The 50,892-nt window shown below is 73.3% G+C and carries 40 protein-coding genes and 1 pseudogene; 16 read left to right on the top strand and 25 right to left on the bottom strand.

Annotated features, from left to right (window positions below; all coding sequences use genetic code 11):
- Window positions 1–218 precede the first annotated feature (218 nt).
- The gene (locus SCA03_RS21790; protein ID WP_086818125.1) at window positions 219–1,226 is read right to left on the bottom strand and encodes a stage II sporulation protein M; all 1,008 of its coding nucleotides are present in this window, start codon (window positions 1,224–1,226) and stop codon (window positions 219–221) included.
- Window positions 1,227–1,335: 109 nt separating this feature from the next.
- On the opposite strand from SCA03_RS21790, the gene SCA03_RS21785 reads away from it, so the two are divergent.
- Complete coding sequence (locus tag SCA03_RS21785; protein ID WP_141275585.1) at window positions 1,336–2,298, top strand: RDD family protein; 963 nt, start codon at window positions 1,336–1,338, stop codon at window positions 2,296–2,298.
- 97 nt (window positions 2,299–2,395) lie between these two features.
- Here the strand turns inward: SCA03_RS21785 and SCA03_RS21780 are convergent, their stop codons facing one another.
- Window positions 2,396–3,064 (bottom strand): hypothetical protein, encoded by a 669-nt coding sequence (locus SCA03_RS21780; RefSeq protein WP_141275584.1) that lies wholly within the window; start codon window positions 3,062–3,064, stop codon window positions 2,396–2,398.
- 130 nt (window positions 3,065–3,194) lie between these two features.
- Window positions 3,195–4,652 carry an adenosylhomocysteinase gene (gene ahcY / locus SCA03_RS21775; protein WP_030889521.1) on the bottom strand — a complete coding sequence of 486 codons (1,458 nt, stop codon included), beginning with the start codon at window positions 4,650–4,652 and terminating at the stop codon, window positions 3,195–3,197.
- A gap of 408 nt (window positions 4,653–5,060) precedes the next feature.
- Between ahcY and SCA03_RS21770 the strand changes: the two genes are divergently transcribed.
- A complete protein-coding gene (locus tag SCA03_RS21770) occupies window positions 5,061–7,454 on the top strand; it encodes a fructose-specific PTS transporter subunit EIIC (protein WP_230988841.1) in 2,394 nt (797 codons plus the stop codon).
- 70 nt (window positions 7,455–7,524) lie between these two features.
- On the opposite strand, the gene SCA03_RS21765 is transcribed toward SCA03_RS21770, so the two are convergent.
- The 6 genes from SCA03_RS21765 to SCA03_RS21740 form a co-directional block, all read right to left on the bottom strand.
- Window positions 7,525–8,490 (bottom strand): cation diffusion facilitator family transporter, encoded by a 966-nt coding sequence (locus SCA03_RS21765; RefSeq protein ID WP_030889528.1) that lies wholly within the window; start codon window positions 8,488–8,490, stop codon window positions 7,525–7,527.
- 38 nt (window positions 8,491–8,528) lie between these two features.
- Entirely contained in the window at window positions 8,529–9,755 is a 1,227-nt protein-coding gene (manA, locus tag SCA03_RS21760; RefSeq protein ID WP_030889529.1) for a mannose-6-phosphate isomerase, class I, read from the bottom strand.
- Between the two features lie 189 nt (window positions 9,756–9,944).
- Window positions 9,945–11,084, bottom strand: coding sequence for an SIS domain-containing protein (locus tag SCA03_RS21755; protein WP_030889532.1), 1,140 nt, complete (start codon window positions 11,082–11,084; stop codon window positions 9,945–9,947).
- A 45-nt stretch (window positions 11,085–11,129) separates the two neighbouring features.
- Window positions 11,130–11,303 carry a Trm112 family protein gene (locus tag SCA03_RS21750; protein WP_086814502.1) on the bottom strand — a complete coding sequence of 58 codons (174 nt, stop codon included), beginning with the start codon at window positions 11,301–11,303 and terminating at the stop codon, window positions 11,130–11,132.
- Between the two features lie 133 nt (window positions 11,304–11,436).
- Window positions 11,437–12,798 (bottom strand): phosphomannomutase/phosphoglucomutase, encoded by a 1,362-nt coding sequence (locus SCA03_RS21745; protein WP_086814499.1) that lies wholly within the window; start codon window positions 12,796–12,798, stop codon window positions 11,437–11,439.
- 109 nt (window positions 12,799–12,907) lie between these two features.
- Window positions 12,908–13,300 carry a DUF3499 domain-containing protein gene (locus SCA03_RS21740; RefSeq protein ID WP_030889538.1) on the bottom strand — a complete coding sequence of 131 codons (393 nt, stop codon included), beginning with the start codon at window positions 13,298–13,300 and terminating at the stop codon, window positions 12,908–12,910.
- A 179-nt stretch (window positions 13,301–13,479) separates the two neighbouring features.
- On the opposite strand from SCA03_RS21740, the gene SCA03_RS21735 reads away from it, so the two are divergent.
- Entirely contained in the window at window positions 13,480–13,929 is a 450-nt protein-coding gene (locus SCA03_RS21735) for a metallopeptidase family protein (RefSeq protein ID WP_078873963.1), read from the top strand.
- Window positions 13,930–14,040: 111 nt separating this feature from the next.
- Here the strand turns inward: SCA03_RS21735 and SCA03_RS21730 are convergent, their stop codons facing one another.
- From SCA03_RS21730 to SCA03_RS21720, 3 genes are all read right to left on the bottom strand, one after another.
- Window positions 14,041–15,666, bottom strand: a complete 1,626-nt coding sequence (locus SCA03_RS21730) for a DUF5719 family protein (RefSeq protein ID WP_086814498.1) — start codon at window positions 15,664–15,666, stop codon at window positions 14,041–14,043.
- Window positions 15,663–19,526, bottom strand: a complete 3,864-nt coding sequence (locus SCA03_RS21725) for a glycosyltransferase family 2 protein (RefSeq protein WP_086814497.1) — start codon at window positions 19,524–19,526, stop codon at window positions 15,663–15,665. Before SCA03_RS21725 ends, SCA03_RS21730 begins: the two co-directional genes overlap by 4 nt.
- 319 nt (window positions 19,527–19,845) lie before the next feature.
- Entirely contained in the window at window positions 19,846–20,109 is a 264-nt protein-coding gene (locus tag SCA03_RS21720; protein WP_004952403.1) for a WhiB family transcriptional regulator, read from the bottom strand.
- Window positions 20,110–21,048: 939 nt separating this feature from the next.
- Here SCA03_RS21720 and SCA03_RS21715 point away from each other — a divergent pair.
- Genes SCA03_RS21715 through SCA03_RS21705 form a run of 3 tightly spaced genes read left to right on the top strand, consistent with a single transcriptional unit; the run spans window position 21,049 to window position 23,930 of the window.
- Complete coding sequence (locus SCA03_RS21715) at window positions 21,049–21,540, top strand: cysteine dioxygenase (RefSeq protein WP_086814496.1); 492 nt, start codon at window positions 21,049–21,051, stop codon at window positions 21,538–21,540.
- Window positions 21,541–21,573: 33 nt separating this feature from the next.
- The gene (gene cofD, locus SCA03_RS21710) at window positions 21,574–22,563 is read left to right on the top strand and encodes a 2-phospho-L-lactate transferase (protein WP_030889555.1); all 990 of its coding nucleotides are present in this window, start codon (window positions 21,574–21,576) and stop codon (window positions 22,561–22,563) included.
- Complete coding sequence (locus tag SCA03_RS21705; protein WP_086814495.1) at window positions 22,560–23,930, top strand: coenzyme F420-0:L-glutamate ligase; 1,371 nt, start codon at window positions 22,560–22,562, stop codon at window positions 23,928–23,930. The genes cofD and SCA03_RS21705 overlap by 4 nt, the downstream gene beginning before the upstream one ends.
- A 33-nt stretch (window positions 23,931–23,963) precedes the next feature.
- Here SCA03_RS21705 and SCA03_RS21700 read toward each other — a convergent pair whose 3' ends face one another.
- The 3 genes from SCA03_RS21700 to SCA03_RS21690 all read right to left on the bottom strand — a co-directional run bounded on the left by SCA03_RS21700 (window position 23,964) and on the right by SCA03_RS21690 (window position 27,980).
- Window positions 23,964–24,866: a DNA-3-methyladenine glycosylase family protein gene (locus tag SCA03_RS21700; RefSeq protein WP_086814501.1), complete on the bottom strand. Its 903-nt coding sequence runs from the start codon at window positions 24,864–24,866 to the stop codon at window positions 23,964–23,966.
- A gap of 452 nt (window positions 24,867–25,318) precedes the next feature.
- Window positions 25,319–26,401 (bottom strand): mannose-1-phosphate guanylyltransferase, encoded by a 1,083-nt coding sequence (gene manB / locus SCA03_RS21695; RefSeq protein WP_030889563.1) that lies wholly within the window; start codon window positions 26,399–26,401, stop codon window positions 25,319–25,321.
- A gap of 169 nt (window positions 26,402–26,570) precedes the next feature.
- A complete protein-coding gene (locus SCA03_RS21690; RefSeq protein WP_086814868.1) occupies window positions 26,571–27,980 on the bottom strand; it encodes an N-acetylmuramoyl-L-alanine amidase in 1,410 nt (469 codons plus the stop codon).
- Between the two features lie 115 nt (window positions 27,981–28,095).
- Here SCA03_RS21690 and SCA03_RS21685 point away from each other — a divergent pair, with 115 nt between their 5' ends.
- The 3 genes from SCA03_RS21685 to SCA03_RS21675 all read left to right on the top strand — a co-directional run bounded on the left by SCA03_RS21685 (window position 28,096) and on the right by SCA03_RS21675 (window position 33,127).
- A complete protein-coding gene (locus SCA03_RS21685) occupies window positions 28,096–28,851 on the top strand; it encodes a TIGR03089 family protein (RefSeq protein WP_086814867.1) in 756 nt (251 codons plus the stop codon).
- Window positions 28,852–29,520: 669 nt separating this feature from the next.
- Window positions 29,521–31,335, top strand: coding sequence for an LCP family protein (locus SCA03_RS21680; RefSeq protein WP_086814866.1), 1,815 nt, complete (start codon window positions 29,521–29,523; stop codon window positions 31,333–31,335).
- Window positions 31,336–31,405: 70 nt separating this feature from the next.
- Window positions 31,406–33,127: an LCP family protein gene (locus SCA03_RS21675; protein WP_086814865.1), complete on the top strand. Its 1,722-nt coding sequence runs from the start codon at window positions 31,406–31,408 to the stop codon at window positions 33,125–33,127.
- An 87-nt stretch (window positions 33,128–33,214) separates the two neighbouring features.
- Here SCA03_RS21675 and SCA03_RS21670 read toward each other — a convergent pair whose 3' ends face one another.
- Window positions 33,215–33,829 (bottom strand): TetR/AcrR family transcriptional regulator, encoded by a 615-nt coding sequence (locus SCA03_RS21670; RefSeq protein ID WP_030889578.1) that lies wholly within the window; start codon window positions 33,827–33,829, stop codon window positions 33,215–33,217.
- 141 nt (window positions 33,830–33,970) lie between these two features.
- On the opposite strand from SCA03_RS21670, the gene SCA03_RS21665 reads away from it, so the two are divergent.
- Window positions 33,971–35,161, top strand: coding sequence for a cytochrome P450 (locus SCA03_RS21665; RefSeq protein ID WP_030889581.1), 1,191 nt, complete (start codon window positions 33,971–33,973; stop codon window positions 35,159–35,161).
- Between the two features lie 3 nt (window positions 35,162–35,164).
- Window positions 35,165–35,383, top strand: a complete 219-nt coding sequence (locus SCA03_RS21660; RefSeq protein WP_030889584.1) for a ferredoxin — start codon at window positions 35,165–35,167, stop codon at window positions 35,381–35,383.
- 90 nt (window positions 35,384–35,473) lie between these two features.
- On the opposite strand, the gene SCA03_RS21655 is transcribed toward SCA03_RS21660, so the two are convergent.
- Complete coding sequence (locus tag SCA03_RS21655) at window positions 35,474–36,532, bottom strand: glycosyltransferase family 2 protein (RefSeq protein ID WP_030892627.1); 1,059 nt, start codon at window positions 36,530–36,532, stop codon at window positions 35,474–35,476.
- A gap of 305 nt (window positions 36,533–36,837) precedes the next feature.
- Between SCA03_RS21655 and SCA03_RS21650 the strand changes: the two genes are divergently transcribed.
- Window positions 36,838–38,220 carry an LCP family protein gene (locus SCA03_RS21650; protein ID WP_030889591.1) on the top strand — a complete coding sequence of 461 codons (1,383 nt, stop codon included), beginning with the start codon at window positions 36,838–36,840 and terminating at the stop codon, window positions 38,218–38,220.
- A gap of 82 nt (window positions 38,221–38,302) precedes the next feature.
- Here the strand turns inward: SCA03_RS21650 and SCA03_RS21645 are convergent, their stop codons facing one another.
- Both SCA03_RS21645 and SCA03_RS21640 read right to left on the bottom strand, forming a co-directional pair.
- Complete coding sequence (locus SCA03_RS21645) at window positions 38,303–38,497, bottom strand: DUF397 domain-containing protein (protein WP_030889594.1); 195 nt, start codon at window positions 38,495–38,497, stop codon at window positions 38,303–38,305.
- Window positions 38,484–39,182 (bottom strand): DUF5753 domain-containing protein, encoded by a 699-nt coding sequence (locus SCA03_RS21640; RefSeq protein ID WP_141275583.1) that lies wholly within the window; start codon window positions 39,180–39,182, stop codon window positions 38,484–38,486. The genes SCA03_RS21645 and SCA03_RS21640 overlap by 14 nt, the downstream gene beginning before the upstream one ends.
- A gap of 13 nt (window positions 39,183–39,195) precedes the next feature.
- Here SCA03_RS21640 and SCA03_RS21635 point away from each other — a divergent pair, with 13 nt between their 5' ends.
- Both SCA03_RS21635 and SCA03_RS21630 read left to right on the top strand, forming a co-directional pair.
- Window positions 39,196–39,432, top strand: coding sequence for a glycine-rich domain-containing protein (locus SCA03_RS21635; protein ID WP_141275582.1), 237 nt, complete (start codon window positions 39,196–39,198; stop codon window positions 39,430–39,432).
- Window positions 39,433–39,477: 45 nt separating this feature from the next.
- Window positions 39,478–40,143, top strand: a complete 666-nt coding sequence (locus SCA03_RS21630) for a class I SAM-dependent methyltransferase (RefSeq protein ID WP_086814864.1) — start codon at window positions 39,478–39,480, stop codon at window positions 40,141–40,143.
- Window positions 40,144–40,310: 167 nt separating this feature from the next.
- Here SCA03_RS21630 and SCA03_RS21625 read toward each other — a convergent pair whose 3' ends face one another.
- From SCA03_RS21625 to SCA03_RS21615, 3 genes and pseudogenes are all read right to left on the bottom strand, one after another.
- Window positions 40,311–40,865 carry a hypothetical protein gene (locus SCA03_RS21625; protein WP_212767000.1) on the bottom strand — a complete coding sequence of 185 codons (555 nt, stop codon included), beginning with the start codon at window positions 40,863–40,865 and terminating at the stop codon, window positions 40,311–40,313.
- 814 nt (window positions 40,866–41,679) lie between these two features.
- Window positions 41,680–41,844 (bottom strand): annotated as a pseudogene (locus SCA03_RS21620) (transcriptional regulator); the annotation flags it as partial.
- 40 nt (window positions 41,845–41,884) lie between these two features.
- Complete coding sequence (locus SCA03_RS21615) at window positions 41,885–42,421, bottom strand: acyl-CoA thioesterase (protein ID WP_030892616.1); 537 nt, start codon at window positions 42,419–42,421, stop codon at window positions 41,885–41,887.
- A gap of 128 nt (window positions 42,422–42,549) precedes the next feature.
- On the opposite strand from SCA03_RS21615, the gene SCA03_RS21610 reads away from it, so the two are divergent.
- Window positions 42,550–43,815 carry an LCP family protein gene (locus SCA03_RS21610; protein WP_030889608.1) on the top strand — a complete coding sequence of 422 codons (1,266 nt, stop codon included), beginning with the start codon at window positions 42,550–42,552 and terminating at the stop codon, window positions 43,813–43,815.
- 179 nt (window positions 43,816–43,994) lie between these two features.
- Here the strand turns inward: SCA03_RS21610 and SCA03_RS21605 are convergent, their stop codons facing one another.
- Window positions 43,995–44,408, bottom strand: coding sequence for a VOC family protein (locus SCA03_RS21605; RefSeq protein WP_086814863.1), 414 nt, complete (start codon window positions 44,406–44,408; stop codon window positions 43,995–43,997).
- A 161-nt stretch (window positions 44,409–44,569) separates the two neighbouring features.
- Entirely contained in the window at window positions 44,570–45,955 is a 1,386-nt protein-coding gene (locus SCA03_RS21600) for a UDP-glucose dehydrogenase family protein (protein ID WP_051846683.1), read from the bottom strand.
- 159 nt (window positions 45,956–46,114) lie between these two features.
- Between SCA03_RS21600 and SCA03_RS21595 the strand changes: the two genes are divergently transcribed.
- On the top strand, window positions 46,115–47,287 hold the full coding sequence (locus SCA03_RS21595) for an acyl-CoA dehydrogenase (protein ID WP_030889615.1): 1,173 nt from the start codon (window positions 46,115–46,117) through the stop codon (window positions 47,285–47,287).
- Window positions 47,288–47,403: 116 nt separating this feature from the next.
- Here SCA03_RS21595 and SCA03_RS21590 read toward each other — a convergent pair whose 3' ends face one another.
- Window positions 47,404–50,649 (bottom strand): amidohydrolase family protein, encoded by a 3,246-nt coding sequence (locus tag SCA03_RS21590; protein WP_174864506.1) that lies wholly within the window; start codon window positions 50,647–50,649, stop codon window positions 47,404–47,406.
- Between the last annotated feature and the right edge of the window lie 243 nt (window positions 50,650–50,892).

Here is a 50,892-nt window from a genome sequence, read left to right as displayed (position 1 = left end):
TCTCCGACTCTATCAGACCGAAGTCCGAGAGAAGTTCGGGGGTGCTTCTTCGTGAATTCCTCGGAATTCCCTGGGAAGCGGTTCAAGAGACTAACTGCTGCTTCCGAGTTCGTCCAACTCGGGGGCGGCTGTTCGAATCCATTGCCTCGGAGTCGGCCGCGTCAACGGCTTTTTCGAGGCGGTCAGGACAGTAGCAGGTCGGCGGTGCCGCTCGCACATCAGGCTGCGGTGGGGACCTCGACAGGCCGGTCGGCCGGGGCCACATCTCCCGTTTCGCCCGCGTTTGCCGCTCGTCGTCCGACGACGAAGACGTAGGACAGGAAGGCGAGTTCGGCTGCGACGCCGATCAGGATGCGGGCCCAGGTCGGCAGCCCGGAGGGGGTCACGAACGCCTCGATGACGCCCGAGACGAGGAGGACCGCTGCGAGCCCGATGGCCATCCCGAGGGCCGAACGTCCCTCCTCCGCAAGGGCGGTGCGACGGCTGCGCCGGCCCGGGTCGATCACCGTCCAGCCGAGGCGGAGCCCGGTGCCGGCAGCGACGAACACAGCTGTCAGCTCCAACAGCCCGTGCGGCAGAAGGAGTCCGAGAAAGGTGTCGAGGCGGCCTGCCGAGGTCATGAGTCCGATGCCGAGGCCGAGGTTGAGCACGTTCTGGAAGAGCACCCACAGGACGGGCAGGCCCAGCAGTGCGCCGAAAACGAGGCAGATGGCGGCGGCCTGGGCGTTGTTCGTCCAGACCTGGGCGGCGAAGGAGGCCGCCGGGTGGCTGGAGTAGTACGCCTCGTACTGGCCGCCGGGGCGGGTCATCTCGCGGAGTTCGTCGGGGGCGGCGATGGTGGCGCGGACCTCGGGGTGGGTGCCGACCCACCAGCTGATGACGGCGGTGAGCACGACGCACAGCAGAGCCGTCGGTATCCACCAGTTCCGGGAGCGGTACACAGCTGCGGGGAATCCGGCGGTGAAGAAGTGTGCGGCGTCGCGCCAGCTCGCCTTGCGGGCACCGGTGACGGTGCTGCGGGCGCGGGCGACGAGTGGGGTGAGGCGGGCGAGGAGGGCCGGGTCGGGCGCGGCCGAGCGGACCTGGGAGAGGTGCGTCGCCGTGCGCTGGTAGAGCGCGACGAGTTCGTCCGCCTCCGGGCCGGAGAGGGCGCGTCGACGGCGCAGCAGTGCTTCGAGGCGGTCCCATTCGGCGCGGTGGGCCGAGACGAAGACATCCAGGTCCATGGGGAGAGCTTGGCAGATCGTCCACGACGGACGGCCGGCTGCTCCTGGGAGACTGGCGGTGAGGCTCGGGGCAGACCTCGGGAGCCGGAGTGCGCGAGGAGGATGCGGGTTGAGCGAGCTGGTCACCGGCGACGCGGTCGTGCTGGGGCTGCGGCCTGCCAGGGTGCCGAGCCGGGCGCTGGCCGTCCTGCTGGATCTCGTACTGGCCTGGACGGCCTATCTGCTGATCACGCTTGCGCTGCTGTTCGGGACGGCGTCGCTGGACGGTGCCGCGCTCGCCGCCGTGCAGGTCGGGCTGTTCCTGCTCGTGCCCGTGGGCGTGCCGATCGCGGTGGAGACGCTCAGCCGTGGCCGGTCGGTGGGCAAGGTGGCCTCGGGGCTGCGGGTCGTCCGGGAGGACGGCGGGCCCGTCAGGTTCCGGCACGCGCTGGTGCGCGGGGCCGTGGGCGTCGTCGAGATCCAGCTGACGCTGGGCGTCGTCGCCTGTGTCGCCTCGCTGGTGTCGGCGCGGGGGCGGCGGCTGGGCGATGTGTTCGCCGGGACGCTCGTCGTCGGCGAGCGGATGCCGGAGGGCCCGGGATCCTGGGTGCCGCAGCCCCCGCCGTGGGTCGCGCAGGAGTTCGCCGGGCTGGATCTGTCCCGAGTGCCGGAGGGCCTGTGGCTCGCGATACGGCAATTCCTCGGCCGGGCCGGGCAGTTGGATCCGGTCGTCGCGCGGTCGATGGCGGAGCGGCTCGGCAGCGATCTGTGCGGCTGGACCGGGACACCGGCGCCGCGGGGGATGCCGGCCGAGGTGTTTCTCGCCGGGGTGACGGCGGAGCGGCGCGCGCGGGAGGAGCGGAGGTTCTTCCCCGCGCCGGGGGGCGTACCCGGCTCCGGGCCTGCCACCGCGTCCGGTTCTCCCTCTGCTCCCGGTCGTGGGGATGCTCTCCCGCCCGGTTCCGCTTCTGCTCCCGCGCCCGGGCGTCTGCCCGCATCGGGCGCCGGCTCCGTCCCTCCGGAAGGTTCGTCCGGCCCCGGGAGCGGTGGGGAGGACGAGCCGCCGCGCACCGGGTTCGTCCCGCCGTCCTGAGCGGGCCGTCGGGCAGCCGGGTGTCGTGCCCGGGCGAGTGAGCGCCGGGCGGGGCCTCGGCGGGCCGTGCGGCGGTTGCGGTGCCGGTGGGCGCGGGTCAGTGGGCCGGTGGGGTGGGGAAGGCGGAAGGCGGGGAGTCCAGGTCCTCCAGTTCGACGCCGGGGGCGGACAGGACGACGTCGCCCGCCAGATGCACGGTGTGCTGCTCGGCCGTCTCCAGATCGGTGACGCGGTAGGCGTCGACGGTGAGCGGGCCGGTGTCCGTGTGGTGCGTCTCGGTGCCGGTCAGCGCCCAGGACCGGTCCACCGTGCGCGGGGCCAGGGCGGGGGGTGTGAACGCGACGAGGCGGAGGCGGGTGCCGGGGTCGCCCCGGGCGGGGCGGGCGAGATACGCGCAGGCGATCAGGAAGGCGGGGGACGCGCCCGTGAAGCCGTGTGCGGTCGCGTTGCCCTCCTGGGCGTCGTGGAGGCCCCGGCCACGGTCCCGCGCGGGTGCGTCCTGCGCGTCGGTGGCGGCGCTGCGGACCCAGGTCACGCCGTCGAGGACGCCGCCGCGGATCTGCCAGGCGCGGGTGCGCAGTTCGAGCCGGAGGGGGCGGGCCAGCGCGTCCAGGGTGAGGTCGAGGGAGCCGTGCTCCTCGCCCGTGGGCCCGGTGAGACGGGAGACGTAGCGCCAGCCGTGCGGCCCCGGTGCGCAGTGGAAGCGCTCTGTTCCCAGGGGAGTCCGGTCGGCGGGGTCGTACAGGGAGTAGGTTCCGCGGGGCATGGGTCCGGTCCGGGTCGTGCCGGCCGGCGGGCGGGGCCTCGCCCGTGGGGGCGTTCCCGCCGCGCGGCCGGGTGGCCCCGAGGGACAGGCCCCCGCCGGGGCGGGGGCCTGTGGAGGGAGCCGGGGTGGATCAGTAGCGGTAGTGGTCGGGCTTGTACGGGCCCTCGACCGGGACGCCGATGTAGGCGGCCTGCTCCGGGCGCAGCTCGGTGAGCCGGACCCCGAGGGCGTCGAGGTGGAGGCGGGCGACCTTCTCGTCGAGGTGCTTGGGGAGCACGTAGACGTCGGTCGGGTACGACTCCGGCTTGGTGAACAGCTCGATCTGGGCGATCGTCTGGTTCGCGAAGCTGTTGGACATCACGAACGACGGGTGGCCGGTGGCGTTGCCCAGGTTGAGCAGGCGGCCCTCGGACAGCACGATGATGGACTTGCCGTCCGGCCAGGTCCAGGTGTGGACCTGCGGCTTGACCTCGTCCTTGACGATGCCGTCGATGGCGGCGAGGCCGGCCATGTCGATCTCGTTGTCGAAGTGGCCGATGTTCCCGACGATGGCCTGGTGCTTCATCTTGGCCATGTCCTTGGCCATGATGATGTCCTTGTTGCCGGTCGTGGTGACGAAGATGTCGACGGTGTCGACCACGTCGTCCAGCCTGACGACCTGGTAGCCGTCCATCGCCGCCTGGAGGGCGCAGATCGGGTCGACCTCGGTGACCAGGACGCGGGCGCCCTGGCCGCGCAGCGACTCGGCGCAGCCCTTGCCGACGTCGCCGTAGCCGCAGACGAGGGCGGTCTTGCCGCCGATGAGCACGTCCGTGGCCCGGTTGATGCCGTCCACCAGGGAGTGCCGGCAACCGTACTTGTTGTCGAACTTCGACTTCGTCACGGAGTCGTTGACGTTGATCGCCGGGAAGAGCAGCGAGCCGGCCTGCTGCATCTCGTAGAGGCGGTGCACGCCGGTGGTGGTCTCCTCCGTGACGCCACGGATCTCGGAGGCCAGCTGCGTCCACTTCTGCGGGCTCTCCTTCAGCGTGCGGTTGAGCAGCTGGAGGATGACGCGGTGCTCGTCGTTCTCCGCGGTGTCGACGGAGGGCGCGGAGCCGGCCTTCTCGTACTCGACTCCCTTGTGCACGAGGAGGGTGGCGTCACCGCCGTCGTCGAGGATCATGTTGGGGCCGCCGGTGGGGCTGTCCGCCCAGGTCAGCGCCTGCTCGGTGCACCACCAGTACTCCTCCAGCGTCTCGCCCTTCCAGGCGAAGACGGGGACGCCCTTGGGGTCGTCCGGGGTGCCGTCCGGGCCGACGGCGACGGCCGCCGCCGCATGGTCCTGGGTGGAGAAGATGTTGCACGAGGCCCAGCGGACCTCGGCGCCCAGGGCCGTCAGCGTCTCGATGAGCACGGCCGTCTGCACCGTCATGTGCAGGGAGCCGGTGACGCGGGCACCCGCGAGCGGCTGTGCGGCCGCGTACTCCTTGCGGATCGCCATCAGGCCGGGCATCTCGTGCTCGGCCAGCTTGATCTCCTTGCGGCCGAAAGCGGCCAGCGACAGGTCGGCGACCTTGAAGTCCTTGCCGTTCGTGGAGGTCGTCATATACGAGCTGCTCCTCGATGTGGAGGTGTTGACTGACTGGTCCGTGCTGCGGCGCGGGGGAAGGTGGCGACCGGTTCGCACGGAGGCAGGCCAACCGTCTCCGGGCACACTCGTCCCCTGCTCGCAGCTCAGTCCGCCGGAGGCCCTCTCTCCCTCGGGTGCCCGTTGAGCGGGCCGCCCGACCGCCATCAGCAGCGACGTCTGGCTCTACGAATCTACACCGCCCGTCCAGGGGACCTGATTGCCTCGGGTGGCGGCAAGGGTGACACTGGGGCGGTTTTCAGCCGCTCCCCTTCGGCCGGCGCGGCTGACCGGGCCCGACGGCCCACCGCGTGTGTGCGACGCCACGCAGCTCGTCCGCGCGGAGAACGACCCCCACGTCCGACGGCCGATGGCAAGGAGAACCCAGTGACCAGTCCTGCCGACCCCCGCGACGGAGCGGCACCACCGGCCGGAGCGGGACTGAAACTGCTCGCGGTGACGGCGTGCCCGACGGGTATCGCCCACACGTACATGGCGGCCGAGAAGCTCACACAGGCCGCCGAGGCACGCGGCATCTCGATGAAGGTGGAGACGCAGGGATCCATCGGGGCCGAGAACGTCCTGTCTGACAACGATGTCAGCTCGGCGGACGGCGTGATCGTCGCCGCCGACAAGGACGTCGACACCTCGCGCTTCGCCGGCAAACGCCTGCTGGTCGTCGGCGTCGCGGAAGGCATCAGCGACCCCGGCGGCCTGATCGACCGGGTGCGGGAGGCGCCCGTGCACCGCGCCGGTGGCGGGGACGGGAGCGGAGCCGACGACGGCGCCTCCCCCGCCGGCACGGGCGGCGAGGGCCCGTCCGGAACGTCCGGCTCCGCCGGGGCCTCCCGGGAGCGGAGCCTGGGCTACAAGGCGCTGATGAACGGCGTCTCGTACATGATTCCGTTCGTCGTGGTGGGCGGACTGCTCATCGCCGTCTCACTGGCGCTGGGCGGTCATCCGCAGGCGGACGGCGGGCTGGTGATCCCGGACGGCAGCTTCTGGAAGCACGTCAACGACATCGGCACCATCGGCTTCACGCTGATGGTGCCGATCCTGTCCGGCTACATCGCCTATGCGATCGGGGACCGGCCGGCGCTCGTGCCCGGCATGATCGGCGGCTGGATCGCCAACACCGGTGAGCTGTACGACTCCAAGTCCGGCGCCGGGTTCATCGGGGCCATCGTGACCGGCTTCCTCGCGGGCTATCTGGTGCGCTGGATCAAGCTCGTACCGGTCTCGAAGTTCGTCCGGCCGATCATGCCGATCATCGTCATCCCCGTGGTGGCGACCTCGGCGCTCGGGCTGTTCTTCATCTACGTCATCGGCCGGCCGATCTCCTGGGTCTTCGAGAACCTGACCGACTTCCTGGGCGGGATGACCGGGACGAGCGCCGCGCTGCTCGGTGTCGTCCTCGGCCTGATGATCGCGTTCGACATGGGCGGGCCCGTCAACAAGACGGCGTTCCTGTTCGGGACCGGGCTGGTCTCCAAGAGCCCCGAGGTGATGGGCATGTGCGCGGCGGCCATCCCCGTGCCGCCGCTCGGCCAGGGCATCGCCACACTGCTGCGCCGCCGCTTCTACTCCGGCCAGGAGCGGGAGACGGGGTACGCCGCGCTGTTCATGGGCTTCTTCGGCATCACGGAGGGAGCCATTCCGTTCGCCGCGGCCCGGCCGGCCCGCGTCATTCCGGCGAACATGCTGGGCGGTGCCGTCGCCGGCGGCGTGGCCGGGCTGGCCTCCGTCGCGGACAACGTGCCGCACGGCGGGCCGATCGTCGCGGTGCTCGGCGCGATCGACGGCGTGCCGATGTTCTTCGTCGCCGTCGCCATCGGCACGGCTGTGACCGCGCTGACGACGGCCGGGCTGCTGTCGGTCGGTGCGGGGCGCGGTTCCGGCGACGGGGACGCGTCCGCCGGCGCGGCCGAGAGTGCCGGGGAACAGCGGGCACAGCTGAGCGAGCAAGGGCCCGGACTCGATGCCGCACAGCAGACGAAGGAATCCGCCGACGCACAGCGGCAGCCGGAAAAGTCGGCACAGCTGGGCACGCAGGAAAAGTCGGCACAGCTGGCGGAGAAAACTCACCCGGCACAGCAGGCGCGGAAAACGTCGGCCGCACAGCTGGCCGAGGACGCGCAGCCGGCCGGGGAGACTCCCGCAGAAGCAGAAGCAGAGGACACACAGCCGGCTGGGAGAGCGTCCGCAGCTGAGGCCGAGGGCGCTCCGCAGGCTCAGCAGGCCGAGGGCGCATCGGAAGCACAGCTGGCCGAGGGCGCGGTGCCGGTGCAGCGCGGGTCGGCGGAGCCGGTGGTGCTGTCCGGGTATCTGTCGGGCGGCACCGTCCGGGAGCGGCTGGAGGCCGACGGGGGCGACGGCCCGGACGGCAAGGCCGCCGCCATCCGGGAGATGGCCGGGCTGCTCGGCCGCAGCGGCAGGGTGGCGGACGTCGACGGCCTCGTCCGGGCAGCGCTGGCGCGTGAGGAGCAGGGCACCACCGGGCTCGGCGAGGAGATCGCGATTCCGCACGCGAAGACGGACGCGGTCACCGCGCCGGTCGTCGGCTTCGGCCGCGCGCCGGAGGGCATCGAGTGGGGCGCGCCGGACGGGACACGGGCCCGGCTCGTCTTCATGATCGCCGTACCGGAGGCGGCGGCCGGGGACGAACACCTGCGCATACTGGCGCAGTTGTCCCGCACGTTGATGGACCCGGCCTTCCGGGAACGGCTGTCGCAGGCGCCGGACAAGGAGGCGATACTCGGGGCGCTCGCGGAGATCGGCTGAGTGGGCCCCGCACACACACGGCGGCCCCCGCCCCGGGAAGGGACGGGGGCCGCCGTGTGCGGGCCGTGGGTCAGGCGGGCGGTGCGTCGGCCGGCCCGGACTCCACGGCGGCGGCCTGTGTGCCCGCCGGGCGCAGGATGTCGGGCTCCAGATAGATGACGCGGGCGATCGGCACGGCCTCGCGGATGCGGCTCTCGGCGGCGTCGATCGCGCGGGCGACCTGCCGGGCGGTGTCGTCGTGCTGGACGGCGACCTTGGCGGCCACCAGCAGTTCCTCCGGACCCAGGTGCAGGGTGCGCATGTGGATGACGGAGGTGACCGTCTCGCCGTCCACCACGGCCGCGCGGATCCGCTCCCGCTCGGCCGGATCGGCGGACTCGCCCAGCAGCAGCGACTTCGTCTCGGTGGCCAGGACGAGCGCGATGACGACGAGCAGCGCGCCGATGCACATCGTCCCGACGCCGTCCCACACGCCGTTGCCGGTCAGCAGCGCCAGACCGACGCCGCCCAGCGCGAGGACGAGGCCGATCAGCGCGCCCAGGTCCTCCAGCAGCACGACCGGCAGCTCGGGCGCCTTCGCGCGGCGGATGAACTGCGGCCAGGTCTGCCCGCCGCGCAGCGCGTTGGACTCCTTGATCGCCGTCCGGAAGGAGAAGGACTCCGCGATGATGGCGAACACCAGGACGCCGACCGGCCAGTACCAGTGCTCGACCGCATGGGGATGGCTGATCTTCTCGTAGCCCTCGTAGAGCGCGAAGACGCCGCCGATGCTGAACAGCACGATGGACACGAGGAATCCGTAGATGTAGCGCTCGCGCCCGTAGCCGAACGGGTGCGCCTCGCTGGCCTCGCGCTTGGCCCGCTTGCCGCCGAGCAGGAGCAGCCCCTGGTTTCCGGAGTCGGCGACCGAGTGGACGCCCTCGGCGAGCATCGAGGCCGAGCCGCTCAGGGCCGCGGCCACGAACTTCGCCGCGGCGATGGCCAGATTGGCGCCGAGCGCCGCGACGATCGCCTTCGTTCCGCCCGATGCACTCACGCGCGGGTGTCCCTTCCTGCTGTGGTCGGGCCGCTCGTTCAGACGGCCACGGTGGCGCGGAAGAGCGTACCGTCACCGCTCAGCCGGACGCGCTCGGCCGCCGGGACCCAGACCGACCGCCCGGGCGTGAGGGCGAGTTCACCGTCGTCCTCCTCGCTGTGCACCACGGCGGTCCCCGCGGTGCACAGCAGGATCTGGCCGGCGTGCGGCGCGAGCACGTGCGGCTCGGCCCCGGGGACGAGCGTGAACCGGGAGAGCCGGAACTCGCCGACGGGCGTCGTGTAGCTCTCCTCGCCCCCGGCGTCGTCCGCCTCCGGGCGCAGGATCCCGGGCTCCCCCGGCTCGAAGCGGACGATGCGCAGGAGTTCGGGCACGTCGATGTGCTTGGGCGTCAGCCCGCAGCGCAGCACGTTGTCGGAGTTGGCCATGATCTCGACGCCGAGCCCGCGCAGATAGGCGTGCGGCACACCGGCGTCCAGGAAGAGCGCCTCGCCGGGGCGCAGGGTGACGTGGTTGAGCAGCATGGCCGCCAGCACGCCCGGGTCGCCCGGGTAGTGCTGGGCGATGGCGGCGTAGGCGGCGTACTCCTCGCGGCCGGGTGTGCCGGGGGCGGTGTCCGCGCCCTGTTCGGCGAGGCGGGCGGCCGCGGTGGCGGCCTCGTCGACGGTGCCGGCGATCTCGTCGCGGTCGGCGGTGAGCAGCGCGGTCAGCACCTCGCGCAGCGCGTCGGTGCCGGGCCGGGCGCGCAGGATGTCCACGTACGGCGCGAGGCCGGCGACGTCCAGGCTCTCCAGGAACGCCGCGGTCTCCTTGGGCGGCCGGAATCCGCACAGGCCCTCGAACGGCGTGAGCGCGCAGAGCAGTTCGGGCTTGTGGCCGTCGTCCTTGTAGTTGCGGTGCGGCGCGTCGAGCGGGACGCCGCGGGCCTCCTCGTCGGCGTAGCCCTCGGCGGCCTGCGCGCGGTCGGGGTGCACCTGGAGCGAGAGCGGGGAGTCGGCGGCCAGCAGCTTGAGCAGGAAGGGCAGCCGCGGCCCGAACTCCCGTACGCTCGCGGCGCCGAGCTGTCCCTCCGGATCGGCGGCGACGACATCGGACAGGGTGCGGTCGGGCAGCCCGCCGCGCTCGATCCGGGAGGGCGCGCCGGGGTGTGCGCCCATCCACAGCTCGGCCTGCGGCTCGCCCGTCGGCTGCTCGCCGAGCAGTTCGGGGAGGGCGGTGGTGGAGCCCCACGCGTAGGGCCTGACGGTGTTGACCAGACGGTCCATGGGAGGTGTTCCTGTCCTGCTGACGGGCGGTTGCGGTACGGGCCCGGCCGGCGGGCGGTCGGTGCGGGTGTCGGTGCCGGGGACCGGGGGCTGCCGGGAGCGGGCGGAGTTTCGGGCGCTTCGGGCGCTCAGGGCGCTACGGGCGCTGTGGGAGGCGCGGGCGGCGGGCGGACGGCGTACGGGTGGGGCTCACGCTCCGGGCGCTTCGGTGTCGGCGATGGTCAGATAGGCCGCCGTGAAGCCGAGGGTGGCGATCAGCTCGGCCGCCGCCTCCAGCGGATTGCTGCCCTCGCTCGCCTCCAGCTCGCTCAACGGCGTCCCCTGCTCGTGCACGAGGTCGTGGGCGGCGACGGTGGCGGAACCGGCGGCGGGCGCCGCCTCGCGCAACAGAACGACGCGGGCGCGCTGTTGCTCGGGCTCCTCGACCCGGTCCCGGAAGAAGTCGTCCAGGTCGGAGCCCCCGGCGAACGCGCCCGTCAGCAGCGCGCCGTGCGCCGTCATGGCCTCGGGCAGCTCCGCCGCCAGCGCGGGCCTGCCGGCCGAGGCGGCCAGCAGCACACCGGCGTGCCGGCCCGCCGCGCCGGCGAGCGCGCCCTCGCTCCACAGCAGCGGCAGCGCGCCCGCCAGCTCGGCGGCGAGGGTCTTGGCGGGGTTGCCGTAGGGCGGGACGGCCGGGCCGCAGCGCTCGGCGACGGAGTCGAGCCGCGCGGCGAGGGTCGAGGGCGCGGGCGCGCTCTGTGCCGGTCCGAGCCGGTCGACGAGGACCAGCAGCGGGGTGAGCAGCGCCCAGAAGGTGCCGGGCGCCCCGGCGGCCCGTTCCTGCCCGCCGGAGCCGTACGGTTCCGGTGCGGGCGGCACGGTCAGCCCGCGGCTGCCGAGGGCCTCGGCCAGCTCGCTGCCCTGCGGGGCGACGGCGACGATGCTGCAACCGCGCCGCGCCGCCTGGTCGACCAGCGCGGCCAGCCCCGGCTCCGAGCCGTCCGGGGTGACGAGCAGCAGGAGATCGACGGAACCGGCCCAGCCCGGCAGCGACCAGCGCAGCGCGGCGCGGTCGGCGAGCGCGCCGGTGGTACGCAGCGGTTCGACGGGCACGGCCCCGTTGGTGAGCGCGCCGAGCAGATCCGCCACCCGGCCGGCCTCCGGGCCGGGCCCGGCGACGAGCAGGGCGCGCGGCCGTCCCGAGGGGCGCAGCGCGTCCAGCCCGGCCTCGCCCGCGAGCCGCAGCCCGGTGCGTACCCGGGCGCCGGCCTCGGCGGCGCCGCGCAGCAGGCCCCGCGTGTCCGCGCGGGTGAGGGCCTCGGGGTCGTCGAGGAGCGACTCGTCGAACATCTTCCGTGGCCTCCGATCGGCCGCCTCGGCGGCAGCGCTTCCGGGTCAGGCGGGCCGGCGGGCTTCGTCCACCAGGAGCACCGGGATGCCGTCCCGCACGGGGTAGATCAGGCCGCAGCCGCTCCCGCCGGTGCAGTGCAGCTCGTCGCCTTCTTCCCGCAGCGGCGCGTGGCACGCCGGACAGGCGAGAATCTCCAGGAGTCCGGCTTCGAGCGGCATGGTGTCCTCCGGTGCGGGTGTGGCGGCTGTCGCGGTCAGGGTACCGCCGGGCCGCACGAGGGGTACCACCGAGGCGGCCGGGCCACCGGCGCCCACCAGGGCCGCCGCGCCCGGCCCGGCCGCCGTCGCGGGCTCAGCTCCGGACGATGCCGAGCACCTCGTCGCGCACCTGCTCGACGGTGGCCGCGTCGCGGGCCTCGACGTTGAGGCGCAGCAGCGGTTCGGTGTTGGACGGCCGCAGGTTGAACCACCAGTCGCGTGCGGTGACGGTGAGCCCGTCCAGCTCGTCCAGTTCGACGCCCTCGCGGGAGGCGAAGGCGTCCTTGACCGCGGCGGCCCGGCCCTGCTGGTCGTCGACGGTGCTGTTGATCTCGCCGGACGCCGCGTACCGGTCGTAGCGGGCGACGAGCTGCGAGAGGGTGCCCTGCTGCCCGCCGAGCGCGGCCAGCACGTGCAGCGCGGCGAGCATGCCGGTGTCGGCGTTCCAGAAGTCCCGGAAGTAGTAGTGCGCCGAGTGTTCCCCGCCGAAGATCGCGCCGGTCCTGGCCATCTCCTCCTTGATGAAGGAGTGCCCCACCCGGGTCCGCACGGGCGTTCCCCCGCTCTCCTCGACGACCTCGGGCACCGACCAGGAGGTGATCAGGTTGTGGATCACCGTCGAGCCGGGCTCCTTGGCCAGCTCGCGGGAGGCGACCAGGGCGGTGATGGCGGACGGGGAGACCGGGTCGCCGTTCTCGTCCACCACGAAGCAGCGGTCGGCGTCGCCGTCGAAGGCCAGTCCGATGTCGGCGCCCGTCTCGCGCACCCGGCGCTGGAGGTCGACGATGTTCGCCGGGTCGAGCGGATTGGCCTCGTGGTGGGGGAAGGTGCCGTCCAGCTCGAAGTACATCGGGTCGAGTTCGAGCGGCAGCCCCTCGAACACGGTGGGGACGGTGTGTCCGCCCATGCCGTTGCCCGCGTCCACGACGACCTTCAGCGGGCGGATGGCGGTCAGGTCCACCAGGGAGCGCAGATAGCGGGCGTAGTCGGCGAGCATGTCCCGCTGGGTGAGGGCGCCTTGGGGGCCCTCGGCCGCGGGCGGCCCGCCGGCCTCGGTCCACTCCTCGACGAGCGCCCGGATCTCGGCGAGCCCGGAGTCCTGCCCCACCGGCGCCGCACCGGCCCGGCACATCTTGATGCCGTTGTACTGCGCGGGGTTGTGGCTGGCGGTGAACATGGCGCCCGGCCTGTCCAGTTCGCCGCTGGCGAAGTACAGCTGGTCCGTGGAGCACAGCCCGATCTCGGTGACGTCCGCCCCCTGGCCCGCCGCTCCCTCGGCGAACGCGCGCGCGAGCCCCGGGGACGAGGGGCGCATGTCGTGTCCGACGACGGCGGATCCGGCCCGGGTGACCCGGACGAACGCGGCCCCGAACAGCCGGGCGAGTTCCTCGTCCCACTGGTCCGGCACCACACCGCGCACGTCGTACGCCTTCACGATCTGCGACAGATCAGCCACGGCTCAGCCCCTCCTGGGGTCGTGAATCATCGAGTGGGCCCCAAATCTACCCGGGAGGGTGAGCCGGACCGCGGGTGCGGCGGGGCCGGGCCGCCGGGTCCGCCGGGTCCTAGGACTCCGGTGAGCGCAGGACCCGCAGGTGGCCGCGGCGGGCGACCTCCATCGGGTCGGCCTCCCGGCCGTCCGCGCCGAGGCGGTCCTTGCCGGAGGCGGACGGTTCCTGACGGGGCGTCCGGGCGGCCTCGCGGACGGCGTCGGCGAGCGCTTCGAGATCGTCCCCGCTGGGGCGGGCGGCCGCGGTGTCGATGGCGAGCCGGACGACCTCCCAGCCGCGCGGCGCCGTCAGCCGCTCGGAGTGCTCGGCGCACAGGTCGTAGCAGTGCGGCTCGGCGTAGGTGGCGAGGGGGCCCAGAACAGCGGTGGAGTCCGCGTAGACGTACGTCAGCGTCGCGACGGCGGGACGACCGCAAGCGGTGCGCGAACAGCGACGTACAGGGCTCACGACGTTGGACCGTACCGCACTCTTGAGCGGGCTGCGACGACTCTCCCCCGGGTCACCCTGCCGTGTCGTCCCGGTTCGCCGGGAAACGCCTGATCTGCTGAAAGACACAGCCCGTTGCCCGCCGCGCGCGAACGCCGACCGGCCCGCGTGCACAGGCCCCGCTGACTAGGCTCGGAGCGATGAACAGTCCTGTACCTCCGCGTGGTTCCGGCTCGCGGCCGCACAGCCGGGACCGCCACGGCCGCGGCATGCGCGGACCGGTGGCGCCGCCCCAAGTACCGCTCGCCATCAGCAGGGCGGAGGCGTTCGACGATCTCGTCCGCGACTCGGTGGCCCGTCTGGAGCGGCACTGGCCGCAGCTGGCGAGCGTCGAGTTCGCCGTGCAGGAGGTGCCGCGCGCCGACGAGGCCGAACTGCGGGCCACCGACGAGGCGGTGCCGCTCGGCCGGGTGCTGGAGGGCGACGGGGAGCGGCCCGACCGGGTCGTCGTCTACCGGCGTCCGGTGGAGATCCGCTCCCGTACACGGGACGAACGGGCCGTGCTCGTCCACGAGGTCGTCGTGGAGCAGGTGGCCGAACTGCTCGGTCTCGCACCGGAGACCGTCGACCCCCGCTACGGGCAGGACTGACCCCCCTCCGGCCGTGCGGGCCGCCGCACCTGTACCCGGACGGCGGCGGCCGTCCGTGCGAGGGCCCGCCCGGGTGGCCGCCCGGCGCCTCCGCCCGCCGCTACTCGCCGTTCACTCGTCGTTGAGGACCGAGAGGTCCTGCGCGGCGTGCGGGACGGCCACGGTGCTGCCGTCGTCGGGCATGCCCTGCACCGTGAACGCCGGGACGCCGTCCTGCTCGCGGGCGAGCGTGCGGGAGGCGAACACCGGGCCGCCGGAGAGCCGTTCGACGGTCACCGCGTAGCTGCCCTTGCCGCCCGAGGGCCGGGGCGGGAGCACGTCCTTGGTGGTGTGCGCCTTGAGCGTGACGGTCGTGCTGCGGGGGCTGCCCCCGCCCGATCCGGCCGAGGCCGTCACCCGGACCTTGGCGCCCTCGTCGGGGGCGCTCAGCGCGAGGTGCGCGGCGGAGGAGCCCTTCTCCGGGTCGGTCGGGTTGTCGACCACGGTCGCGCGGTGGGTGAGCGGCGCCGTCGAGGGGATGAACGCCGTCTCCTGCTTGCTGCCCTTGCCCCGGGTGACGCGTACGGCGGCGACGATCCGGGGTGCGTCGGAGCTGTCGTCGGCGGGCGAGAGCACCAGGGAGCCGGCCTCGCCCTTGGTGAGGTCGTCGAGGTCGACGGCCGTGGTCATACCGCCCCGGACGTGCAGGGACTCGGAGCCGGCCGGGGTGATCGCGCCGGACTCCCCGGCCAGCCTGACCTTCAGGTCGGCGTCCCGGCTGCCCGGCGCGAAGACGACGAGCCGGACGGACGAGGCGTCCTTGGGGATGCCGGGCAGCACGGCGCGGGGCTGTGCGTCGTCCGCCGGCGCGATCCAGTCCCCGCCCGCCTTCTGGTCGGCGGCCTGGATCTGGGCGCCCACCCGGCCCGTGCGGGCGGTGACGTGCACGGTGACGTTGGTGACCGGCTTCGCCGTCAGCGTGGAGAGCAGCACGGGCACCGAGGAGCGGGGCGGGACGGTGATGCCCTCGCCGCTGCCCGCGCCCGCCTTCTCCTTGCCGCCCTTGCCGTACAGCTCGACATCGACGACGGCCGCGGAGTTGTCCGGGTTGGTGAGGTGGACGTAGTCCTGGCGTCCGGCCGCCGTGCTGGCGCCGGGGAACCAGAACGAGGTGTCGGGCGCCGAGCAGGCCGCACCGTGCAGGCCGCGTCCGGCGCCCGCGCTCACGGTCGTCGTCTGCTGGACCGTCCAGCCCGGCGCGAACGGGCCGTCGGCGGTGCCGACCAGCGCCGGGGCCTCCGCGCTGTCGGTCTCGGCGGTGACGGGCGTGCCCGGCGTGGTCGAGCTGACGACGGGCTCGCTCCCGGCGTCCTGCCCCTTGCCGTCGCCCTTGCCCGCGTTTCCGTCCTTGTCCTTGCCGCCGCCCTTGTCCTTGTCGTCGCCGTCCTTCCCGGCGTCCTTCCCGGCGCCGTCCCCGGAGCCGCCCTTGCCCGATCCGTCGCCCGCGCGTGCGGCCGGGTGGAGTTCGGCGCTGCCCTTCTTGCCGGGGCCGCCCTTGGGGGTGAAGGCGGTCCAGGTGGTCTCCGCGACGTCGGAGGAACTGGGCTGCGGGCACACCAGCGTCGTGCGCTCGACGGGCTTGTGCGCGGCGGCCGTCGCGCTCGCGTCGCCGTCGCCGGGGGCCGCGACCACGGCGACACCGGTGACGGCGGCCAGCGCCACGACCGTGCCGCCGAGGCCGATGAGGGTGCGGTTCACTGCTGCCTCCCGTCGCCGTAGCGGGGATCGTGCGGATAGCCGTAGGCATCGGTGTGCGGGGCCTGGCCGGGGGCCGGCGGCTCCTGCCCGCCGGGGTGGGCCGCGGGGTCCCGGTAGCCGTCCTGGAAACCGGCCGACTGCCAGTCGCCGTAGGCCGGTTGCTGGACGTAGGCCGGGTCGTAGGGCTGCGCCTGCTGCGCGTAGGGCTGGTCGTAGGGGTGGTCGTACTGCTGCGCCTGCTGCGCGTAGGGGTCGCCGTACTGCTGTGCGTACGGGTCCTGCCCGGGCTCGGTGCCCTGTGCCGAGGGGTCGTAGGACGGTGCGTACGGGTCCTGCTGAGGTACGGCAGGCTGCTGATGGGCGTACGGGTCGTATCCCGTGTCGTAGGGCGGTTGCCCGGGTGGCTGCGGTGGGTCCGCCTCGCCCCAGGCGTCGGCCGCCGGGCCGGTGTCCTCGGCGTCCCCCGGGCCGTCGGAGGAACCGGAGGCGCCGGCCCGGTCGGCCGGGCCGGGGTGCGTGCCGGACGCCGCCGCCTCGGCGCGGAGCCTGCGGGCCCTGCGGCCCTCGCCCGCGACCGGCTGTGCGGGGACGGCCGGTGCGTCCGGCAGGTCGTCGTCCACGTCGCGGCGCCGGCCGGGCAGCGCCAGCACGACGACGACCAGCAGCAGGAAGCCCTGCGCCCACGCCCAGGCGGTCCGGGTCAGCGGCGTCTCGTAGGTGAGCGCCAGCTTGCCGCCGCCGGTGGGCAGTTCGAAGCCCTGCGCCCAGCCGTCCACGGTGACCGGCTTCAGCGGGCGGCCGTTCAGCGTGGCCCGCCAGCCGCCGTCCGCCGTGTCCGCGACACGCAGGAGACGGCCGGACGGCCCCGCCGGCAGCGTGGCATGCGACTCGACGGGCCCGGCGGGCACGGCCACGGGCGCCGTGACCCCGCCGGCGGCGGCGTTGCGCTCGCCGCCCGGCACGATCGCGACCCGGGAGACCTGCTCGTCGACCCGCCACAGGGCGCTGCCGTCGGCCTGGCTGAGCCGGGTGAGCCCGGGGGTGGCGTCCAGGGTGCGGCTCATCGCGCGGGAGGCGCCGTCGCGCAGCAGGACGTAGCGGACGGCGTAGCCGCCCAGCTGGCTCGTCTGGTCGGCGCCGGAGCCCGCGACCAGGTTGGCGACGATGCGGTCCAGGCGCTTGTCGCCGCCGCCCGTCGCGGCCAGGTCGGCGTCGCCCAGCCGCGCACCGGAGCCGCGCACCAGGGTGTAGCCGACGGCGGACGGGCCGCTCCCGCCGGAGTCCGGCCGCTCGGAGTCCAGGACGAGGGTCCGCGCCTGGTCCTCGGTGCCGCTCTCCTCCGCGACGAAGGCGGGCACCTGCACCGGGTCCCGGCGGGAGAGCGGGCCGTCGGCGCCGCCGACCATCCAGGCGACGGCGGCGCACAGCGGGGCCGCGACGGCCGCGGCGGCGATCAGCGCGGCCACCGGCTGCCGCCAGCCGAAACTCTGCGCCGCGACCCGCTCCTTGGCGCCCTCGCCACCGACGGCCGCGGCGCTCAGCAGGGCGAGCCCGTACACGAGGGTGGCGGGCCCGGCCCAGGCGGAGCCGTTGGACAGCCCCGCGAACAGCAGTCCGACGAGGGCGACGGCCCAGGCGAGCAGGATCACGGCGCGGCGCTCGGAGCGCAGCAGCGCGGCGAGCGCGGCCAGCAGGACCCCGGTGAGGAACAGCCCGTCGAGGGTGCCGGGCCCGCCGGGGGACAGCAGCAGCAGATCGACGGCGCCCGCGGTACCGGCGCCGAGGTCGAGGCCGATCCCGGCGAACAGCAGCCCGGGGTCCGTCAGCAGCGTCAGCGACCAGGGCGCCAGCAGCACCAGCGGTGTGACGAGGACGACGGCGGCCCGGGCGGCGGCACCGGTGAGCGGCTCCTCGCCCCGGCGGACGACGAGCATGCCGAACCGGGCGGCGACCAGCACGGCGGCGAGCGGCCACAGCACCGGCGTGAAGGCGGTGACGACGCTCAGCAGCAGCGCGAACGCCCAGGCGGCCCGCCAGGTGGACCGGCCGCGCAGCCCGCTCGCGGAGACGGCCGCACGCGCGAGCGGCGGCAGCAGGACCGCCAGCACCGCGGTGCCGATCCGGCCCTGGGCCAGCGCGCCCGTCGCCGCGGGCAGGAAGGCGTACGCGACGGCGCCCCAGGCGCGCACCAGCCGGGAGCCGACCAGCGGGCGCGAGGCGAAGTAGGCGCTGAGCCCGGCCAGCGGGACCGAGCACACCAGCAGCAGCGTGAGCGCCGTCCCCGTGCTGCCGAACAGCACGGTGGCGAGCGTCGCGACGAAGGCGAGGTAGGGCGGGGCCGCGCCGGTGCCGCCCGTGCCGACGGGGTGCCAGCCGTCGAGGTAGCGCCCCCACAGCTCGCCGACGCCGTCCGGCGCGGGCAGCAGCGCACCGCCCGCGAGGGAGCCGCTGCCCAGCAGCGCCCGGCACGCGACGAGGGAGACCAGGAGCAGGACGGCGAACAGCACCGGCGCCGGCTTGCGCGCGACCCGCTTGAGCCGGACGAACTGCTCGACCTCCAGGAAGTCGGCGTCGTCACCGCCCGGCCCCGACTCGACGGCTCCGTGCCGCCCGCCGGAGAGGAGTTCGGGCTCCGAGCGCCCGCCGAAGTTGCTGGCCACCTGCTCGACGGTGGCCCGGACGGTGGCGCCCGGCGGCGGGAAGAGCGGGCGCAGCTCCTTGTGCGGCACGGCCGGACGGCCGCGCGCACGCCGCGCCTTGAGCACGCGCCCGAAGCGCAGCAGCGTCCCCGACAGCCCGGTGATCTCGTCCAGCGCCTGTCCCGGGACCTTGCCGACCAGGTAGGCCAGGGTCCGCAGCAGTGTGCCGAGGACCAGCCGGAGCACGATCCAGGGCATCAGCGCGCCGGGCGCGTTGGCCAGCAGGGTGTGGACGGCGCCGGCCTTGTCCACGCGGTGGGGGCTGGCCCCCTTGCCGGCCCTGCCGACGCAGTCGACCGGGCGGCGCTCGCGCGAGGCGGCCTCCGCGTGCCGCAGCACCGCGTCCGGCGCCACCAGCACCCGGTGCCCGGCGGCGTTGGCGCGCCAGCACAGGTCGACGTCGTCGCGCATCAGCGGCAGTGCGCGGTCGAACCCGCCCAGCTGCTCGAAGACATCGCGGCGGATCAGCATGCCGGCAGTGGAGACGGACAGCGCGGGCCGCACCTGGTCGTACTGGCCCTGGTCCTGTTCGCGCCGCTCGATCCCCGTCCAGCGGCGCCCGCTGTGCGCGAGGGTGACGCCGGCCTCCAGCAGCTGGCGCCGGTCGTACCAGCTGCGCAGCTTCGGCCCGACGACGACGGCCGACGGGTCGGAGTCGGCGACGCGCAGCAGTTGGGCCAGTGCGTCGGGCTCCGGCGCGCAGTCGTCGTGCAGCAGCCACAGCCATTGCACGGGCTCGCCGTACGGCAGCTCCGGCATGTCGTACGCCTCGTCGCGCCAGGTGCGGGTGACGGGGTCCCAGCCGCTGGGCCGCTTCAGATAGGGCAGGTCCTCGGGGGTGAGGACCGGTGCGGTGCGCACGCACTCGCCGACCGCGGTACCGAAGCCGGTGCGCCGTGCCATGTGCAGCACGCGGTCGGGGCCGAGCGCCTCGGCGAGCAGCTGGGCGGAGTCGTCGGCGCTGCCGGTGTCCGCCGCGAGTGCCGACTGGACGGGGCGGTCCTGCCCGAGCAGACCTGACAGGGCGTCAGGCAGCCAGCGCGCACCGTCGTGTGCGACGAGCACCGCGGTGACGACGTGGCGGGGGAACTCGGGAGGGGTGGAGGCGGCCGCCCCTGCCGCGGCCGGCTCGTAGGGCGCCATATGGCTGTGCACGGACATCGAGGTAGGGGCCCTCCCCGGGTGCGGGGGCCGCGCGGCAAGGCCGCGTCGGGACGCAAGCCCCCGGAAGACGCGTATCGGATGCGGTGGACGCGCCTTGCGCGGAAGCGGCGGCGCGTCGCGGACTGCCCCACACTAACGGCTTGCGCGAGACGCTCTGCCGCCTCCGTACAACTGCCCCGCCACCCGCCCGGAAAGCCCGGGCGGACGGCGGGGCAGTCGTCCCGCACTGTCATGCGTTCGTGTCACACGGCGTCATACCGCTTCTGTGTGGCGGACGGTCGGCAGCCGCCGGGCCGCCGCGCTCGCCGCACGCGGATCAGACGGCCGCTTTCTTCAGCCGGCGGCGTTCCCGTTCGGACAGGCCGCCCCAGATTCCGAAACGTTCGTCGTTCGCCAGCGCATACTCCAGGCACTCCGAACGGACTTCACATGCGAGGCACACCTTCTTCGCCTCGCGGGTGGAGCCACCCTTCTCGGGAAAGAACGACTCGGGATCGGTCTGCGCGCACAATGCGCGCTCCTGCCAGCCGAGCTCTTCGTCCGCCTCTTCGACCAGCAGTTGTTGGAACAGCTCGGTCATGCGCGCGCCCCTCGTCCGTCTTTGCGTCCCCGTGATTCCGTCGTTATCGAACCCTCTTGAACGACACGAGTGAAATTACAAGTGTGCCGATCCGAGGCAGTCAAGCCGAGATCTGCTATTGAGCCCGTTATTCACCCGGCGGAACCAAGCCGGCGCAGTAAGTGTTCAAATCACCATGAACCAGGACCCTTGTCCCCGGCACGTATCCGTTTTGCCGGAGGTTCCGCCGGAGAACGCGATGACCTGGGCTCATCTTCAGCGGTGCCGCCCGTAAGAGTTCTTGCGCCCTTCCGTGAAACCTGGTCACGGTCGGATCACGGATGCGCAACGGCGTACAGGCAACGGCTGTTGCGCCCTCCTACTCCAGCGCCACGTCGCACAAACCTTTCACCGCGCACGTCGACCGGAAGCGGTGAAACATGCCTCGCAAACCCGACATCAGGTTGACACCGGCGCGCCGGGCCCTCGTTACTGGACCGCATGTCTGCGACCTCCGCCTCCAGCGCTGCCGGGCACCGGCCCGTCGCGCGCCCTGCCGTGCTGCTGTTCGGCACCGCCCCGGCTTCCCGGGGTCGACAGGGCCACCCGGAGCCCGCGGAGTGTCCGGGTTCCTGTCGCTGTCACCGCTGTTGAGCGCCTGCTGAAGGTCTGCTGAGCGTCCGCCGGGCGCACGCCCCGGCGCGGGGCGCCGGCCGGCGCCGCGGCACCCGTGCCCCGGTTCCGGCCCGCCCAGGTGTCCCTTCCGGTTTTCCGCGGGGTTTCCCGCTGTTGCCGGGCGACTTTCCGCACCACCTTTCCTGGCCTGCCGGTTTCCGAATCCGGGAGGCCCGGACGACTTTTGTTTCTCTTCCGCTCGCGGTTCCGGGCGGCCCCGTACGCGAACGCACCGTGTACCCGTACGTGGCGCCATGAACCGCCCGCACAAAGGCAATTGAGTTCGTGAACAGCGACGTCGAAATCGCCGGCGACCCGCTCGCCGTCCAGCACCTGATGCCCTCGGACCCTGGGCACCCGGCCACCGTCTCCGGATACGCGGGGCTCCTGCGCGGCCTCGCCGCCGACCGGTCCGCCTGGGCGCCGCTCGTGCGCTACGACCCCGAGCCGCGCTGGTACCACCGGCTGCGCAGCGGGCCCGGGTACGAGGTGTGGCTGCTCAGTTGGCTGCCCGGGCAGGGCAGCGGGCGGCACGACCACGGCCCCTCGTCCGGCGTCTTCGGGCTGCTCCAGGGGGAGTTGACGGAGCACGGCGCGGGGAGCCGGACCCTGCGGCCCGGCGCGCTGCGGGTGTTCGGGCCCGGATATGTACACGAAGTGGTCAACGACGGGCTGGAGCCCGCCGTCAGCGCGCACGTCTACGCGCCCGGGCTGACCAGCATGCCGATGCACTGCTCGGCCCGGGAGGGGCGTCCCCGGGAGGCACTGGCCCGGTGACACCGGGCGGTCCCCGGCTGCGAGACTGGGCCCATGCAGCGCATCGTGGTTCTGGCCGGAGGCATCGGCGGTGCCCGCTTCCTCCGTGGGCTCAAGTCCGCCGCACCGGACGCGGACATCACCGTCATCGGCAACACCGGCGACGACATCCATCTGTTCGGGCTGAAGGTCTGCCCCGACCTCGACACCGTGATGTACACCCTCGGCGGTGGCATCGACGAGGAGAAGGGCTGGGGCCGGGACGGGGAATCGTTCGCGGTGAAGGAGGAGCTGGCCGCGTACGGCGTCGGACCGCAGTGGTTCGGGCTGGGCGACCGGGACTTCGCCACCCATATCGTGCGCACCCAGATGATGGGTGCCGGCTATCCGCTCAGCGCGGTGACCGAGGCGCTGTGCGCACGGTGGCAGCCCGGTGTGCGGCTGCTGCCGATGACGGACGACCGGGTCGAGACGCACGTCCTCATCGACACGGCGGACCTCGCCGGTTCCGACGGCGCGGAGGAACAGGGGCGCAAGGCCGTGCACTTCCAGGAGTACTGGGTGCGGCTGCGCGCCTCCGTGGACGCGCACGCCGTCGTGCCGGTCGGCGCGGACACGGCGAAGCCGGCGCCGGGTGTGCTGGAGGCGATCGCGGAGGCGGACGTCGTGCTCTTCCCGCCGTCCAACCCCGTCGTCAGCGTCGGCACCATTCTGGCCGTGCCGGGGATCCGGGAGGCGATCGCCGAGGCGGGGGTGCCGGTCGTCGGCCTCTCGCCCATCGTCGGGGACGCGCCGGTACGCGGCATGGCCGACAAGGTGCTCGCCGCCGTCGGTGTGGAGACGAGCGCGGCGGCCGTCGCCCGGCACTACGGCTCCGGGCTGCTGGACGGCTGGCTCGTGGACGAGACCGACGCCGGCGCGGTCGCCGGTGTCGAGGAGGCCGGGATCCGCTGCCGCGCCGTCCCGCTGATGATGACCGACGCCGAGGCGACGGCCCGGATGGCCCGGGAGGCGCTGCGGATGGCCGAGGAGGTGCGGGCATGACCGCGGCGGCGGGCCGGGACGGCGCCTCCTTCCAGGTGTGGGCGCTGCCCGGGATCCCCGAGGTGCGGCCCGGGGACGACCTGGTCAAGCTGATCACCGCGGCGGTCGGCGGGCACGGCCGGCCGCTGGTCGACGGCGATGTGCTGATCGTCACCTCGAAGATCGTCAGCAAGGCCGAGGGGCGGGCCGTCGAGGCGGCCGACCGGGAGGACGCGATCGACGCGGAGAGCGTCCGGGTGGTCGCCCGGCGCGGCCCGGCCCGGATCGTGGAGTCCCGGCACGGCTTCGTCATGGCGGCGGCCGGTGTCGACGCCTCCAACACGCCCAAGGGCACGATCCTGTTGCTGCCCGAGGACCCGGACGCCAGCGCCCGGCGGATCCGCGCGGGCGTGCGCGACGCGCTCGGCGTGAACGTCGGCGTCGTCGTCACCGACACGTTCGGGCGGCCGTGGCGCACCGGGCAGACGGATGTCGCCATCGGGGCCGCCGGGGTGCGCGTGCTCGACGATCTGCGCGGCGGCGTCGACTCGTTCGGCAACCCGCTCGGGGTGACCGTCACCGCCGTCGGGGACGAACTCGCCGCCGCCGGTGAGCTGGTGAAGGGCAAGGCCGAGGGGCGGCCGGTCGCCGTCGTGCGCGGTCTGGCCCACCAGGTCCACCCGGCCGGGGAGGCGGACGGGCCCGGCGGACTGCCGGACGGCGAAGACGACCGCGGCGCACGGGAGTTGGTGCGCGCCGCGGCCGACGACATGTTCCGGCTCGGCACCTCCGAGGCCGTGCGCGAGGCCGTCACCCTGCGGCGCACCGTGCGGGAGTTCACCGCCGACCCGGTGGACGGGGCCGCGCTGCGCCGCGCCGTCTCCGCCGCCGTCACCGCGCCCGCGCCGCACCACACCACGCCGTGGCGGTTCGTCCTGCTGGAGAGCGAGGACTCCCGGCTGCGGCTGCTGGACGCCATGCGTGAGGCGTGGATCGCCGATCTGCGGCGGGACGGCAAAAGCGAGCAGAGCATCGCCAAGCGGGTGCGGCGCGGGGACGTGCTGCGCGGCGCGCCCGCCCTGGTGGTGCCCTGCCTCGTGGCCGACGGGGCGCACGACTATCCGGATCCGCGCCGGTCAGCGGCGGAGCGGGAGATGTTCGTCGTCGCCTGCGGCGCCGGGATCCAGAACTTCCTCGTCGCGCTCGCCGGGGAGCAGCTCGGCTCGGCGTGGGTGTCCTCGACGATGTTCTGCCGCGACGTGGTGCGCGAGGTGCTCGAACTGCCCGCCGACTGGGACCCGATGGGCGCCGTCGCCGTCGGCCGGGCGGCGGGGCCGCCGCGGGAGCGCCCCGCACGGTCCGCCGACGACTTCGTCGTCAGCCGGTAGGGCGGTTCCGCACCGACGGGGCGTGCCCTGTGCTCACAGGGCGGCGATGTCGCCGACCGGGTGGCGGGGCATGCGGCGCGGCATCCGGGGCGCGCCCAGCAGGACGAGGCGGGACGCGCGGTGGCGCTGGCCCTCGTAGGGGGCCAGGAGTTCGAGCATGCGCGCGTCGTCGGTGTCGCGGCGGCCGGTGAGCGCGTGGCCCACCAGGCGGGGCAGATGCAGATCGCCCACGGTGACGGCGTCCGGCTCGCCGTTGCTGCGCTGGAGCACCTCCGCCGCCGTCCACGGGCCGATGCCCGGTATCAGCTGGAGGCGGTGCAGCGCCGCCTCCAGATCCATGTGCGCGGCCTCCTCCATCCGGCTCGCCCGCTGGACGGCCCGCAGGATCGCCGACGAGCGCTTCTGATCGACACCCGCCCGGTGCCACTCCCAGGAGGGGACCCGCAGCCAGCCCCGCGGCTCGGGCATCACCCACAGGTTCGGGTGCGGCCCGGGGGCGCGCTCGCCGAACCGGCGCACCAGCAGCCGCCAGGCGCGGTACGCCTCCTCCGCCGTGAACTTCTGCTCCAGGACGGAGGGGATCAGGGACTCCAGCACCCGGCCGGTGCGGATCAGGCGCAGGCCCGGGTTGCGGCGGTGCGCCTCGCGGGTGACGTCGTGGTGCGGGACGAAGGCCGCGGGGTCGTCCTCCTCGCCCAGCAGGGCCGGCAGGCTCTCCAGGGCCCAGTCGGCGCCGGGGCCCCAGGCGGTGGCGGCGACCGTGCGGGCGCGCGGGGTCAGCCGGAGGGTCGCCGGGCCGAAGGGGGTGCGGGTGGCGCGCCAGATCGTGTCCGCCTCGGTGCGGTACGTCGGGTCGTACGGGCCGCGGCGCAGCACGGACAGACTGCCGTGCAGGTCGTACGGGCCCGGCGGGGACCAGGTGCGGGTCTGGGACACCCGCACAGCGTAGGAGCCGCCACCGACATCGCCGTGCCGGGGGCGAGGCGCACCGCTGAGCCCGGGCGGCGCCGAGCCGGGCCCGGAGCAGGCGCACCGCTGAGCCCGGGCGGGGCCGAGCCGGGCCCGGAGCCGGGTTTCTGCGGGACCGAGCCGTACCCGGAGCCGGGCCCGAGCGAGGCCGGACCCGAGCTGCGCCGGAGCCGGGCCCGAACCCCGGCGAAGCCGAAACCGCACCTCACTCGGGGACGGGGCCGGGCCCGAACCCCACCGGAGCCGAGCCCCGGCAGGGCCGAGCCGTAGCCGGGGCCGAGACCGAGCCGAGGCCGAACCCCGGTCGGACCGAGCCCGAGGCCGCCGGACCGGGGCCGAGCCGCGCCAAGACCGGGCCGGACCGGGGCCGGGCCGAGGCCGGAGCCCGGGGCGTGGGGGCTCGGGTCCGGCGGGGGCGGTTACTGGTCCGGGGAGAAGCGGAGGGCGTGGGAGGGGATGCGGGCGTCGCACCAGATGCGGATGCCGGAGCGCAGTTCGTTGCCGTCGCCGATCACGGCACCGTCCCCGACGACCGCGCCGTCGAGGACGGTGTCGGCGCCGATCCGGGCGCCGGCCCCGATCAGCGAGTCCCGGATACGGGCGCCGGGTGCGACGACCGCTCCGTCGAGCAGCGCGCTGCCGTCGATACGGGCGCCGGAGCCGACGGCGGCCCGGGCCCCGGCGACGCTGCCCCCGGTGAGCTTCGCGTCGCCCGCCACCTCCGCGCCGGCCAGTATCAGCCGCTCCCCGCACCGGCCGGGCACGGCGGGCGAGGGCGCACGGCCGAGGACGAGGTCGGCGGAGCCGCGGACGAAGGACTGTGGGGTGCCGAGGTCGAGCCAGTAGGTGGAGTCGACCATGCCGTGCAGGTGGGCGCCGGCGGCCAGCAGCCCGGGGAAGGTCTCGCGTTCGACGGAGACGGGGCGTCCGGCCGGGATGGTGTCGATCACGGAGCGGGTGAACACGTAGGCACCGGCGTTGATCTGGTCGGTGACGATCTCCTCCGGCGTCTGCGGCTTCTCCAGGAAGGCGCTGACGCGGCCGTCGGCTTCGGTGGGGACGAGGCCGAAGGCGCGCGGGTCGGTCACCCGGGTGAGGTGGAGGGAGACATCGGCGCCGGCCGCGGTGTGCTGGTCGACGAGGGCGCGGATGTCGAGCCCGGAGAGGATGTCGCCGTTGAAGACGAGGACGGGCTCGTCGGGGCGCGCGTGCAGCCGGGAGGCGACGTTGCGGATGGCGCCGCCGGTGCCCAGCGGCTCCTCCTCCGTCACGTACTCCAGGTGCAGACCGAGTGCGGAGCCGTCGCCGAAGTACGGCTCGAAGACCTCGGCCAGGTAGGAGGTGGCCATCACCACGTGGTCGACGCCGGCGGCGCGGGCGCGGGCCAGTTGGTGGGTGAGGAAGGGCACGCCGGCGGCCGGAACCATCGGCTTGGGGGTATTCACCGTCAGCGGACGCAGTCGGGTGCCCTTGCCCCCGACCAGAAGGATCGCTTCTGTCACGTGTGGGTCTCTGCTTCCTGCCGGGGTCCGCCAACCAGTCCTTCGGATGGCCGGCGGCCAGTGTATGCAGACGTGTACGAGCGTTCGGCCGGGCCCGTGCACGTCCCCGGGCAGGACCCACGGCGCCCGGCCGGTGCCTGACTGCCCGGCCGGTGCCGTGAGGTATCCCTCAGCGCCCCTGCTGTGCCGCGGCGTCCTGACGGATCCGCGGGAGCTTGTCGTAGAGGCGTGCGCCGGGGCACGCGGTGTCGAAACCGTCCCGGTGCCCGGAGATCGTGTGGAGCCTGACCTGGGTCCCCTTCGTGTACTTGCCGCCGCCGGAGGTCATCAGGTTCGTTCCCGCGGGGTCGACGCCACCCAGGCCGAGCCGCCACGCCGCAAGCCGTGCGACGCCGTCGAGGGCGGCGGCCGGGGGCTCGTCCTTCTCGAACGCACCGATGACCGCGATGCCTGTGCTGTTGGTGTTGAAACCGTAAGTGTGGGCCCCCATCACGGGCTTGGCCACACCTCCGGCCCGGCCCTCGTACACGGTGCCGCACTTGTCGACGAGGAAGTTGTAGCCGATGTCCCGCCACTTGCTGCTCTGCACGTGGTAGCGGTAGATACTGCGGATGATCGAGGGGGTCTGCGCGCAGTCGTAGTCGTTGTTCCCGGCCGTGTGGTGCACGAACGCGACGCGGGGCGCGCCGGTGTAGGACGCCTCGCCCTGCCGCAGACTCTCGTCGGCGCCCCAGCCCTTGCGGGTGACGATACGCGGGCGCGGGGCGAGGTGGGCGCGGCTGCTGCCGTACTCGGTCCTGGTCTGCTCCTCGGTGAGGGCGGGCAGCGCGTGCCCGGTGCGTTCCTCCTCGGCCTTCCGCGCCTGTTCGGCCTCCTTGCTCTCCTTGTTCCCCTTGCTCCCCTGGCTCTCCTTGTTCCCCTTGTCCCCCTTATTCCCCTTGCTCTCCTTGCTCTCCTTGTTCTCCTTGCTCTCCTTGCTCTCCTTGCCGGAGTTCGCGCCGGAACCGGAGTCCGAGCCGGGGCCGGGGCCCGGGTCGATCAGTTCCAGGCGCAGGCCGTCGGGCAGCCGCCGCGCGTCCGGGGCGCCGTCGCGGGTCCGCTCGGGCAGGACGCGGGCCTGGACGCCGTCCGAGGCGCCGGCCCACAACGGGGTGGTGGCGCCGCGCACTTGGCCGTCCGCCCCGCGGCCGTCCCCGGACCGGCCTGCTGCGGCGCCCGGCCGGTCGCCGGTGTGCGCGTCCAGTTCGTGCCAGCCGGACCAGCGTCCGGTTCCGGCGTCCCGGGTGCGGACCTGGACGCGTCCGTGCAGTTCGGCGTCGCCGCGCTCCCAGACGACGCCGACGAGGGAGTAGGGCCGTACCGAGCGGGCGGTGATCTCCCGGGCGGCCCGGCCGCCGCGGGGCGCGTCGCTGTGCGCCGGGGCGAAGGCGAGCGACTGCGTGCCGCCGGACGCCTCGTGCGCCGTCGTGGTCCGCGGTCCGTCGGGTGGGGCGCCGGCGGCGCCGGTCGCGTACGGGAGGGGCAGCAGCAGGGCCGCCGCACTCAGGACACCGATCGAGGTTGCACGTTTCGCACGCATGTAGTCGATCGTGGACAGATGGTGATGAACCTGTCCATTCGGGTTGGCCTGCCCGTGCGGGTGGAGGGGGCGCCCGCCCCCGGCCCCGCCCGCCGGGCCGACGTACGCTGACGCGATGAACGCCACCGACCGCACCGCCGCCGGGCTGCTGGGCTCGGCGCTCGCCGACGACCCCGCCCGTCCGCTGGTGACCTTCTACGACGACGCCACGGGCGAGCGGGTCGAGCTGTCCGTCGCCACCTTCGCCAACTGGGTGGCCAAGACGGCCAATCTGCTCCAGGACGAACTCTCCGCCGAGCCGGGCGACCGGCTGGCACTGCTGCTGCCGGCGCACTGGCAGGCCGCGGTGTGGCTGGTGGCCGGCGCCTCCGTGGGCGTCGTCACGGATCTGACCGGGGACGCCTCCGGCGCCGATCTGGTCGTCAGCGGGCCGGACACGCTGGACCAGGCGCGCGCCTGCTCCGGGGAGCGGGTGGCGCTGAGCCTGCGCCCGCTGGGCGTGCGCTTCCCGCAGCCGCCCGAGGGGTTCATGGACTACGCCGTGGAGGTCCCCGGCCAGGGCGACCGCTTCGTCCCCTACGTCCCCGTCGACCCCGAGGCTCCGGCGCTCACGCTGCCCGGCGGCGAGGAGCTGACGGCGGCCCGGGTGGTGGAGCGGGCCCGGCAGGACGCGGCGGCGCGCGGCCTGGGCGCGGGCTCGCGGCTGCTGTCGGCGCTGCCGTACGACGACTGGAACGGCATCAGCGCAGGGCTGCTCGCACCGCTGGCGTCGGGGGGTTCCGTGGTGCTGGCGCCGCGGGCCGGGCTGCTGGATGACGCCGCGCGGGACAAGCGCGCGGAGAGCGAGCGCATCACGCACACCGCGCCCTGAACACCCCGGTCGCCAGGGGGCGTACAACCCTGGGAGCCGTTCGCACGTCTGTCTTCGTGCCCGGCACACGTGCGTACAGGCCGGGTGGGCGCCGGGCCGTGGGGAATGCCGTCCCGATTCCGTCCCGATTCCCGGGCGGAACCGCCTGACTTCTCCTCGGCGCGGGCGAAATCCCCGCGCCCGGACGCGGTTTCTTACGGCGGCCGGACAACCGTACGAAACGGACAGGAACTCCGGGTTCGCTGACTCGGAGTCCGCACTCCGTAACAGAGAGCAGAAATCGGGGAATTCGCGAGACCGGGAAGGATTCGCGACGGCGGCGGGAGACCTCGCAAAGATCGCGGAGAGACCACGGAACGGAACCGTGAAGAGCGGAGAGGGGTCAGAAGAACGTGACCGGACGGAACGCGGAGCCGGGCGCCGGGGAATTCGGCGTCGACTGCCCGGCGTCCGGGCAGAGTTGGGGCAGGTCACGAGCGCACGGGAGGCCGGCGGGCGGACGGTCCGCGTCCCGTGAACGCGTCGTGGAATGCGGCGAATTGACCGGATCCCGGCTCAGGGAATGTGTCACCGGCGTCGCTAGGGGCCGAACTCGCCGGATAGTGTGAGCGCTCCGGTCGGCCCCGGAGCGGCATCTGCAGCCGGTTTCAATGGAGGACTTACGCCATCGTGGACGCGCAAGGCCGTGGGCACGCGGGAGAAGTGGATCCCGCGGATCAGTGGGTGTTCAACCCGAACACCGGCAGCTACGAGCTGCAGCTGAACCCGGTCGCCGACGACTCCCCGAGTCCGTACGGCGCCCGCCGACCCGCCGCTGCGCGCCGGAGACGATCCTCCACCCCGCAGGAGGACGCCTCCTCCGGCTCCCCCGCCGAGGTCGGGCACGATCCCCCCGGCGACCGCACGGACCGGCTCAACCAGCCCCGCGTCCCCTCGCAGCGCCGCGCCCGCCAGGAGTCCGGCTCCGGCGGCGGCAGGTCGGGGGGCGGCAGGTCCGGCGGCGGACGGACCTGCCAGGGCCCCGGCAAGGGCGGTGGCCACGGCCGGCGGAAGGCCGCCAAGCCCAAACTGACGGGCAAGCAGAAGGCGTTGCGCTGGGGCGGCGGTGTGGTCGGCTTCGCGCTGGTCGCCGGGTGCGCGGGTGCCTATGTGTTCTGGCAGCGGCTGGAAGGCAACATCAACAAGGTCGACGTCGGGATGAACAACTCGGCCGTGACCGACGGGCCGGTCAACATCCTCGTCATCGGCACCGACGCCCGCGAGGGCAAGGGCAACACCGGTTACGGCGACGCGGGCAGCGTCGGGCACGCGGACACCACGCTGCTGTTCCACGTGTCCAAGGACCGCTCGAACGCCACCGCGCTCTCCATCCCGCGCGACATGATCACCGACATCCCGAACTGCCCCACGAAGCAGGACGACGGCTCGACCAAGACCATCCCCGGCGAGCAGAGCGTCCGCTTCAACACCAGCCTCGGGCAGGCGGAGCGGGACCCGGGCTGCACCTGGCGCACGGTCGAGAAGATGACCGGGGTGAAGATCAACCACTTCATGATGGCGGACTTCAACGCCGTCAAGGAGCTGTCCACCGCGGTGGGCGGGGTCGAGGTCTGCACCGCCAAGGACATCAACGACCCGAAGTCGCATCTGAAGCTGAAGGCCGGCAAGCACGTCGTCAAGGGCGAGCAGGCGCTGGCCTTCGTCCGTACCCGGCACTCCGTCGGCTTCGGCAGCGACCTGAGCCGGATCGAGCTCCAGCAGCAGTTCCTCAGCGCGATGATCCGCAAGATGAAGTCGGGTGACACGCTCACCAACCCGTCGAAGCTGCTCGACCTGAGCGACGCCGCGACCAAGGCGCTCACCGTCGACACCGGCATCGGCAGCGTCAAGAAGCTGATGGACCTGGCGCAGGACCTGAAGCGGGTGAACACCGAGAACATCACGTTCGCCACCGTGCCGGTCGTGGACAACCCGAACGACCCGGCGACCGTCGTCATGGACAAGGCCAAGGCGGACCCGCTGTTCAAGATGGTCAGGGAAGACAAGTCCATGACCGACTCGAAGAAGAACCACAAGGACGAGCAGAAGACCGAGAAGAAGGCGAAGAAGGTTCCCGCCTCCGAGGTCGACGTCGAGGTGTGGAACGGCATGCAGGCGTCCGGTGCGGCGGCCGCGACCGCGAAGTGGCTGTCCGACAAGGGCGTGGGCAACGCCACCACGGGCGACAACGCGACGCCGCAGGAGAAGACCACGCTGGAGTTCACGCCCGACCAGGAGGGCCAGGCCGCGCGGCTGGCGCACATCATGAAGCTGCCCGGCTCGGCGCTGAAGAAGACGGCGCGCGGGGACGGCCCCGGCGGCGTCATGAAGCTGACCCTCGGCAAGGACTTCACCGGGGTCGGCGAGCCCATCAAGGCGCCCGACAAGGCGCCGGACGGCGTCCAGAAGGTCAACGCCGACGACAAGAATGTGTGTGCGAAGTAGGCACGATCGCTCCCGGCCGCCCCGCCAGGCGGCCGGGAGGAGCACCACCTGAACACGACGCGGAGGTCCCGTGCGGCAGAACGACACCCACGGCAGGCGGGCGCGCCACGGCACTCCCACGGCGGCGGAGCGTGGCTGGGACGACAGCCTGTACGAGGGCGAACCGCACGGCGGCGACGGCAGCGGGCCCGGGCCCGGCGGCTCCGGCGCGGCAGCAGACGTGTCCGCCGGCTCCTCCGGCTCCGACGGCGCCCGGGACGCCGCGGACGCCGACCCCGCCGAGGAGGGGGCGCGGCCCTCACGCAAGCGGCCCAAACGCAAGCGGCGGGTGCTGCGCTGGTCGGCGAGCATCCTCGCGCTGCTCATAGTCGGCACGGCGGGAGCGGGCTACCTCTACTACCGGCACCTCAACGGCAATCTCGGCAAGGACCAGCTCAACCTCGGCGAGCGCAAGCTCGACAAGTCCGACCCGAACGCCGAGGGCCAGACCCCGATGAACATCCTGCTGCTGGGCTCGGACTCGCGCGGTTCCGAGGAGAACATCAAGCTCGGCGGCTCACGGGCGGACCGCGACCGGCCGCCGCTCGCGGATGTGCAGATGCTGCTGCACGTCTCCGCCGACCGCAGCAACATGTCCGTCGTCTCCGTCCCCCGGGACACCAAGGCGACGATCCCCAAGTGCACCGACCCGGACGACGGGAAGGTCTACCCGGAGACGACGGACAAGATCAACACCAGCCTCCAGCACGGCGGTCCGGGCTGCACCGTGGCCACCTGGGAGGAGATGACGGGCATCCCCGTCGACCACTTCATGATGATCGACTTCGCCGGTGTGGTCTCCATGGCGGACGCCGTCGGCGGCGTGCCCGTCTGCGTCAAGGAGAACGTCCACGACCCCAAGTCCCATCTGAAACTGAAGAAGGGCTCCTCCACCATCAAGGGCGAACAGGCCCTCCAGTGGCTGCGTACCCGGCACGGCTTCGGCGACGGCACCGACATCGGCCGGGCCAAGGCCCAGCACATGTACATGAACGCGATGGTCCGCCAGCTGAAGGCCGGCACCAAGCTCACCGACCCCGGGCAGCTGCGCGGGCTCGCCGAGGCCGCCACCAAGGCGCTGACCGTCGACGAGGGCATCGGCTCCGTCAAGAAGCTCTACGACCTCGGCAACGACCTCAAGCGTGTGCCGACGAAGCGGATCACCATGGCGACCATGCCGTGGGAGTACGGGCCCAACAACTATGTGCTGCCCAAGAAGGACGACGCCGACGAGATCTTCTCGCTGGTGCGCAACGACATCGCGCTCGACGGCAAGGACAAGAAGAAGCCCCCGAAGAAGTCGCCCGAGCCGACCGATCCGTCCCGGCCGAAGGCACAGATCCCCGTCCGGGTCATGAACGGCACCGGCTCCTCCCTCCAGGCCCCGGTCACCGGCCGGGCCGGCGTCATCGCGGAGACGCTCGGGCAGCAGGGCTTCGACCAGGCCACCGCCGACCAGACCCCCAAGTCGCAGGCCGACACGACGATCACCTACGCGCAGGCCGGCCAGCGCGGGGACGCGCTCGCCGTCGCCAAGGCGCTCGGGGTGCCCGAGCGGCTCGTCAAGCACTCGTCCGCAGCGCAGGAGGTCACGCTCGTCATCGGCTCCGACTGGCGGGAGGGCTCCGCCTACCCGAAGTCGCGCGGCGGCGGCGAGGAGAAGCGGGACCGGAAGGCGCCCGAGAGCGCCGACGCGCTCAAGGGCGACGACGACTCGGCCTGCATGGACGTCAACCCCAACTACGTCTGGTGACACGCGCGTCGGCGCCCCGGCCCGCTCCCCGGGCGCCGGGCCGCCGACGCCCGACCGGAACGGCCGGACCGGCCGGACCCGCCGGACTCAGGGCTCCGGCTCCTGCCGGGGAGGCAGCTTCTCCAGCATCGTCCGGGCCGCACGCAGCACCAGATCGCACACCTCTTCCGGGTCGGCGCCGGCCAGCGCCTCCTGCCGCACCACGTTCCGCGTCAGCCCGATCCCCAGCAGCCAGGCGAGTATCAGATCCGAGCGCAGCGCGGCGTCGTCCGCGTCCGTGAGCGTGGCCAGGACGGCGGCGTACTCCTGGCCGAGCAGCCGTCCCGTCCGGGTCGCGGCGTCGCCCCCGGTGGAGCGCAGGAACGCCTCCAGCGCGCGGTCCCGGCGGGCGCCCTCGCCCACCTCGGACGCGGGCCCCGGGCCGGTGGCGAGCAGCCCGCGCAGCGCCGTCTCCAGCAGCTCCTCGGGCGGGGTCTCCCGCATTCTGCGCAGCCCCGCTATCGCGGTCACCTCGTTGAACAGCAGCTGCTTCGAGCCGAAGTAGCGGAAGAGCAGGGCCTGGTTGACGCCGGCCCGCGCCGCGATGTCGCGCACCGTCGTGCGCTCGTAGCCCCGGTCGGCGAACAGCGCCGCCGCCGCGTCCACCAGCGCGCGGCGCGTCGCCGCCGCGTCTCTTCTGCGTTCCGGCCGGTCAGCGGACATCTGTTCACCCCCCGAGGACCGCCAGGGTAGCGTCCGGCGGCCCGAACGGCCTCAACCCCGACGCCCCGACGCCCCGTTGACCGCGCCGGGAGCCCGCGCCTACCTTTTGTAAGCAGACGCTTACAACCAACTGGGGGTCAGGTGACCAGCACCGACGCCGAACCCGTGGCCTACCCGTTCAACGAAGCGACCGCCCTCACCCTCTCCGACCACTACGAGGACATCCGCGCCGCCGAGGGCCTCCCCCGGGTGCGCATGCCGTACGGCGAGACCGCCCGGCTCGTCACCCGCTACGCCGACGCCCGGCTCGTCCTCGGCGACCGCCGGTTCAGCCGCGCCGAGGCGACCCGGCACGACGCGCCCCGGCAGTCCGAGGCACAGACCATCACCGGCATCCTCAGCATGGATCCGCCGGACCACACCCGGCTGCGCACCCTCGTCGCCAAGGCGTTCACCGTGCGCCGCGTCGAGAAGCTGCGGCCGGACGTCCGCGAACTGGCCGAGGGCCTGATCCAGGACATGATCGCGGCGGGGCCGCCCGCCGACCTCGTCGAGGACTACGCGCTGCCCATCCCCGTCGGCGTCATCTGCCGGCTCCTGGGCGTGCCGGAGGCCGACCGGCCCCGGTTCCGCAAGTGGAGCGACGACGCGCTGTCCACCAGCTCGCTGACCGCCGAGGAGTTCGAGGCCAGCCGCGAGGAACTGCGCGCCTACATGGCCGACTTGATCGCCGAGCACCGGGCGCGTCCCGCCGACGACCTGATGACGGCCCTGATCGAGGCCCGCGACGCACAGGACAGGCTCTCCGAGCTGGAACTGATCGACCTGTGCGTGGGCATCCTGGTGGCCGGGCACGAGACGACGGCCAGCCAGATCCCCAACTTCCTGCACGTCCTGCTGGACCACCCCGACCAGTTCGCCCGGCTGCGGGAGGACCCCGGGCTCATACCGGGGGCCGTGGAGGAACTCCTGCGGTTCGTCCCGCTCGGCGTCGGCGCGGGCCAGCCCCGCTACGCCCTGGAGGACGTCGAGGTCGGCGGCACCCTCGTCCGGGCCGGTGAGCCCGTGCTCGTCGCCGTCGGGGCCGCCAACCGGGACGCGCTGCGCTTCGACGACGCCGGCCGGCTCGACATCGCCCGCGCCGACAACTCCCACCTCGGCTTCGGGCACGGCGTGCACCACTGCCTCGGCGCCCAACTGGCCCGCGTGGAACTCCAGGAGGCGCTGCGGGCGCTCGTCCTGCACATGCCCGGCGTGCACGTGGCCGGGGACATCGTCTGGAAGACCGAGATGCTCGTGCGTGGGCCGCGGTCCATGCCGGTGGGGTGGTGAGCGATGAGCTGGCACGTGGCCGTGGACCGCGAGGTGTGCATCGGCTCCGGGATCTGCGCGGGGACGGCGCCGGAGGCGTTCCGGCTCGACGATGACCGCTCGCACCCCGTCGCCGCCGAGATCGAGCCGGACGAGACCGTGCTCGACGCCGCCGACTCCTGCCCGGTGCTGGCCATCACCGTCCACTCCGCCACCGGGGAGGAGTTGGGGCCGCGCCCCTGACCCACCGCCTCGGGCGGGCCCCCTCACCGGAGGCGGGGCCCGCCCGGGACCTCCCGCGGCGCCCACCCGGGCTTGCCGCGGCCGGGAACCTCAGCGCGCCGCCGGGGCCGGGGCCGGCCTGCGGGAGGCGATGACCTTGCGGGCCAGCTTCCTGGGGCTGGTGAGGAAGCCCCAGCCCCAGGACATGTGCATGGTGGCCAGCGCGACGGGGATCTGCGCCCGGGCCTTGAGCGGCAGCCCCTTCCCCGCCGGCAGCGACCCGGCCACGACGGCGGCGAGGTACCCGCCCGGCACGACGAAGCCCCACGGGGTGACGGCGGCGCCCACGACGACGCCCGCCGCGATCGCGCACACCGCGGCCGGCGGCGCGAGATAGCGCAGATTGATGGACCCGGAGTGGTACCGGGCCACCACGTGCCGCCAACGCCCGTAGTTGCGGTACTGCTTGGCGAGCGCCCGCACACTCGGCCGCGGCCGGTAGGACACCCGCAGCTCCGGCGAGAACCAGACGAGCCCGCCGGCCTCCCGGATGCGGTAGTTCAGCTCCCAGTCCTGCGCGCGGATGAACTCCACGTTGTAGCCGCCCTGTTGCTCCAGCACCTCGCGCCGGAAGACCCCGAGGTAGACGGTCTCCGCCGCGCCCGCCTGACCACCGGTGTGGAAGGCGGCGTTGCCCACACCGATCTTCGACGTCATGGCGGCGGCGACGGCGTGCTCCCAGTCGTTCTCGCCCTCGGCGTGCATGACACCGCCGACGTTCGCCGCGCCCGTCTCCTCCAGGAGCCGCACGGCGGTGGCGATGTAGTCCGGCGAGAGCATCCCGTGCCCGTCGACACGGACCACCACGGGGTGGGAGGACGCCTCGATCGCGGCGTTCAGCCCGGCCGGGGTGCGCCCCGTCGGATTGGCCACGGTGCGCACCCGGGGATCCTCGGCCGCCAGCTGAGCGGCGATCTCGTCGGTGCGGTCCTCGGAGGGGCCGAGAGCGATGACGATCTCCAGCTCTCCGGCGTACTCCTGCTGGAGGATGTGCCGCACGGAGCTGCGCAGATAGCGCTCCTCGTTGAGCACCGGCATGATCACGGAGACGGCGGGCGCTGCGGCGCCGGCCGCCGGGTCCGGGGAGGGGGTTTCGGTCTCGCGGGTCACGGCGCTCACGTTACCGCTATCGGGGGACCCGCCCGCACGGCCCGCACCTCGCGCGGGTGCCCGGGCCGCACCCGGACGGCGTGTGTGCGCGATCCGCAGATCGTACCGGCCTACGGTGCCAGGACCATGAGTCATCGGGACGTCACTCCGGGCGCATCCCGGACACCGTCGTCCCCCGTCCGGGAAGGTGGCGTCCCTTGCCCGACCAGGTCCACTCCCCAGCCTCCCGGGGCCCGGCGGGCCCCCGCAGCCGTCCGGACCGGGGCCGCCCCCCGCGACGGGGGCGCCGGAGGCCGCGCTGGGGAATGCGGATCGCGACGGGCCTGTCCGTCCTGCTGCTGACGGCCGGCGGCGCGGGCAACGCCATGGTGACGGGCCTGACCGACCAGGTCGGCCGCGTCGACCCCTTCCACGGCCTGACGAACCGGCCCGACAGCGACAACGGCACCAACATCCTCGTCGTCGGCACCGACCGGCGCGACAAGCTGTCGGCCGCGGAGAAACGCAAATACCACCTCGGCGGCACCGCCTGTGACTGCACCGACACACTGCTGCTGGTGCACCTGTCCGCCGACCGCGACCGGGCCAGCGTGGTCAGCCTCCCCCGCGACTCCTACACGAAGCTGCCGCCGCACAAGGACCCGGCCACCGGCGAACAGCGCACAGGGCAGCCCGCCAAGCTCAACTCGGCCTACGCGGCGGGCGGCCCGAGCCTGACGGTACGGACCGTCGAATCCATGACCGACGTGCACGTCGACCACTACATGGAGGTCGACTTCACCAGCTTCATGAGCACCGTCGACGTCCTCGGCGGAGTGCCCGTGTGCACCACGAAACCCCTCAAGGACAGCTACTCCGGACTCGACCTGCCGGCCGGCACCACCAAGCTGAACGGCGGCCAGGCCCTCCAGTACGTCCGCGCCCGGCACCTCGACGGCGGCTCCGACCTCGGCCGGATGAAACGCCAGCAGCACTTCCTCGCCGCGGTGATCCGGCGCGCCACCGACAAGAAGGTGCTGATGAACCCCGTGCGCTTCCACGACGTGGCGAGCGCCCTGCTGGAATCCGTCCGGGCCGACCGGGGCTTCGGCACGGAGAAGATGATGGAACTCGGCGAGGCCATGCGCGGCTTCGACCCCTCGTCCTCCGAGTTCGCCTCCGTCCCGCTGGCCGACCCCGACCACCGGGTACCGGGCCTCGGCTCCACCGTGAAGTGGGACGACAAGAAGGCCCGCGCACTGTTCGACGCACTGCGCGAGGACCGTGCGCTCGCGGCGCCGCCCCGCCCCGGCAAGAAGAAGGCCGACGCCGGGCCCGCCAAGGTGGAGGTGCCGCCGAAGAACATCCGCGTCCAGGTCGACAACGCCACCGGCCGCTCCGGCCTCGGCGCCCGCATCGACCGCCGGCTGCGCGCCTCCGGCTTCGCCACGAGCCAGGCCCCCGGCAACGCCTCCGCCCCCGGCAAGGGCCCCACCACCGTCACCTACGACCCCGGCTGGGACCGCTCCGCCCGCTCCCTGGCCGCCGCCCTCCCCGGCGCCGACCTCAAGCCGGTCAAGCACCACGGCCCCCGCATGACGGTCACGCTCCGCGACCCCGACCAGCGCGTACGCCCGGTACGCGCCGCACCCCTCGCCAACGGCGGCGAGGGCGCGCCCGTACGCGGGGACAAGGTGGGCTGCGAGTAGCCCTGGCGGGCGGCCGGCACACGGAAGGGCCCCGCACCGGCGTCCGGCCGGGGCGGGGCCCTCTCCGTTCCGGGCGCCCGGCCTACCGGCCCAGCCGGCCCTCGGCGACGCCCGCCACGAAGGCACCCCACTGGCCGGTGCCGAAGGTCAGGACGGGCCCGTCAGCGCACTTGCTGTCGCGGGCGGCGACCGCCTCGGCCATCCGCACCTCGACGCACGCACTCTGCCCGTTGCTGTAGCTCGACTTCCGCCACACCTCGGTCTCAGTGATCTCCATATTGCTCCGCAACCTCCAACAAGAGGCGCCGTGTTGCCTCTTCGCTGAGTGATCGATGCCAAATATCGTCGAACGCCACGTCGTAGCGGGCGACTTCCTCGGGCTTGTCCAGGTACAGATCCCCGGTGAAGCCGTCCGCGTAGACGGTCGGTGGTTCGGTCTCCGTGCCATCGCCCGTCCGAGGGAATCGCAGAACCCCGAACTGCCCTGTCATGACGCCACGATGAAGCCCCGCGCTGAACGGGACCACACGCAGTGTGACATTGGGCAACCGGGAGGCGTGCACCATGCTGCGCAGTTGCTCCGCCATCAGTTCCTTCCCGCCGACAGGACGCCGCACCACCGCTTCATTGAGGGCGATACGCAGCGTGGCGGGCGCCGACCGACGCGTCAGCAGTGCCTGACGGGCGATCCGCAGATTGACGCGACGGGTGATCTCCTCCTCGGCCTCGTGCGCATTGTCGGTGCCGATGATCGCGCGGGCGTAGCGCTCGGTTTGCAGAAGCCCGGGCACCAGCTCCGTCTCGTACCAGTCGATGCGGGACGCGGCCTCCTCCAGGCCGATGAACACGTCGAACCGCTCCGGAATCACATCCCCGTAGCTGTGCCACCAACCCTTGGCCTTCGTCGCCGCCTGCGCGCGTCCGCAGCGCCACGCCCTGCGCCCGTCGAAGCTGGTGGACAAGGGGTGGCACGCGTTGGTCGTCCACACCACGATCCACGCCCAACTGTGTGCCCGACTGGGTAAGTTCGTGCACCACGTCCCCGATACCGAGAACCACGGGACGGGACGCCGCCCCGGCGCCGGTGACATGGACCGCACCCAGCGAGCGATCACGGCGGCCGGGTACACCCCGGACCCGCTCCTGTGGCTGACCGCTCGCGCCAACTGCTCGCAGTGCCACGCCGGATGCGCCGACAGTCCGGCGAAGTGATCAACCGGCGGACCGGCCGGGCGGTCCGCCCCTCGGAGGAGGACGATGCAGACCGCCGCATGGGACGCCTACGCCCGCAGCCGGCCCGACCGCCGGGAGGCCAACGCGAAGGGCGAGACGACCTGGTTCAACTGGACGCAGTACCCCGACCACGGCCCCGGCTCCGAGGTGCTGGACCTGCCGACGGAGGGCAACGGCCGGGTACTGGACCTCGGGTGCGGAAAGGGCGGCAACGCGGCGCACCTGGCCGGGAGCGGGCACCGTGTCACCGGGGTCGACCTGTCCGGGGTCCAGCTGTCCGCCGCCCGGCGGCGGTGGTGCGACCGTCCCCGGCTGGAACTGCTCCAGAAATCGGCGGCGCAGTATCTCCACGAGTCCGACGAAGAGTTCGACGCCATCTACAGCGTGTTCGGCGCGCTGTGGTTCACCGACCCCGCCGTCCTCCTGCCGGCCGCCCGCCGACGACTGCGCCCCGGCGGAGTCCTGGCGTTCTCCCAACGCCCACCGGTCGACGGCTGCTACGGGCCGCAGGCGGCACACATCGACCGCGGCCCGGACCATGACCCCTACGTTCTGCGCCGCTGGGACCACTCCCCCGGCACATGGCAGACGATGCTCACCCACGCAGGCTTCCCCCACACCACCGCAACCGTGCTACCGGCCCCACCGGGCCCCCAGCAGACCGGCACACTCCTCGTCACAGCACGGTGAGCCGTCCCCGCCACGCCGACGGGCCGGGCCGGGACCGCCTGGCTCTTCGAACTCGCCGACAACCCGGGCCTGTCGACCGAGTACGTCGACGCGCTCGGTCGACGACCACTCAGCCGACGCGCTGCGGTACGTCGTGCAGTCGACGATGCATGAGCGGCGCCACCTGCTCATTCCCGGAACAGGTTCATAGGAGTCGAGATCACGTCCCTCGCTGCCCGCCCGAAGTCGTCGCGCGCCTTCTCCACAGCGTCGACGGCCGTCTCCAGCGCCTGGGCATAGACGTCGGGCGCCACGTCGCCGCGCAGAACCGCTTGCAGGAAACTCCGCAGATCACGAGCGGCGCCCCAAACGTTGACCGCTTCACTCACCACGGACGAGGGCCCCACCAAGTCGATACGAGCCTGCGCCTTGTAGAGCGCATGCACAGCAGAGTCGATGTCCTCGACCATTTCGTTCAACACAGCCGTGTTCGGCGGCCGTTCACAAGAGCCCGGAACCTCGTCGCTGTGGGCGAGCGAGTGCAGGACGAAATCAACGGGTTCGGCCGCTTCGATGAACGCAAGGTACGCGTCGCGCCGCTCCCCGCGAATCGCCTTCGTGTCGTCGACCTTTCCCTGATCAAGTGTCTGCCGACGAGCCGCCGCATAGGTGACCGCCGCAGTCCCCAGAGTGCCCAGGACCCCCACACCCGCGCCCAGCACCGCCGCCAGCCCTTGATCCATCACAAGAGCGTGCCTCGCGAACGGGTTCCCGGGCCAGCCCTCTGTGGGGGGCGCTCCGTAAGGTCACTGCCCGGCCGGGTCCTTCGACCCGCGCCGCAGCTCGCCCGGCCAACTGCGGCCGGGCGGGGCGCTTTCTTCATGTCAGCCCCGCGCGTGCGGGGAGCACTCCGGAGGCGGTGTCGGCCGAGTCGAACTCCGAGGACCACCCCCGCGCATGCGGGGAGCACGTGGCCCGGGGCACGCCCTGGCCGCTGATGCGGGGACCACCCCCGCGCGTGCGGGGAGCACCCGGGCAGTCTGACACCAAGACCTCTGACGGCGGGACCATCCCCGCGCGTGCGGGGAGCACCTGCGGCGGACGCGGAGCTGTCCGTTGGGGAGCGGACCATCCCCGCGCGTGCGGGGAGCACAGTGGCGCGTGAGACGCCGAGGACGTCCTTGGCGGACCACCCCCGCGCGTGCGGGGAGCACATCATGAACCCCAGCTTCGAGATCTACCGCGACGGACCACCCCCGCGCGTGCGGGGAGCACATTCCTGACCAGCGACGCTACCCGCGGAACGACGCGTTCAGCATCACCTCGCCGCTGCCGGTACGACTTACCTGCCCGCCTGTGGACAACTCACGACGCCCGACAGCCAGTCCTGCGTACGGTCCTGCCAATGACCAAGGGGAGGCAGCAGTGGAGCAGGCGGAGCGGTGGGCGTGGTGGGCCGTGCTGGTGGCGTTCGTGCGGGTGGCGGTGGGTGTGGTCGGGCTGTTGAGGGCTCGGCCCTTCGGTCAGCGCGACGCGGTCCCGCCGGTCGAAGGTCCTTCAGCGGGCGTTCAGGTCCCGCCGTGCCGCATTGATCACGTTGTGTGCGTCGGCGCCGTACACGGCGGATTCCGGCAGAGTGCGCCAGACGCGCGAGTAGGTGGCCATGCTGTCGGCGTCGTCGAGCCGCAACTCGGCATGCCAGTCCTCAGCGATCACAAGCCGGTAGTACCGCAGTTCCTCGCACCAACGACGCCCCGGCAGATCACGCCCCGGGGCGCTGCTCCCGCAGGTCGCGGATGGCGCGGCGGCGGGCGAGTCGGTGGGTGCGGCGGATCTGGGCCTCCTGGAAGCGGCGGCGGTCCTCGTCGGTCTCGGGGACGACGGGTGGGACGGGGCGCGGTGTGCCGGATTCGTCGATGGCGGCGAAGACGAGGTAGGCGGTGCCGACGTGGGTGGCGGGTGTGGACTCGTTCCAGCGCTCGGCCACGACGCGGACACCGACCTCCATGGAGGTCCGTCCCGTCCAGTTGACCTGGGCCTTCACATGGACGAGGTCGCCGACCCTGACGGGTTCGAGGAAGACCATCTCGTCCATGGAGGCGGTGACCGCCGGCCCCTCGGAGTGCCGCCCTGCGACGGCGCCGGCCGCGTCGTCGGCAAGCTTCATGATCACGCCGCCGTGGACGGTGCCGTACAGATTGGTCTCGCTGCCCGTCATGATGTGGGAGAGGGTGGTGCGGGAGGCGGCGGTCGGCTTGCCCGGTAGGGCGCCTTCCGCCTCATGTGCCTGGTCGGTCATGCCCTCCACCATATGCGGCGGGATGCCTGCGGTCCGATCTGTGGATTTGCATCAGAACTGCTACAGCCGAGGCCCGAGACGGTACCCGCCCTGTGTTCGCGCCCCCGTTGTCCGTCACACTGCCTGGCATGAATCAGTGGCCCGATGGTTGGACCGACCGCCCCGGCGGCCGGGAGGGACGAGGCAGCGGTACGCCCGAGCCCGACCCCACCCGTGTCATGCCGCACACCCATGGACCCGGCGTCCCCCCGCAGAGAGGCGGCGGGGGTCAGGCGTACGGCCAGGGCCGGCCGGCGGGCCAGGGGTACGGGTACGACTCGGGCTACAACACCGGACAGGTCTACGGCGGCAACGGGGGCGGCCGGGACGGCGGTGACGGCCGGTACGACGACGCCTACCGGCCGCGGCCGAACTGGGGTCGCCGGATCAAGGTCGGGCTGATAGTCCTCGTGGCGGTCGTCCTGGTGTGGTCGGTGGCCACCTACTTCTGGGCGGACTCGAAGCTGCGCCGCGAGGTGGATCTCGGCATCGTCGAGGACCGGCCGGAGGGCGGCGACGGGACGAACTACCTGATCGTCGGCTCCGACAGCCGCGAGGGCATGTCCGACCAGGAGAAGAAGGATCTGCACACCGGCGGGCCCACGGACGAGGGCCGTACCGACTCGATCATGATCCTGCACGTGGGCAGCAACGGGAACACGATGGTCTCGCTGCCGCGTGACTCCGACGTCGAGGTGCCGTCCTTCACGGGCTCCGAGTCCGGAAAGCACTACGCCGCGACCGGCAAGCGCACCAAGATAAACGCGACCTATGCGATGGACGGGCCGGAGCTGCTGGTCCGCACCGTCGAGCACAACACCGGGCTGAAGATCGACCACTATGCGGAGATCGGGTTCGGCGGCTTCGCGAAGATCGTCGACGCGGTCGGCGGGGTGGAGCTGGACATCCCGCAGGACATCAAGGACGAGAAGTCCGGCGCCGACCTGAAGAAGGGCAAGCAGACGCTGAACGGGGCCGAGGCGCTCGCCTTCGTGCGCACCCGCTACGCCCTGAAGAACAGCGACCTGGACCGGACGAAGAACCAGCAGAAGTTCCTGTCCGCGCTGGCCGACCAGACGGCGACGCCCAGCACCGTCATCAACCCCTTCACGCTCTACCCCACGCTGGGTGCGGGCCTGGACACACTCAAGGTCGACAAGGACATGAGCCTGTGGAACCTGGCCTCCATGTTCTGGGCGATGAAGGGCGTCACCAGCGGCGACGGCAAGTCCATGAACATGCCGATCGCCGGTCCCGCGCCGGGCGGCAACCTCGCCTGGGACAAGGGCCGCGTCAAGCAGCTGGTGGATCAGCTCAACAACGACGAGAAGGTCACCGTCTCCGACGACCGCTGACGGACGGTGACGCCGTCGGCGCGCCGACGGCACGGGCCGCACACCGAGGGCGGCCGGCTTCCCGCGGGGGCCGGCCGCCCTCGTGCTGTGCCGCCCCGTCCGGCCCGCAGGGGCCCGTCCGGCCGTCCCGGCCACCGGGCGCAGGCGGCGGCCGTCCCGGCCACCGGGTGCGGGCGGGCTCAGGCCGCCGGGGGAACGGTGGCGGCCGGGGAGTCCGGCGTCTGGACGCACAGGCAGAAGGGGTGCCCCGCGGGGTCGAGGTAGACCCTGAAATCCCGCTCGCCCTCGTCGGGTTGGACCAGGCGGGCGCCCAGCCCCAGCGCCTCCTGCTCGGCCTCGTCCCAGTGTTCCCGGTCGACGTAGAGGTCCAGATGCGCCTGCTGGCTGTGCTCGCCGCTCGGCCAGCGCGGCGGGACGTGGTCCGGCGCCCGCTGGAAGGCCAGCAGCCGGCCGCCCTGCGGCGCTGTGACCTCCACCCACTCGCCATCGCCCCGGTCGTCGACGGTCCAGCCGAGGATTCCGGCGTAGAACCGGGCCAGGGCCGCGGGATCGGGACAGTCCAGGACGAACAGCCCCATCCGGGAAAGGGCCATGGCAGCTCACTCCCTCGCTCGCTCCGGCCGGAGCGGGCCGTACCCGTATCTCCGCTCCCCTGCCTTCCCGGGCCCGGGTTGACCGCCGGGCCCGGCCTCAAACAGCGGGACGTCTCGCGTCCTCGGAGACGACGGGGCGCTGGGGCGAGCAGGCGCGCGGGTCAGGCCGTGGGGCGGCCCAGAGCGCGGAAGGTCCAGCCGGCCTTGCGCCACAGCTGGGGGTCGAGGGTGTTGCGGCCGTCCAGCAGGTGCCGGGTGGTGGCGACCTCGCCGAGGACCGCCGGATCCAGCTCCTTGAACTCCTTCCACTCGGTGAGGTGCAGCACGACGTCCGCGCCGCGGACGGCGTCCAGCGCGGTGTCGGCGTAGCCGAGTGTCGGGAACAGGGCGCGGGCGTTGGCCATGCCCTTCGGGTCGTACACCGTGACCTGCGCGCCCTGGAGGTGCAGCTGGCCCGCGACATTGAGCGCGGGCGAGTCGCGCACGTCGTCCGAGTCGGGCTTGAACGTGGCGCCGAGGACGGCGACGCGCTTGCCCAGCAGGGTGCCGCCGACGGCGTCCCGGGTCAGTTCGACCATCTGCGCCCGGCGGCGCATGTTGATCGAGTCGACCTCGCGCAGGAAGGTCAGCGCCTCGGAGGCGCCCAGCTCGCCGGCGCGGGCCATGAAGGCGCGGATGTCCTTGGGCAGACAGCCGCCGCCGAAGCCGATGCCGGCCCGCAGGAACTTCCGGCCGATGCGGTCGTCGTACCCGATGGCCTCGGCGAGCTTCATGACGTCGCCGTCGGCCGCCTCGCACACCTCGGCCATGGCGTTGATGAACGAGATCTTCGTCGCCAGGAAGGAGTTGGCGGAGACCTTGACCAGCTCGGCCGTCGGATAGTCCGTGACGAGGAACGGCGAGCCCTCGGCGATCGGCTGTGCGTAGACCTCGCGCAGCAGTTCCTCACCGCGCGGGCCGGCCACGCCGACGACGATCCGGTCCGGGTGGAGCGTGTCCTGGACGGCGAAGCTCTCGCGGAGGAACTCCGGGTTCCAGGCGAGTTCGGCGTCCCGCCCCGCGGGCGCCAGCTCGGCGAGCCGTTCGGCGATCCGCGCGGCGCTGCCGACCGGCACGGTGGACTTGCCGACGACCAGCGCGGGGCGGTCCAGATGCGGCGCCAGGGAGGCGACGGCGGCGTCGACGTAGCTCATGTCCGCCGCGTACTCGCCGTGCTTCTGCGGGGTGTTGACGCACAGGAAGTGGACGTCGCCGAACGCGCCCAGCTCCTCCCAGGAGTCGGTGAAGCGCAGCCGCCCCGTGGAGCCCTCGACGCCCGCGACGTGCGCGCGCAGCAGCTCCTCCAGGCCGGGCTCGAACATCGGGGCGCTGCCCTGCTCCAGCTTGCGCATCTTCTCCGGCACCACGTCCAGGCCGAGCACCTCGAAGCCCAGCTCCGCCATGGCGGCGGCATGGGTGGCGCCCAGATAGCCGAGACCGATCACGGTGATCCGGGGCGCGGCACCCGTCCGTCCGGCGGGCTCGGCCGGTTCTCCTGGGCCTGTCATGGAGTGCTCCTTGCTACGGCGACACGCTGACCGCGAGCATAACGGGACGGTTCCTGTCGCGAACCTCACGTATCCCCGCTCCGCTCCCGGCCCCTAAAATCGGGTTACTTAACGGTAATTAGCAGGCCAGCACGCTTCCTGAACGAGGAGTGAGACCCCTTGGCGTCAGAGTTCGACCTCTACCGGACCTCCGAGGAGCACGAGATGCTCCGTGACTCCGTGCGTGCCCTCGCCGAGGCCAAGATCGCACCGCATGCCGCCGAGGTGGACGAGGAGTCCCGCTTCCCCCAGGAGGCGCTGGACGCGCTCGTCTCCAACGACCTGCACGCCGTGCACGTGCCGGAGAGCTACGGCGGCGCCGGCGCCGACGCGCTCGCCACCGTCATCGTCATCGAGGAGGTCGCGCGGGTGTGCGGCTCCTCCTCGCTGATCCCCGCCGTCAACAAGCTCGGCTCGCTGCCGGTGATGCTCTCCGGCTCCGAGGAGCTGAAGCAGCGCTACCTCGCTCCGCTGGCCAAGGGCGACGCCATGTTCTCCTACTGCCTCTCCGAGCCCGACGCCGGCTCGGACGCGGGCGGCATGAAGACCAAGGCCGTGCGGGACGGCGACAGTTGGGTGCTCAACGGCGTCAAGCGGTGGATCACCAACGCCGGTGTCTCCGACTACTACACCGTCATGGCCGTCACCGACCCGGACAAGCGCACCAAGGGCATCTCGGCCTTCGTCGTGCAGAAGGACGACGAGGGCGTCTCCTTCGGCGCCCCCGAGAAGAAGCTCGGCATCAAGGGCTCGCCCACCCGCGAGGTCTACCTCGACAACGTGCGCATCCCGGCCGACCGGATGATCGGCGCCGAGGGCACCGGCTTCGCCACCGCCATGAAGACCCTCGACCACACCCGCATCACCATCGCCGCGCAGGCCCTCGGCATCGCCCAGGGCGCGCTCGACTACGCCAAGGGCTATGTCGCCGAGCGCAAGCAGTTCGGCAAGCCCATCGGGGACTTCCAGGGCGTGCAGTTCATGCTCGCCGACATGGCCATGAAGATCGAGGCCGCCCGGCAGCTGACCTACGCGGCCGCCGCCCGCTCCGAGCGGGTCTCCGAGGGCGCCGACGGCGCCAAGGAAGACCTCACCTTCTTCGGCGCCGCCGCCAAGTGCTACGCCTCCGACGCCGCCATGGAGATCACCACCGACGCGGTCCAGCTCCTCGGCGGCTACGGCTACACCCGCGACTACCCCGTCGAGCGGATGATGCGGGACGCCAAGATCACCCAGATCTACGAGGGCACCAACCAGGTCCAGCGCATCGTCATGGCCCGGAACCTGCCCTAGGACGGGCCTTACGGAGCGCGGGCCCCGTCGCGCTGTGGCGCGGCGGGGCCCTTCCGTTCGTGCGGGGGCGTTCGGGGTGCGCCGGGGCCGGGGCGGCCCCGGCGCGGGGTGTGGGGTCAGTGGCCCGGGTCGCAGCAGCTGTCGCGGCGGAGGGTGCGGGAGACGGAGCGCCAGTGGGCGGGGGCGGCGTGCCGGTGGGAGCCGGCGGGGAAGGCGTCCACCAGGTCGTCCTGTTCGTGGGGGACGCCGCCGCGGATGGTCGTCGTCGTGCGGATGAGGTCGTCGAAGTCGGTCAGGGGGTCGCCCGCGACGACGATGAGGTCGGCGAGCTTGTGCGGTGCGACGGTGCCGAGGTCGCGCTCCACGCCGAACACCTGGGCGGGCAGGGCGGTGGCCGTGCGGAGCACCTCGTGCGGTTTCAGGCCCGCGCGGTGCAGGGCGCGCAGCGCGAGGTGCAGATGCAGACCGACGGGCACGAGCGGCTGGTCGGTGCCGAGGACGACCCGGCCGCCGGCGGCGAGGACGCGCCGGTAGACCTCCGTCTCGATGTCCAGCGTGGCCAGTTCGTCCTTCGTGGGCGGCCGGGAAGCGGACGCGCGGACGGTCTCGATGTCCCACGGCGGCATCAGCCGGGTGACGCGGGGGTCGTCCGCCAGCTCCGGGTGGTCGCCGAGCAGCGGGGACGCGGTGAACGGCGTCGCGATGAGGTGGAAGTCGCCGGGGGTGGTGTAGATGCCGGTGACGTCGTCGTAGGCGTGCCCGGTCGCGGTCGTCGCATGGCCGAACTCCAGGCGCTGGGTGGCCTGGAGATGGGTCGTCAGGTCCTGGCCGAGCTGGATGCCCGGGGTGCACAGATGGCTGCCGGAGCGCACCCCGAGGCGCTCGTGCGCGAACCGCGCCGCCTCGCGCATCAGCCAGCCGGGAGCGCGCACATAGGTCTTGACGAAGTCCCAGTCGAGCGCCTCGGCCCGCTCCAGGGAGCGGCGCAGTCCCTCGCGGGTGCGGTGGGCGCGGCCCATGCTGTAGGCGACGCGGGCGCCGTCGAGGAGTTCGCCGGTGGCCAGCAGCCGGGGCCCGGCGAGCCGGCCGGAGTCCAGCGCCTCGCGCAGCCGGGCCTGTTCGGTGGCGAAGCCGCCCAGCGAGACGGCCGTGGTGATGCCGTAGGCGAGCTGCGTCGTCGTCTGCCGGCCGCCGTAGGTGCTCTGCCAGGGGTGGGTGTGGCAGTCCCACAGGCCCGGCAGGACGGTGTGCTCCGAGGCGTCGATCCGGCGGGCGGCGCGGCGGCCGGCGCGGTGCGGCTCGATCCCGGCGATACGGCCGTCGCGCAGCACCAGGTCGACGTCCTCGCGGACGTCGGGGCCCGTGCCGTCCCACAGCCGCCCGGCGTGCACGACCGTCTCCTTCGGTGCGGGCCTGCGCCAGGTCAGCTGCACCCGGACGGGACGGGGCCGGCCGTGCGCGTGCCCGCCGGCCGTGAGGCGCAGCAGGTGGGGCCGGCCGGCCGACAGGTACAGCAGCGTGCGTGAATCGCCGGACCAGGAGGGGTGGTCGGCGCTGTGGTCGGTCAGCCGGCGCGCCTTGCCGTTCGGCGTGCCGTCCCGGCGCACCGGCAGCACCCACAGCGCGGACTCGCTGACGACGGCCAGGAAGCGGCCGTCGGGCGACCACACCGGCCCCGAGGCGTACCGGTCGGAGAGGGAGGCGTGCGCCGCGAGCGGGTGCAGGGCGGCCTCGCCGGTGCGGGCGTCGACGACGCGGACGAGGTTGTAGCCCTCGCGGAAGCGGTGGTTGAGCCGGTTGCGGTCGCACAGCGCGATACGCCGGCCGTCGGCGGACCAGGTGGGCGGGCCCGGCAGTCCACCGCCGCCCAGCGGGGCGGCCAGGGTGCGTTCGCTGCCGTCGGCCAGGTCCCGCACGAGGAGGTTGCCGGCCAGGTCGAGGCAGGCCAGCCGGGAGCCGTCCGGGGAGAGCGCGGGAAAGACCCGGCCGCCCTCGGCCAGCACCTTCTCCTCGCCCGCGGCGCCCCCGGCGTCCCCGGTGCCCGTCCCGTCCGCGTCGGCGTCCGGCAGGCGCATGCTGCGGACGGTGGCGAGGCCGTCGCGGTCGTCGCACCACAGCACGGAGGCGCCGTCCGGTGCGAACGCCGGCGCCCACACGTAGCGGGTCTTCGGCACCCGGACCAGACGCCGGGGCCGGCCCGAGCCGTCCGTACGGGCCAGCCAGAGCGCGTCGAGCGCGACGAACGCCATCCGGCGCCCGTCCGGGGACAGCACCGGCTGCTGGATCCCGCGCACCGCGTGGCTGCCGGGCGCCTCGAAGCCGTGGTCCTTGCCCCGGTAGCGGGGCCGTTCGACGGGCAGCTCCGCCTCGAACCCGATGCGCTGCGGCGACTCGGGGCGGGCCGGGCGCAGCAGCCGGAAGGTGCCGTCGACGGTCAGCAGCAGGGTCCCGCGGTCCGCCCAGCGCGGCGGTGCGGGCGCCAAGTCGCCCTCGACGGGCACGGGTTCGCCGTCCACCAGCAGCGTGCACGTGGCCTTCGGCGCGGGCGTCGTCCGCAGGCAGGCGACCTTCCCGGAGGCGGAGACCGCCGGTGTCATCAAGGCGGCGCCCTCGGTGCCGTCCGTGTACTCGGTGCGGACGTCAGCGCTGCCGTCGGCGGCGACCGAGACGAGCGTGCGGGAGTCCAGCACCGGGCCGTCCTCGCCGTCCCGCACGCTGCCGCGCACACACCACAGGCGACGGCCGTCGGGCGACCAGACCGGGTCGAAGTCCTCCCAGTCGCCGTCCTGATGCGGGCCGTCCTGACCGGGCCGGCCGGTGATCCTCGTCAGCTTCCCGGAGGCCACGTCCAGCACCCAGATCCGGTACGGGCTGCCCTGCACCGGGTCGCCGCCCCGCTCCGAGGCGAACGCGAGCTTCCGGCCGTCCGGCGACCAGGCCGGGCCGCGGTCGTCCCACGGCCCGTCGGTGCGCTGCTTCAGGCCCGAACCGTCCGGGCGCAGCGTCCAGATGTGGAAACCCCCGCCGCGGTACGCGCACACCGCCAGCCGGGACCCGTCCGGGGAGAGCACCGGCCGGGTCGGCTCCAGACCGGGCGTGCTCAACGGCCGGGCCCGGCCGCCCGATCTGGGCACCTTCCACAGGATGTTCTGCATCTCGGCGATCAGATGACCGGCGCCCGGCACGAGGGTGGCCGCGCCGTTCGTGGCCGAGGTGAACGGGACGGTACGGGAGACCGTCCGGGCCGCCGACCCGGCCGCGGGGGCCGCCGCCGGGGCCCGGCCCCGCGCGTACGCGCTGCCGGGGGCGGCGAGCCCACCGGCGGCGAGCACACCGCCCGCCGCGGCGCCTGCCTGGAGCACCCGGCGCCGGGCGAGCGGGGACGAACCCGCCCGGCCGGGGCGGGAGTTGGGCGGGTGCCCGGGCGACGTGCCGGCTCGGGCGCCGGGGGCGGTGCCGGGGGTGGTGCCGGAGTCGGGCCCGGAGGCGGGGGCGGGCCCGACCTCGGGGGCGGGCTCGGCGTCCCGCCCGGAGTCGCGGACGGACTCGGAGGCGGAGTCGGAGTCGGTGGGGACGTTGCGGGGGCCTGGTGTTGCCGGACGGAA

Origin of the sequence: Streptomyces cacaoi (assembly GCF_006539165.1) — a bacterium.
In the GTDB taxonomy this organism is placed as follows: domain Bacteria; phylum Actinomycetota; class Actinomycetes; order Streptomycetales; family Streptomycetaceae; genus Streptomyces; species Streptomyces cacaoi.
Note: the sequence above shows the minus strand (reverse complement) of the source record. Positions and strands in the feature narration are given on the sequence as shown.

Coding starts and splice junctions, on each gene's coding strand:
- SCA03_RS21790 (WP_086818125.1), bottom strand. CDS start 1,226: ATGGACCTGGATGTCTTCGTCTCGGCCCACCGCGCCGAATGGGACCGC.
- SCA03_RS21780 (WP_141275584.1), bottom strand. CDS start 3,064: ATGCCCCGCGGAACCTACTCCCTGTACGACCCCGCCGACCGGACTCCC.
- ahcY (WP_030889521.1), bottom strand. CDS start 4,652: ATGACGACCTCCACGAACGGCAAGGACTTCAAGGTCGCCGACCTGTCG.
- manA (WP_030889529.1), bottom strand. CDS start 9,755: ATGGACCGTCTGGTCAACACCGTCAGGCCCTACGCGTGGGGCTCCACC.
- SCA03_RS21755 (WP_030889532.1), bottom strand. CDS start 11,084: ATGTTCGACGAGTCGCTCCTCGACGACCCCGAGGCCCTCACCCGCGCG.
- SCA03_RS21750 (WP_086814502.1), bottom strand. CDS start 11,303: ATGCCGCTCGAAGCCGGACTCCTGGAGATTCTCGCCTGTCCGGCGTGC.
- SCA03_RS21735 (WP_078873963.1), top strand. CDS start 13,480: ATGAACAGTCCTGTACCTCCGCGTGGTTCCGGCTCGCGGCCGCACAGC.
- SCA03_RS21725 (WP_086814497.1), bottom strand. CDS start 19,526: ATGTCCGTGCACAGCCATATGGCGCCCTACGAGCCGGCCGCGGCAGGG.
- SCA03_RS21720 (WP_004952403.1), bottom strand. CDS start 20,109: ATGACCGAGCTGTTCCAACAACTGCTGGTCGAAGAGGCGGACGAAGAG.
- cofD (WP_030889555.1), top strand. CDS start 21,574: ATGCAGCGCATCGTGGTTCTGGCCGGAGGCATCGGCGGTGCCCGCTTC.
- SCA03_RS21705 (WP_086814495.1), top strand. CDS start 22,560: ATGACCGCGGCGGCGGGCCGGGACGGCGCCTCCTTCCAGGTGTGGGCG.
- SCA03_RS21690 (WP_086814868.1), bottom strand. CDS start 27,980: ATGCGTGCGAAACGTGCAACCTCGATCGGTGTCCTGAGTGCGGCGGCC.
- SCA03_RS21685 (WP_086814867.1), top strand. CDS start 28,096: ATGAACGCCACCGACCGCACCGCCGCCGGGCTGCTGGGCTCGGCGCTC.
- SCA03_RS21670 (WP_030889578.1), bottom strand. CDS start 33,829: ATGTCCGCTGACCGGCCGGAACGCAGAAGAGACGCGGCGGCGACGCGC.
- SCA03_RS21660 (WP_030889584.1), top strand. CDS start 35,165: ATGAGCTGGCACGTGGCCGTGGACCGCGAGGTGTGCATCGGCTCCGGG.
- SCA03_RS21650 (WP_030889591.1), top strand. CDS start 36,838: ATGCGGATCGCGACGGGCCTGTCCGTCCTGCTGCTGACGGCCGGCGGC.
- SCA03_RS21645 (WP_030889594.1), bottom strand. CDS start 38,497: ATGGAGATCACTGAGACCGAGGTGTGGCGGAAGTCGAGCTACAGCAAC.
- SCA03_RS21630 (WP_086814864.1), top strand. CDS start 39,478: ATGCAGACCGCCGCATGGGACGCCTACGCCCGCAGCCGGCCCGACCGC.
- SCA03_RS21625 (WP_212767000.1), bottom strand. CDS start 40,865: ATGGATCAAGGGCTGGCGGCGGTGCTGGGCGCGGGTGTGGGGGTCCTG.
- SCA03_RS21615 (WP_030892616.1), bottom strand. CDS start 42,421: ATGACCGACCAGGCACATGAGGCGGAAGGCGCCCTACCGGGCAAGCCG.
- SCA03_RS21610 (WP_030889608.1), top strand. CDS start 42,550: ATGAATCAGTGGCCCGATGGTTGGACCGACCGCCCCGGCGGCCGGGAG.
- SCA03_RS21605 (WP_086814863.1), bottom strand. CDS start 44,408: ATGGCCCTTTCCCGGATGGGGCTGTTCGTCCTGGACTGTCCCGATCCC.
- SCA03_RS21600 (WP_051846683.1), bottom strand. CDS start 45,955: ATGACAGGCCCAGGAGAACCGGCCGAGCCCGCCGGACGGACGGGTGCC.